This is a genomic window from Brachybacterium alimentarium, from assembly GCF_002332425.1.
Classification (GTDB): Bacteria; Actinomycetota; Actinomycetes; order Actinomycetales; family Dermabacteraceae; genus Brachybacterium; species Brachybacterium alimentarium.
On record NZ_NRGS01000003.1, the window covers coordinates 28,964 to 86,634 of the forward strand.

Sequence of the window (57,671 nt, forward strand, 5' to 3'; positions counted from 1 at the left end):
TGGGTCCCACGCTCACATTTGGCGACCCGAGGGCGGCGAGCCGAGGGTGACGACAGCGACAGCGGCGACCCGAGGGCGGCGCCAGCGACAGCGGCGACCCGAGGATGCCAGCGGGCGACCCGAGGGCGGCGGCGTCCTGGTTGGTGCGGAGCGCCGCCGCGCATGCCGCACGGCTCAGACGCGGCCGCGGATCACAGCCTGCTTGACCTCGGCGATCGCCTTGGTGACCTGGATGCCGCGGGGGCAGGCCTCGGTGCAGTTGAAGGTGGTGCGGCAGCGCCACACGCCTTCCTTGGAGTTCAGGATCTCGAGGCGCTGCTCGCCGGCGTCATCACGCGAGTCGAAGATGAAACGGTGCGCGTTGACGATCGCGGCGGGGCCGAAGTACTGCCCGTCGGTCCAGAACACGGGGCACGAGGAGGTGCACGCCGCGCACAGGATGCACTTGGTGGTGTCGTCGAAGCGCTCGCGCTCCTCGGCGGACTGCAGACGCTCGCGGCTGGGCTCCTGGCCCTTGGCGACGAGGAACGGCATGACCTCGCGGTAGGAGTCGAAGAACGGCTCCATGTCCACGATGAGGTCCTTCTCGACCGGGAGGCCCTTGATCGGCTCGACCGTGATCGGCTTCTTGAGGTCGAGGTCCTTCAGCAGCGTCTTGCAGGCCAGGCGGTTGCGGCCGTTGATGCGCATCGCATCCGAGCCGCAGACGCCGTGCGCGCAGGAGCGACGGAAGGTGAGCGACCCGTCGAGGTGCCACTTGATCTCGTGCATCGCATCCAGCACACGGTCGGTGCCGTGCATGGTGATGGTGAAGTCCTCCCAGTGGGTGCCCTTGTCATCCTCCGGGTTGAAGCGCGCGATGCGCAGCGTGACCTCGAACGAGGGGATCGCCTCGACCCCTTCGTCGGCCTTCGGCTTCTCAGCGACGGCAGTCATCAGAACGTACGCTCCTTCGGCTCGTATCGGGTGATCACGACGGGCTTGGTGCCCAGCCGGACCGTGGTGCCCTCATCGCCCTGCTCGCCCTCGAGGGTGCGGTAGGCCATCGTGTGCGAGAGGTAGTTGACATCATCGCGGGTGTCGTAGTCCTCGCGGAAGTGGCCGCCGCGGGACTCCTTGCGGTTCAGCGCGCCGATCGTCACGATCTCGGCGAGGTCGAGCAGGAAGCCCAGCTCGACCGCCTCCATGAGGTCCAGGTTGTAGCGCTGGCCCTTGTCCTGGATCGCGACCGTCTCGTAGCGCTTCTTGAGGTCCGCGATGCCGGCGAGGGCGGCGCGGCAGGTCTCGTCGGTCCGGAACACCTGGACGTTGGCGTCCATGAGCTCCTGCAGATCGCGGCGGATGTCGGCGATGCGGTCCTCCGTCGCCGGACGGTCCCGCAGACGCTGCAGCAGCTCCACGGTCGGTGCCTCCAGGCCCTCGGGAAGCTCGGCGAGCTCGACCTCCTCGGCGTGCTTCGCGGCGGCGATGCCGGCGCGACGGCCGAAGACGTTGATGTCCAGCAGCGAGTTCGTGCCCAGGCGGTTGCCGCCGTGCACGGAGACGCACGCGGTCTCGCCCGCGGCGTACAGACCGGGGATCACATCGGTCTCGTTGCGCAGCACCTCGCCCTGGACGTTGGTCGGGATGCCGCCCATGCCGTAGTGCGCAGTCGGGAACACGGGCACGGGGTCGGTGTAGGGCTCCACGCCGAGGTAGGTGCGCGCGAACTCGGTGATGTCCGGAAGCTTCGCGTCGATGTGGGCGGGCTCGAGGTGGGTGAGGTCCAGGAGGACGTAGTCCTTCTTCGGGCCGCAGCCCCGGCCCTCGCGCACCTCATTGGCCATCGCACGGGCGACGACGTCACGGGGCGCGAGGTCCTTCAGCGTCGGCGCGTAGCGCTCCATGAAGCGCTCCATGTTGCTGTTGCGCAGGATCGCGCCCTCGCCCCGGGCGGCCTCCGAGAGGAGGATGCCCAGGCCTGCCAGGCCCGTCGGATGGAACTGGAAGAACTCCATGTCCTCGAGCGGGATGCCGCGGCGGAAGGCCATGGCCGGTCCGTCACCGGTGAGGGTGTGGGCGTTCGAGGTGGTCTTGAAGATCTTCCCGAAGCCGCCCGAGGCGAAGACGACCGACTTCGCACGGAAGATGTGCAGCTCACCGGTGGCGAGCTCGTAGGTCACCACGCCGGAGGCGCGGACGCCCTCGTCGGTGCGCGGGTCGCCCGTCATGAGGATGTCGAGCACGTAGTACTCGTTGAAGAACTCCACCTGCTGCTTCACGCAGTTCTGGTAGAGGGTCTGGAGGATCATGTGACCGGTGCGGTCCGCCGCATAGCAGGAGCGACGCACGGGGGCCTCGCCGTGCTCACGGGTATGGCCGCCGAAGCGACGCTGGTCGATGCGACCCTCGGGGGTGCGGTTGAACGGCAGGCCCATCTTCTCGAGGTCGAGCACCGCGTCGATGGCCTCCTTGGCCATGATCTCGGCGGCGTCCTGGTCGACCAGGTAGTCGCCGCCCTTGACGGTGTCGTACGTGTGCCACTCCCAGTTGTCGTCCTCGACATTGGCCAGGGCGGCGCACATGCCTCCCTGGGCGGCACCGGTGTGGGACCGCGTGGGGTACAGCTTCGTGACGACGGCGGTGCGGGCGTCCTTGGAGGATTCGAGCGCCGCGCGCATTCCGGCGCCACCGGCACCGATGATGACCACGTCGTAGTTATGGGTCTGCATGTCTGGTGACTGCTCCGTTTCGGGGTCGACCGGGAAGAACGATGTCGGGGGCCGGGCGGGCCGGCCCCCGGGGACGAGTTGTCAGCCTTCGCAGAGGGAGGGCAGCAGGCTGGGGTCGGCACCGACCGGGCACGGGTCGAAGGTGAAGATGACCAGGGTGCCGAGCACGATCGTCACGACGACCGCGAACAGCAGCAGGGACTTCAGGACCATCCGGACCGTGGGCTTGCGCGCGTAGTCGCTGATGATCGTGCGCACGCCGTTGCCGCCGTGGATGAGGCCGAGCCAGAGCATCAGCAGGTCCCAGACCTGCCAGAACGGGGAGGCCCACTTGCCGCCCACGAAGGCGAAGTCGATGCCCTTGACTCCTTCGCCGAGCCACAGGTTCACGAAGAGGTGACCGAAGACGAGGATCACGAGGAGGACACCGGAGACGCGCATGAACAGCCACGACATCATCTCGGTGTTGACGCCGTGCATGCCGGTGCGCCGGTAGCGGGTGGTGGGATCGGGGATCGAGGTGGTGGACTGTGCACTCATGATCAAGCTCCGAACATGTGCATGAGCTGGCGGGGAACGAAGCCGAGCATCAGGACGACCCAGAGCACGACGACGCCCCAGAACAGCTTCCGCTGGTGGGTGGTGCCCTTGGACCAGAAGTCCACGAGGATGATGCGAAGGCCGTTCAGGGCGTGGAACAGGATCGCGCCGACGAGACCGATCTCGCCGAGGCCGAAGACGATGGTCTTGTAGTGACCGATCACCTCGTTGTACGCCTCTGGAGAGACCCTGACCAGTGCGGTGTCGAGCACGTGCACGAGCAGGAACAGGAAGATGAGCATTCCCGAGATGCGGTGGGCGACCCAGGACCACATGCCCTCGCGACCGCGATAGAGCGTCCCGGATTGGGCTGATGCCACGGAAGATCCTCCAGAAGCGACGGATTGGCGCCGGGAGCGGGATGCGTCGCCGCTGTGGTGGGCGCGCGGGTCCCGGATGCGATCCGGACGACCTTCGCGGCGCTCCGGACGCCCTGCGGGCACCCGTTTCACGACACGGCGACATCATCATCGCCCCCGACAGGGGCGGAGCCAGCCTAGCACCATGACGTGCAGGTCCTGGGCATCTCGACGGGGTGGGGAAGCGTCCCCACCGGCCTGCGTCCAAGGGTGCGGCGGCACGGATACGCTGGGCACATGCCCCAGGCTCCCTTCGTTCCCGTGATCCCCGCTGGCGGTGCCGGAACCCGATTGTGGCCGCTCTCACGCCGGGGCCGGCCCAAGTTCCTGCTCGACCTCACCGGCAGCGGAGCCTCTCTCCTGCAGCAGACGGTCGCGCGCCTCGCCCCGCTCGCGGACCGGGCCCCGATCGTCGTCACCGGAGTGCCCCATGTCGCCGCGGTGCGGGAGCAGGTCGGCTCCGACGTGCAGATCCTGGCGGAGCCCTCGCCGCGCAACTCGATGCCCGCGATCGCGCTGGCGGCCGCGCTCGTGGAGCGTGACTCCCCGGACGCCGTCATCGGGTCCTTCGCGGCGGACCATCTCATCGGGGACGATGCGTCCTTCGCCCGAGCGGTCACCGCCGCCCGACATGCGGCCGAGCTCGGACATCTGGTGACGATCGGTATCCGACCCACTCATGCCGCGACCGGCTTCGGCTACATCGAGCGGGTGGTCGAGCGACACCTCGAGCGGGACGGCGAGAAGACGTCGGCCGACGGGGGAGCAGCGTCCGGCACGGCAGCGGCAGCAGGGCCGACGGGGACGGCTGCGGCGACGGAGACAGCTGCTGTGACGGGGACAGCTGCGGCGACGGAGACAGCAGCGACAGCCGAGGGCGAGCTGCGGGCCCTCGGCGCCGTACCCGTCTCGCGGTTCGTCGAGAAGCCTGACCGCGACAGGGCCGAGGCGTTCCTCGCGTCCGGCACGTTCTCCTGGAACGCGGGCATCTTCGTGGTGCGGGCCCGCGTGCTGCTCGATGAGCTGGCCGAGCAGATCCCCGGGATCGCCCACGGCGCGCGAGCGATCGCCGCCGCCCACGGCACGCAGGAGTACAGCTCGGTGCTCGCCGAGATCTGGCCGCGGCTGACCTCCATCGCGATCGACCATGCATTGGCCGAGCCGCTCGCCGCGGCCGGGAAGGTCGCCATGGTTCCCGGGGACTTCGACTGGGACGACGTCGGCGACTTCGCCGCCCTCGCCCGCCAGCTGCGGGAGCACCGGGGCAGCACCGGTGCCGGCTCGGCGGGTTCCGGTCGCTCTGACGGTTCTGTCTGCGCTGGTGGACCTGTCGGCGCTGACGGACCTGATGACTCTGATGGCTCTGATGTCCAGGTGTTGGGCGCCGCGACCGTCGATGCCCTCTCCTCCACAGCGACGGTGTACGGTTCCACCGATCGCCACATCGCCCTGGTCGGACTGCAGGGCATCAGCATCGTGGACACCGAGGACGCCCTGCTGGTGCTCGCCGACGAGCAGGCCCAGACCCTCGCTCGCATCGTGGCTCGCCTCGATGAGAACGGGCACGGCCACCTGCGCTGAGCACACCCGCGCGGCGGCTTCCGTGTGCGAGGGGACGTCCGCGCAGGAGCGTCGTGCGGCGACGCAGCGCGCGCAGCGGTGCTCCGGTCGCTGACAGCAGGGGCGCCTCGTGGCGAGGACGGCACAGACGAACAGGGAGTGGGCACGTGGAGCAGTCGCAGCAGGTTCTGCTGGGAACCCCGGAACAGCGCTCGATGCTGGGTCCGGAGGGCCTGATCGCACGCACCGTCGCGGAGAGGGCCGACGATCTGCGCGAGGTGCGGCGCCATCTCCACCGCCACCCCGAGCTCTCCCACGAGGAGCACGACACCACGGAGTTCGTCCTCGAACGGCTGCGCGACCTGGGTCTCGCTCCGCAGCGGATGGCCAGCACCGGCGCGATCTGCGACATCCCCGGCAGTGACCCGACCCTCGCGCCCATCGCCCTGCGGGCTGACATGGACGCACTCGGCATTCCCGAGCTCACCACCGTCTCCTATCGCTCGACCGTCGAGGGCGTCTCCCATGCCTGCGGGCACGACGTCCACATGAGCGCCGTGCTCGGGGCCGCCACCACACTGGTCCGCGTGGCGGACGCGGGAGCACTGCGACGGGGCGTGCGCCTGGTGTTCCAGCCGTCCGAGGAGATGCACCCCTGCGGCGCGCTGGACCTCATCGGCCAGGGCGTCCTGGACGGCGTGGACTCGATCCTCGCCCTGCACTGCGACCCCGGTGTGGACGTCGGCCACGTGGGTCTGAAGAGCGGCCCGATCACCTCGGCGACGGACCCGGTGAAGATCCAGGTGCGCGGCGCCGGCGGGCACACCTCCCGCCCGCACCTCACCCAGGATCTGGTCTACGCGCTCGGCTCCATCGTGACTCAGCTGCCGGCAGCCCTGACCCGGCGCATGGACCCCCGCTCCGGGGTGAACCTCACCTGGGGCAGCGTCCACGCCGGTTCTGCCTTCAACGCGATTCCCAGCAGCGGCACCCTCGAGGGCACTCTGCGCTGTCTGGACCACGACGCCTGGGACAAGGCCGAGGAGCTGCTCGAATCGGTGCTCGCCGATCTCGTACGCCCCTGGGGCATCGAGGCCCGCGTCACGCATGATCGCGGCGTGCCGCCCGTCTCCAACGCCGCCAGCAGCGTCGACGTGCTCTCCGCCGCGGTGACCAGCACGCTGGGACGGGAGTTCCTGGATCCGACCGCGCAGTCCCTGGGCGGCGAGGACTTCGCCTGGTATCTCGAGAAGGTGCCGGGCGCGCTGGCCCGGCTCGGGACGCGCACCCCGGGCGGGCGCACCTACGACCTCCACATGGGCGACCTGATGATCGACGAGCGGGCCATCGGCATCGGGGCCTCGGTGCTCGCGAGCGCCTGCGTGCAGCGCGACCTGCTCCCGGTCTGACCGGCGGCCCCTCCGCCGGTCGCCGAGGGCCTCGTCCGCGTCGATTGCATAACGGTTCATCCGCCGCGCCCACCTCCGGCGCCAGGAGGGCTCCTGCGCGACTAGGGTCCGATTCGGAACGCGACAGAGCTGTCGCCCGATACCCCTCGGTGCCCGATCGGCCCGACTCTCCAGCGGAGGAACCCTCATGAAGAGCTTCACGCGTGCGCTCGCCCTCACCGGGGCAGGCGTCCTCACCCTGGCCGCCTGCGGCACGGCCCCCGACGAGGGCGGCAGCGGATCCAGCGACGCCGGCGGCGCCGGCAGCGACTACAAGGCCTGCATGGTCTCCGACGCGGGCGGCTGGGACGACAAGTCCTTCAACGAGTCCAGCCACGACGGTCTGCTCGCCGCCGAGAAGAACCTCGGGATCGAGAAGGCCGAGGCCGAGTCCTCGAGCGACTCCGACTTCGCCCCGAACATCAACAACATGGTCACCGAGGGCTGCGACCTCATCGTGACCGTCGGCTTCCTGCTGGCCCCTGCCACCGGCGCCGCCGGCGAGGCCAACCAGGACACCGACTTCGCGATCGTCGACTCCACCGCGCAGGACGCGGACGGCAGCCCGATCACGCTGGACAACGTCAAGCCCATCGAGTTCAACACCGCCGAGGCCGCGTTCCTCGCCGGCTACCTCGCCGCGGGCATGTCCGAGACCGGGAAGGTCGCCACCTACGGCGGCATGAACATCCCCACCGTCACCATCTTCATGGACGGCTACGCCGACGGTGTCGCGTACTACAACGAGACCAAGGACGCCGACGTGCAGGTGCTCGGCTGGAACAAGGACACGCAGGAGGGCTCGATCGTGGGCACCTTCGACGACCAGTCCAAGGGCAAGGCCGTCTCCGACGAGTTCTACAACGCGGGCGCGGACATCATCATGCCCGTCGCCGGCCCGGTCGGTGCCGGCACCCTCGCCTCCGCGAAGGAGGGCGAGGACCGCTCGGTGATCTGGGTCGACGCCGATGGCTACGAGACCAATGCGAGCGATGAGGATGCCCAGAGCGTCATCATGACCTCCGTGATGAAGGAGATGGGCACCGCCGTCGAGGACGTCATCAGCGTCTCCGCCGACGGCGAGTTCGACGCGACCCCGTACGTCGGCACCCTCGAGAACGGCGGCGTCGGCCTGGCCCCGTTCCACGACTTCGAGGACGACGTCCCCGAGGAGCTCTCCACCGAGCTCGACACCCTCAAGCAGGACATCATCGACGGCACGGTGACCGTCGAGTCGAAGGCCTCCCCGAAGGAAGCCTGATCCGCTGGACGAGGCGGTCCCGACCCTGACCGGGCCGGGACCGCCTCCTCCTGACCGCCGGCCCGATGATCTCGGCCGCCGCTGACGGAAGCGAGAACTGTGAAGCTCGAACTGCGTGGGATCACGAAGACCTTCGGGGCCTTCGTGGCCAACGATGCCATCGACCTGGTCGTCGAACCCGGTGAGATCCACTCCCTGCTGGGGGAGAACGGTGCCGGCAAGTCGACCCTGATGAACGTCCTGTACGGGCTGTACCGCCCCGACGGCGGCGAGATCGTCCTGGATGACGTGCCCGTCTCCTTCTCCGACCCCGGGGATGCGATGGCAGCCGGCATCGGCATGGTCCACCAGCACTTCATGCTCGTGCCCGTCTTCACCGTGGCGGAGAACGTGGTCCTCGGCCACGAGCCCACCAAGGGGGGCCTGCTCGACCTCGCGGCCGCGAGGAAGCTGGTGCGGGAGATCTCCGCCCGCTTCGGGTTCGAGCTCGATCCGGATGCGCTCGTGGAGAACCTCCCGGTCGGTGCCCAGCAGCGGGTCGAGATCATCAAGGCGCTCAGCCGCCGTGCCGAGGTGCTCGTGCTGGATGAGCCCACCGCCGTGCTCACGCCCCACGAGACCGACGAGCTGATGACGATCATGCGCCAGCTGCGCGACGAGGGCACCTCGATCGTGTTCATCACGCACAAGCTGCGTGAGGTCAAGGCCGTCTCCGATCGGATCACCGTGATCCGCCGCGGCCGGGTGGTCGGCGAGGCCGATCCGTCGGCCGACCAGGCCGAGCTCGCCTCCCTCATGGTGGGCAGGCAGGTCTCCCTCGCCCAGGACAAGGCCCCCGCGGCGCCCGGGGACATCGCCCTCGAGGTGAGCGACCTGCAGGTCACCGACGAGGCCGGGATGCGCACGCTGGACGGCGTCTCCTTCGAGGTGCACCACGGCGAGGTGCTCGCGATCGCGGGCGTCCAGGGCAACGGGCAGACCGAGCTCAGCGAAGCGCTGCTGGGTCTGCAGGAGACGGTGCACGGCTCCGCGCTGCTGGAGGGGCGGGAGCTCGTCGGCCGCAGCACCAAGCAGATCCTCGACGCCGGCATCGGCTTCGTGCCCGAGGACCGCACCCACGACGCCCTCGTCGCCGACTTCTCCGTCGCCGAGAACCTCGTGCTGGACCAGCACGACCGGGCGCCCTTCGGGTCCGCGCTCGCGATGAGCAGGAGAGCGGTGCAGCAGAACGCGGACACGCTCATCCCGGAGTTCGACGTGCGCACGGGATCCTCCGCCGCGGCCGTCTCCACGCTCTCCGGCGGCAACCAGCAGAAGGTGGTGATGGCCCGCGCCCTGAACCGCGAGCTGGCCCTCCTGATCGCCTCCCAGCCCACCCGCGGAGTCGACGTGGGCTCCATCGAGTTCCTCCACCGTCGGATCCTCGACGAGCGCGACAAGGGCACACCCGTGATCATCGTGTCCACCGAGCTGGACGAGGTCACCCAGCTGGCCGACCGAATCGCGGTGATGTACCGCGGCCAGATCCTCGGCATCGTCCCGGGCGACGAGGACCGCGACGTGCTCGGCCTGATGATGGCCGGATACACCGCCGAGGCCGCCCGCGAGGCCGTCGCCTCCGGTGCGCGCACCACCGACTCGCAGCTCGCCGACGAAGGAGAGATCGTATGACCGCCGTCGCCGATCCCGAGAACAGCGGGTCCGCCCCGGGCGTGGGGGCCGGGGGCGCCGACACCCCGCCCCCGCCCGAGCAGCAGGCCGAGAACCGCCTGAGCCGGACGCTCCAGAAGATCGCGCGCGGTGACACCCTCGTCGTGGTGATGAGCTTCGTGTTCGCGTTCATCGTGGGCTCCGTGCTCATCGTCATCTCCGACGACGAGGTCCGCGAGACGCTCGGCTACTTCTTCGCCCGGCCCTCCGACGCCTTCACCGCGATCTGGCAGTCCGTGAGCCAGGCCTACGAGGCCATGTTCCGCGGCGCCGTGTTCGACGGGCCCGGGTTCTCCCGCGTCGCCCAGGACCTCCGCGAGGCCGGCGGGTCCGGCACCTACGTGCTGCTGCCGGCGCTCGCCGCAGGCCTGCGCCCCCTGACCGAGACCCTCACCGTCGCGACCCCGCTGATCATCGCGGCCGCCGGCATGGCGGTCAGCTTCCGTGCCGGACTGTTCAACATCGGCGGCACCGGCCAGCTGATCGTGGGCTCCATGGCCGCCGGCTACATCGGCTTCTCCTGGAACCTCCCGATCGTCGTGCACCTGCTGGTCGCCCTCCTCGCCGGCCTGCTCGCCGGCGCCGTCTGGGGCGGCTTCGCGGGCTTCCTCAAGGCGCGCTTCGGCGCCAACGAGGTGATCAGCACGATCATGCTGAACTGGATCGCGACCTATCTGCTGTTCTTCGCGCTGAAGACCGCCGCCTTCACCGGCGCGAACCAGTCCCAGCCCACCTCACCCTCCGTCGCCGACACCGCGGTGCTGCCGCACCTGCTGGGATCGGGCTTCCGTCTGCACGCCGGCCTGATCCTCGCCGCCGGTTCGGCCGTCTTCCTGTGGTGGCTCATGAGCCGCTCGACCCTCGGCTTCCAGTTCCGCGCCGTCGGCTCCAACCCGCGTGCGGCCCAGGTCGCCGGCATCTCCCCGGCCCGCACGTCGTTCCTGGTGCTCGCCGTGGCCGGTGCGCTCGTGGGGCTCGCCGGAGCCGTCCACGTGCTCGGGACCGAGAAGCGGCTCACCGAGGGCGTCGCCGGAAGCATCGGCTTCGACGCCATCACGGTCGCCCTGCTGGGTCGCTCGGGTCCGGTGGGCATCGTGCTCGCCGGCCTGCTCTTCGCCGGCCTATCCACGGGCGGCCGCTTCATGGAGACGAACCAGGGGGTGCCGCTCGACCTGGTGCAGGTCATCCAGGTGCTCGTGGTGCTGTTCATCGCGGCCCCGCCGCTCGTGCGCACGCTGATCGGCCTGCGCCGCATCGATCATCCCGGCGCCGGTGCGCGCGTGCGTCGTGCGAAGGCCGCCTCGTCCCGCGGCGTCGGCTCCGTCTCCGCCCCGGTCGGTGCCACGGGGGTCGCAGGCGGTGCCTCGACCGGCGCGTCGACCGCTGGCGGTGAGGGCGGATCAGGGAAGGCCGGGCCTCCGTCGGCCGACGACGATCCCTCCGCTGCGCGTGCTCCCGATCCCGCACCGCCCGCTGCGCCCGATCCAGACCTCGACCCGGAGACGCCGGGGCCCGCCGAGGGCGAGAACCCCGCCGGAGAGAAGGGAGAGACCCGATGAGCACCGCTCCCGCCGTCGTCAAGGACGACTCCGAGGTCACCCGGACCATCGACGACATCCGCCCGGACAGCTGGTGGCACATCCCGGCCACCACGACCGTGCTCGGCCTGCTCGCCCTGGTGCTGTTCGGCCTGCGGGGCATCCCCGGCGCCGACTCCGTCTACGCCCTGGCCCGCGAGGGCGACCTGAACCCCTTCGGCATCGTGCCCGAGAGCATCACGGTGCCCTCGATGGCCGCTTCGATCGTGCTGTCGGTCCTCGCGCTCCTCGCCTCGGGCGCTCTGTGGGCGCTGCAGGCTCGGGTCGCCCGGCCGTCGGCGCGCGTGCGCGTCACGCTCATCGTCGTCTTCGCCGTCGCCTGGGTCCTGGCCTTCATGACCTGGGTGATCTCCGAGCGCACCCTCGGGGTGGCGACGCTGCTCCAGGGCACCCTCGCGCTCGCCGTGCCGCTCGCCTTCGGCGCCCTCTCGGGCGTCCTGTCGGAACGCGCCGGCGTCATCAACATCGCCATCGAGGGCCAGCTGCTCTTCGGCGCGTTCGGGGCGGCCCTGGTCGGCTCGATCGCTGGGAGCGTCTGGGTGGGGCTGCTCGCGGCACCGGTCATGGCACTCGTGATGGGCGCGATGCTGGCCCTGTTCGCCGTCGGCTACCGGGTCCAGCAGATCATCGTCGGCGTGGTCCTGAACGTGCTGGCCATCGGCATCACGTCGTTCTTCTTCGGCACCGTGATGCGGGACAACCCCGGGCGGTTCAACTCCCCGCTGCGGCTGCCCACGCTGCGCATCCCCGTGCTCGCGGACATCCCCGTGATCGGCCGGGTCCTGTTCGAGCAGAACATCCTCGTCTACCTGATGTGGATCGTGGTCGCCGGACTCACCGTGGCCCTGTTCCGGACCCGCTGGGGCCTGCGCGTGCGCGCCGTCGGCGAGCACCCCCGTGCGGCCGACACCGTGGGCATCGCCGTGAACCGCACCCGCTGGATCAACGTGATGCTGGGCTCGGCGGTGGCGGGCCTCGGCGGCGCCACCCTGACCATCGGCACCGGAGTCGCCTTCGGCGAGGAGATGAGCGCAGGCAAGGGATATATCGCCCTGGCGGCGATGATCCTGGGCCGCTACCACCCGATCGGGGCGCTGCTCGCCGCCCTCACCTTCGCCTTCGCGGACTCCCTGCAGCTGCGCCTGGGCACGATGACCGCGGCGGAGGGCGGGGTCGCCATCCCCGGCGACTTCCTGCTGATGCTGCCGTACGTGGTGGCCCTGTTCGCCGTCGCCGGCGTGGTGGGCCGGGTGCGGGTCCCCGCGGCCGACGGCGTCCCCTACGTCAAGCAGTGAGAGCATCGACCCCATGAGCACCCCCGACCCCACAGCCGGCACGCTCGCCCACCGGGGCACCGCCCCGGGCACGGAGCCCGACGGGAACGACGCCTTCGCCGAGCTGCTCGCTGCGGCGCGCGCGATCGCCGAGCACGCCTACGCCCCGTACTCGCACTTCCGGGTCGGGGCCGCGGCGCTGACCGACGACGGCCGCCTCGTGCGCGGATGCAACGTGGAGAACGCCGGCTACGGCGTCACCCTCTGCGCCGAATGCGGCCTGATCAGCGAGCTCGTCGCCACCGGCGGCGGGCGCCTCGCCCGCTTCGTGTGCGTGGGCGGGGACGAGCATCTCCCCGGCGACGCGCGCGAGGTCGTGATGCCCTGCGGGCGCTGCCGGCAGCTGCTGTCCGAGCACGCCGCCGACGATCTCGTGATCCTCACCCCGGAGGGCCCGCGGTCCATGGAGCAGGTTCTGCCCCAGGCCTTCGGCCCCGCCGATCTGCGAGCCTGACCACCCCGTGCGGCGACCGCCGCGCACGATGCCCGCCGCCCACGACACCCGACGACACGACACCCGACGACACGACACCCGACGACACGACACCCGACGACACGACGCCCCCACCAGCCCAGGAGCTCTCCCATGACGTCCGCCCCCGACGACACCACCCCGCCGACCTCGGCCGTCGAGCCCTTCGACGTCGTCGACGTCATCCGCACCAAGCGGGACGGCCAGCGCCTCGCCGATGACCAGATCGACTGGGTGATCGACGCCTACACTCGCGGCATCGTCGCCGAACAGCAGATGGCGGCCCTCGCGATGGCCATCTTCCTGCGCGGGATGGAACGTCCCGAGATCGCCCGCTGGACCCACGCGATGATCGACAGCGGCGAACGGATGGACTTCCAGGCGCTGTCCAAGCCCACCACCGACAAGCACTCCACGGGCGGCGTGGGGGACAAGATCACCCTGCCGCTCGCCCCGCTGGTGGCGAGCTACGGGGTGGCCGTGCCCCAGCTGTCCGGCCGAGGGCTGGGACACACCGGCGGCACCCTCGACAAGCTCGAGGCGATCCCCGGCTGGCGCGCCGACCTCACCAACGCCGAGATGATGGCCCAGCTCGAGAACTCCGGCGCCGTGATCTGCGCGGCCGGATCGGGCCTCGCCCCGGCGGACAAGAAGCTCTACGCGCTGCGCGACATCACCGGCACCGTCGAGGCGATCCCGCTGATCGCCAGCTCGATCATGTCCAAGAAGATCGCCGAGGGCACCGCCGCGCTCACCCTGGACGTCAAGACCGGGGCCGGCGCCTTCATGAAGGACGAGGCCGACGCCCGCGAGCTCGCCCGCACCATGGTCGAGCTCGGAACGGACGCCGGTGTGCATACCGTCGCCCTGCTCACGGACATGTCCGCTCCGCTCGGCCGCACCGCCGGCAACGGCCTCGAGGTGCGTGAGTCCCTCGAGGTGCTCGCCGGCGGCGGACCGGCGGACATCGTGGAACTCACCTGCGCGCTGGCACGGGAGATGCTCGAGGCGGCCGGGGTGCACGACCCCGACGTCGAGGCCGCCCTCGCCGACGGACGGGCGATGGATTCGTGGCGCGCGATGATCTCCGCCCAGGGCGGCGACGTCGACGCCCCGCTGCCCGTCGCGAAGCACGTCGAGGAGTTCCGCGCCGCCGAGGACGGCGTGGTCACCGGACTGGATGCGATGGGTGTGGGCGTGGCCGCCTGGCGGCTCGGCGCCGGACGCTCCCGCCCGGGCGAGGCCGTGCAGGCCGCCGCCGGTGTGGAGATCGAGGCGCACATCGGCGACGAGGTGAGGGCCGGGGACGTGCTGGCCCGCCTGCACACCGATACGCCGGAACGGATGCCGCGCGCGCTCGAGTCGATCGCGGGATCCTGGACCCTCGCGACGCCCGGCGTCGCGGCACCTGAGCGCCGGATCGTGATGGATCGGATCGCCTGACCCGCCGACGCCTGCCGGCCGCGCCGGTGCGGGCACCCGTGCCGGTGCAGGCACCGGCATCGACCGCTGGGGAGGAGGTCAGCGGTCCCGGAGAGCGGGGAGGATGTGCTGCACCATCAGCGGTGCGAGGCGCGCGCCGCTGCCCGGGTCCGCGACCCGCACCCAGCGGTGGTCCTCCAGCTCGGCGAGCACGTCGAGCGGTTCGGGCACCGTCGCGCGGCACACGAACACCGCCGAGCGCACCAGCGTGTTCGGCTCGTTCGCGGCGACCGCCTCGAAGTCACCGAGCGGCTCGAGGTCGCTCGGGTCCAGCTGGAGGCCGATCTCCTCGGCGACCTCGCGCACCGCCGCCTCCGCTGCGGTCTCGCCGGGCTCGAGCTTGCCGCCCACCTGCATGTAGGAGCCGGTGCCGCGCTTGCGCACGGCCAGCACCTCCTCGCCCTCGGGGCCACGGCGCAGGAAGCACACGGCCGTGATTCGGAGCAGGTCGGGCTCCTGCGGGCCGAAGCGGTGCGAGGCCTCCGCTTCGGTGAGGGCGGTCAGCTGTCGGAGCCGGTCGATCCCGGCCCGCAGGCCCTCGGGGCGCATCCCCGCACGGATCCACCTCTCGAGGTCGCTGCGCTGGTCCCGCGCCAGGCCCCAGCCGCGTCGCAGCAGCGTGAGCGGGGGCTTGCGATGCTGGCGCAGGTCCCGGAGCAGCCGCAGGGCGAACACGACCGGGGTGGGCCGGTGCAGGACGATCGCGTCAGCCAGCAGTCCGGTGGCGGCGAGCGGGGCGATCAGCTCGGCCGCGAAGATGCCCTCCGCGATGATCAGCGGCGCGTCCCCGGTCAGCAGACGCGCGGTCCCGATGCGACGTGAGGCGGAGATGGAGTACTCAGGCACCTCGGCGGAGCCGTCGTGCGCGAGGGAGGTGAGCGCCTCGAGGGCGGCGCCGGCGTTCCAGGACGCCGGATCATCCCAATCCACGATGCCGAAGCGCCGAGGGAGACCCGGATCGTCGTGGTCCCGGTAGAACTCGTCGAGTCCGAGCACGGGCAGGCCCGCCCGGTGGGACATGAGCCCTTTGCCGCTCCCCGAGGGACCGGCGAGCAGGACGATGCGGCGTGGGGGACGGGCCGGGGCGGAGGCTGTGGTCACGACCGTCCAGTCTAGGCGCTCGAGCGCGCGCGTCGCTCGGATCCCGTGGGGCGGGCGACGCTCCGAAGGTGCGTCCGAGGCGCCTCCCGGATCAGGCGAGCGTGGGAGGATCTGTCCATGACGACTCTCGACCGCGACCAGCTCGCCGCCCTCATCGACCACACCCTGCTGAAGCCCGAGGCCACCCGGACGGATGTCACCGCGCTGCTGCGCGAGGCCGAGGAGCTCGGCACCTATTCCGTATGCGTCTCGCCCTCGATGCTGCCGGCGGAGACGACTGTGAAGGTCGCGACCGTCTGCGGGTTCCCCTCCGGCCAGCACGCCCCCTCGCTCAAGGCCGCCGAGGCCGCCGACTCGGTGTCCAAGGGCGCCGACGAGGTCGACATGGTCCTCAACGTCGGGCTCGCTCGCGCCGGGGAGTTCGCCGCGGTCGAGGACGAGATCCGGGCCGTGCGCGAGGCGGCACCGTCGCCCGTCGTGCTCAAGGTGATCATCGAGTCTGCTGCGCTCGAGGACGAGCAGATCGTCGGCGTGTGCGAGGCGGCCGAGCGCGCGGGCGCGGACTTCGTGAAGACCTCCACGGGGTTCCACCCTGCCGGCGGTGCGAGCGAGCACGCGGTGCGGCTGATGCGCGCCACCGTCGGCGACCGCCTGGGCGTGAAGGCCTCCGGCGGCATCCGCACCCGGGAGGCCGCCGAGGCGATGGTCGCCGCGGGCGCGAGCCGTCTGGGCCTGTCGTCCTCGAGAGCCATCCTCGACGGCGGCACCGGCTCCGGGTACTGATCCCGGAACGGGGAGTCCGGAACACCGAGTCCCCGGCGCCGCCGGGGACTCAGGCCTGTCCGAGGGCCGCCCGCAGCTCGTCCTTCAGCTGCGCCAGGCGCTCGTCGGAGCGCTCGCGCAGGTCGGACATCGCGGTCGGATCCGTTCCCGCGGGAACGGATCCGACGACTTCGAGGTAGCACTTCAGCTTCGGCTCGGTCCCCGAAGGGCGCACCACCACGCGCGTGTCGTCGGCGCTGAGCAGCAGCAGCCCTTCGGTGGGCGGGAGCCCGGTCGTGGCGACGGAGCCCTCCGAGAGATCCTGGAACGTCACGACGTCGGAGCCGAGCAGTCGCGCGGGAGGGGTCGAGCGCAGCTGCTGCATCATCGCGGGGATGAGGGAGAGGTCCTCCACCCGGATCGAGAGCTGGGAGGTCCCGAACAGGCCGTGCTCCGCGGCGAGCTCGTCGAGCCGTCCGATCAGGGTGCGGCCCTCGGCCTTCGCGAGCGCCGCCAGCTCCGCGACCATCAGGGCGGCGGAGAGACCGTCCTTGTCGCGCACCACCTCGGGCAGCACGCAGTAGCCGATCGCCTCCTCGTAGCCGAACACGAGGTCGGGGGCGCGGGCGATCCACTTGAAGCCCGTCAGCGTGGTGGGGGAGTCCACACCGGCCGCCTCGGCGACGCGACCCAGCCAGCGGCTGGAGACGATCGACCGGGCGAAGCCGCCGCGGTAGCCGTGCCGGTGCAGCAGGTGGTCTCCCAGCAGCACCCCCAGCTCGTCACCGGTGAGCATCCGCCAGTCGCCCCGATGGGGGTCGAGCACAGCGGCGGCGCAGCGGTCGGCGTCAGGATCATTGGCGATCACCACGTCGGCCTCGACCGTGCGAGCCAGCTCGAGGGCCAGATCGATCGCGCCGGGCTCCTCGGGGTTGGGGAAGGCGACCGTCGGGAAGTCGGGGTCCGGATCGGCCTGCTTCGCCACGGTGTGCACCTCGGCGAAGCCGGTGCGGTGCAGGGCCGCGAGCGCCGTCTCGGTGCCCACCCCGTGCAGCGCGGTGTGCACGATCCGTACGTCGCGGGGCCCGTCGGCGTCCGGAAGTGCGCAGATCGCGGCGAGATAGTCCTCGCGCAGGGAGTCGCCGAGCAGCGTCCACCCGGACTCCGCGACGGGGATCTCCCGGGCAGGGCCGACGGCGGTGATGCGGTCGGCGATCCGGCCGTCCGAGGGCGGCACGATCTGCACGCCCTGTCCCTCCGGGCTCGCGGCCCGGCCACCGAGGTAGACCTTGTAGCCGTTGTCGGCCGGCGGGTTGTGGGAGGCCGTGACCACGATCCCTGCGTCGGCCCCGAGATGCCGCACGGCGAAGGCCACCAGCGGCGTGGGGCCGTGCCGGTCCAGCAGCTGCACACGGCATCCGGCGGCGGTCATGATCGCCGCAGAGCGCTGTGCGAAGTCCTGGGAGCGGTAACGGGCGTCGTATCCGATCACGACCAGCGGGTCCTCGAGGCCGAGATCGCCCAGCAGGTGGTCGGCGAGGCCGCGGGCGGCGCGGGAGACGACTGCGAGGTTCATCCGGTGCGGGCCGGGGCCCATGCGACCTCGCAGACCGGCCGTGCCGAACTCGAGGTCGCCCGAGAAGGCGTCGGCGATCTCCTCGAGCGCCGACTGCCCGCCGGCGCCCGCCTGCTCGAGCAGGGAGGTGAGCGCGTCACGGGTCGCGGGATCCGGGTCCTCCGCGATCCAGGCCTCGGCGCTCCCGCGCAGGGCCGGATCCACCGGGTCTCCGGCGGCCGGCGCGGTGGACCCGCCCGTGGTCATCATGCCCGCTCCGCGGGGGTCGCCCGACCTGCCTGGTCGGTGAGGCGACGCACTGTCTCGGCGAGGAGCGACGAGATGCGCGGTCCGGCGTCGCGGCCGGCCTCGAGGACCTCCTCGTGGCTGAGGGCCTGGGCGCTGATCCCCGCGGCGAGGTTGGTCACCAGCGAGATGCCCAGCACGTCCATCCCGGCCTCGCGGGCGGCGATCGCCTCGAGGGCGGTGGACATGCCCACCAGGTGCGCTCCCATGATCCGGGCCATCTGCACCTCGGCGGGCGTCTCGTACGTGGGGCCGCTGAACTGCATGTAGACGCCCTCGTCGAGGCTCGGGTCGACCTCTCGGGCGAGGTCCCGCAGAGCCGGGGTGTACAGGCCGGTGAGGTCCACGAAGTTCGCCCCCTGCAGCGGCGTGGCACCGGTGAAGTTGATCTGGTCGCTGATCAGCACGGGAGTGCCGGGCGTCCAGGAGGGGTCGATCCCGCCGCAGCCGTTGGTCAGGACCATGGTGCGGGCGCCGGCGGCCGCTGCGGTGCGCACACCGTGCACGACCGCGTCGACGCCGGCTCCTTCGTAGTAGTGGGTGCGGGCGCCGAGCACGAGCGCGCGAGCCCCGGTGGCCTCGATGCGGACGGAGCGCAGGGTGCCCACGTGGCCGGCGACGGCCGACGGACGGAAGCCGGGGATCGAGGAGGCGTCGGCCTGCCACACCGTCTCGCCGAGCAGGTCCGCGGCGCCGGCCCAGCCGGAGCCGAGCACCAGGGCGATGTCATGGGCGGGGACCGAGCTGGCCTCGGCGATCGCGGCGGCGGCGTCGCGGGCGAGCTGGTACGGGTCAGGTGCGGTTTCGGTCATGGACCGAAGGTAACGCAGCGAGCGGCCCGCGGACGACGGATAGGGGCCGGGCCGGGTCACGACGTGGTCTCACCCGCACGCGGCGCCGCGGGAGGCGATCCGCCAGCGCCCGGTTGGGCATCCCGTCTCCTGTCGGCACGGCGCGTCGGCGCCCCCTCGACGGCCTGTCAGCGCCCTCGCGACGGTCCGACGGTGTCCTCTCTCGAGGGTCGGTCAGCGTCCTCTCGACAGTCCGGGGCCTCCGGGCTCCCGTTCCCCGCCACGGTCGAGCGGGGTGAGCCACAATGGAGGAGTGACCGATCCCAGCACTGCCCTTCCGTCGGACCCTCATCGAGTCCCCCGCGCTGGGGACCGCCCCAGGGTCGTGATCATCGGCGGAGGCCCGGGCGGCTACGAGGCCGCGCTCACCGCCGCCCGCCACGGTGCCGAGACGGTGCTGGTCGAGGACCGGGGGATCGGCGGCGCCGCCGTGCTCACCGACGTCGTGCCCTCCAAGACCCTCATCGCCACTGCGGACGTGCTGGACCAGGTGGCCTCCTCCCATGAGCTCGGGATCCGGGATGCCGACGACGGCTCCGCCCCGGGCGCCGGAGCGCTGAACGTGGATCTCGCCGCCGTCAACCAGCGCGTCCAGCGCCTGGCCGCCGCGCAGTCCGCGGACATCCGTGCGAGCCTCGAGAAGGAGGGCGTGACGGTGCTCGAGGGGCACGGCCGTCTGCGCGGTCCCTCCGAGGTCGAGGTGCTGGCCGCGGACGGCACCGACGCCGCCGCGAGCACCGTGCTCGCGACCGACGTGGTGCTGCTCGCCGTGGGGGCCCGGCCCCGTGAGCTCGACTCCGCCCCCAGCGACGGCGAGAGGATCCTGAACTGGACCCAGCTGTATGCGCTCGAGAGCCTGCCGGAGCATCTCATCGTGGTGGGCTCGGGCGTGACCGGGGCCGAGTTCGCGAGCGCCTATCGGGCGCTGGGCAGCGAGGTCACCCTGGTCTCCTCGCGCGAGAAGGTGCTGCCCGGCACCGACGTCGACGCGGCAGACGTGCTCCAGGACGCCTTCGCCCGTCGCGGCGTGACCGTCAGCTCCCTCTCGCGCGCCGCCACGGCGCGCCGCACCGAGGACGGCGTGATCGTCACCCTCACCTCGGGCGAGGAGATCGCCGGCAGCCACGTGCTGATGGCCCTCGGCGGCATCCCATGGACGGACGGCCTGGGCCTTGCCGAGGCCGGCGTGCGCGTGAAGGACTCGGGTCACATCGAGACCGACCGGGTCTCGCGCACCTCGGTGCGCGGCGTCTACGCGGCGGGCGACTGCACCGGGGTCCATCCGCTGGCCTCGGTGGCAGCGATGCAGGGCCGCATCGCCATGCACCATGCCCTGGGCGATGCGGTCTCCCCACTGATCTCGACCCAGGTCGCCTCCGCGATCTTCACCAGCCCGGAGATCGCGGCGGTGGGCGTGAGCGAGCAGGACGTGGCGGACGGCGTGATCTCCGGCGAGGTGCTCGTGCTCGGCCTGGACACCAACCCGCGCGCCAAGATGCAGGGCATCTCCGAGGGCTTCGTGAAGCTCATCGTGCGCTCCGGCTCGCACACCGTGATGGGCGCCGTGGTGGTGGCGCCGCGGGCCAGCGAGCTGATCCTGCCCTACACGCTGGCGGTCGCCCACCGGCTCACCGCGGAGCAGGTCGCCGGGACGTTCACGGTGTATCCGTCCCTCACCGGCTCCCTGGCGGAGGTGGCGCGGAGGGCGACGGCCACTGCCACGGACTGACGGGAGCCCCGCAGGGGCCGCCGACGGCAGCGCCGACGACGACAGCAGGGGCCCCGACCGCGACGGTCGGAGCCCCTGGCTGCGCTTCTCCTGACGGAGGTCCGGGATCAGTCCTCGATCGTGCAGAGGACGGCACCGGCGGAGACCGTCGCACCGATCTCGGCGGACAGTCCCTTGACCACTCCGGAGCGGTGCGCGGTGATCGGCTGCTCCATCTTCATCGCTTCGAGCACCACGAGCAGGTCGCCGTCGGCGACGCTCTGGCCCTCCTCGGCGACGATCTTCACGATGGTGCCCTGCATGGGAGCGGCGACCGAGTTGCCGTTCGCCGCGGCATCGCCGACGCCCTTGTGCTGACGCTTGCGACGCGAGCGCACAGCGGCCTGCGGGGCCCGCAGCGAGGCGGGGAGGCTGATCTCGACCCGGCGACCGTCGACCTCGACCACGACGGCCTCGCGGTCCTCGGGCTCCTCGGGCTGAGCCGGCAACGGAGCGGCGGGCAGATCGTTGTCGAACTCGGTCTCGATCCACCGGGTGTGGACGCTGAAGGCCTCCTCCGGATCCGCCGGGGCGAAGGCCGCGTCCTCGACCACCGCACGATGGAACGGGATGACCGTCGGGATTCCCTCGACACGGAACTCCGCGAGCGCCCGGCGGGAGCGCTCGAGGGCCTCCTGGCGGGTGGCGCCGGTGACGATCAGCTTGGCGAGCATCGAGTCGAAGGCGCCGGAGATCTCGTCCCCCGCGCGCACGCCGGAGTCGACGCGCACTCCCGGACCCGAGGGCACGTCGTAGCGGTCGATGCGGCCGGGGGCGGGCATGAAGCCACGGCCCGGATCCTCGCCGTTGATGCGGAACTCGAAGGAGTGGCCGCGCGGCTCGGGATCCTCGGTGCTGATGGTCTCGCCGGCGGCGATGCGCAGCTGCTCGCGCACCAGGTCCACCCCCGCGACCTCCTCGGTGATGGTGTGCTCGACCTGGAGGCGAGTGTTCACCTCGAGGAAGGAGATGGTGCCGTCGATACCGACGAGGAACTCGCAGGTGCCGGCGCCCACGTAGCCGGCTTCGCGGAGGATCGCCTTGGAGGAGGAGACCAGCTGGGCGTTCTGCTGGGACGTGAGGAACGGCGCGGGCGCCTCCTCGACGAGCTTCTGGTGACGACGCTGCAGCGAGCAGTCGCGGGTGGAGACCACCTGCACGTTGCCGTGGACGTCCGCCAGGCACTGGGTCTCGACGTGCCGGGGGGAGTCGAGGTAGCGCTCCACGAAGCACTCGCCGCGGCCGAAGGCGGCCGTGGCCTCGCGCACCGCCGAGTCGAACAGCTCGCGCACCTCCGACTCCTCGCGAGCGACCTTCAGCCCGCGGCCGCCGCCGCCGAACGCTGCCTTGATCGCGATCGGGAGGCCGTTGGCACGGGCGAAGTCGACCACCTCGTCCGAGTTCTGGACCGGGTCCTTGGTGCCTGCCACCAGTGGGGCGCCGGCCTTCTGCGCGATGTGGCGGGCCGAGACCTTGTCGCCGAGCTTCTCGATGGCGGACGGGGGCGGACCGATCCAGGTGAGCCCGGCGTCGATGACGGCCTGGGCGAAGTCGGAACGCTCCGAGAGGAAGCCGTAGCCGGGGTGGATCGCATCGGCGCCGGAGCGCTGGGCGATGTCGAGGATCTTGTCGACGACCAGGTATGAGCTGGCCGCGGTGGTGCCGCCGAGCGCGTAGGCCTCATCGGCGATCTGCGTGTGCAGGGCGTCGCGGTCCGGGTCGGCGTAGACGGCCACCGAACGGAGCCCGGCATCCCGGCAGGCCCGTGCGATCCGCACCGCGATCTCTCCACGGTTGGCGATCAGCACCGTGGACAGCGGGCGGGGCTTGGAGGAGCGTGCGGGCATGGGGGAGGGTTCCTTCCGGGAGTCAGCAGAGGCCGAGTCTAGTACTGCGGGAGCTCAGTGGGATGCAGGGGCCGACGAGCCACCAGTGGAGTCGTCGTGCTCCTCAGGGGGCAGTGCGACTTCCCACAGCTCGTGGATGCCGAGACCGATCTCGCCGAGCAGCCCGCGCAGCAGCGGCAGCGAGAGGCCGATCACCGCATGGGGGTCGCCGTTCACCCCGTCGATGAAGGGTCCGGCGTAGCCGTCGAGCGTGAACCCGCCGGCGACGCCGAGCGGTTCGCCGGTCGCGACATAGGCGTCGATCTCCTCGTCGCTCAGCTGCGCGAACGTGACCTCGCAGCTCGCGGTGGCGCCGAGCGTGGCCCCGGTCCCGCCGTCCTCCTCGTCGCGGTCGTCGACCAGCCAGTGCCCGGAGTGCAGGACGCCGGTGCGGCCGCGCATGGCGCGCCAGCGGGCGGTGGCTCGCTCGACGGTGTGCGGCTTGCCGATCAGCTCGCCGTCCAGCTCGAGCATCGAGTCGCCGCCGAGCACGACGTAGCCGCCCTCGCTGCGGGAGGTCGCGGCCAGAGCCTTCTCGCGGGCGAGCAGGAGCACCTGATCGGCGGGGGAGAGGGCTGCGTCGGGCTCTCCGGAGGCGGCTGCCCGCTCGTGCGCCGCGGCGAGGATCGCCTCCTCGTCCAGATCGACCGGGAGGATGCTGTGCTCGATGCGTGCTGCGCGCAGCGTCGCGCGACGACCGGCGGAGGCCGACGCGAGCAGGAGCAGCGGGTCGTGCTCCTCCGCCGAGGGGGAGGGGCCGGCGGTGGCGGCGCCCGGGTCTGCGGCGGCGGTCTGCGGGGTCATGACAGGGCTCCTTCGAGGACGGACAGCGGCAGGCTTCCCAGCTCGAGTGCCCGGCGGTGGAACTCGCGCACCTGCTGGGCGGAGTCGGTGGTGCCAGCGGTTGTGCTGGTGGCGCTGCTAGTGCTGGTGCTGGCGGATCCGGCTGACGGGGCGGTGGCGCGTGCGCGCAGCTGCTCCCAGACCCGCTGGCCGATCTTGTAGGACGGCGCCTGCCCGGGCCATCCCAGGTAGCGATGCAGCTCGAAGCGCTGCTCCGCCTCGGTCACGCCCCAGTGCTCGCTCATGAAGTCCCAGGCCTTGGCGACGCTCCAGGCCCCGCCCGCGGAGCCCTCGATGCCCTCGGGCATCGGCAGGCCCACGTGCAGACCGATGTCGAGCACGACCCTCCCGGCCCGGAGGCGCTGGGCATCGAGCATGCCGAGGCGGTCGCCGTCGTCCTCGAGGTGCCCCAGCTGGTCCATGAGCCGTTCGGCGTACAGCGCCCAGCCCTCGCCGTGGCCGGAGACCCAGCACATCAGGGCGCGCCAGCGGTTCAGGGTGCTCGCCTGCAGGGTCTGGGTGCCCACCTGCAGGTGATGCCCCGGAACGCCCTCGTGGTAGACGGTCGTGGTCTCCAGCCAGGTGTGGAACTCGGTGGTCCCGGCGGGCACGTCCCACCACATCCGCCCGGGTCGGGTGAGGTCCTCGCTGGGGCCGGTGTAGTAGATGCCGCCGGAACCCGTCTGCGCGATCCGGCACTCGAGCTGGTGCAGCGGTGCGGGGATGTCGAAATGGGTGCCCGCGAGCTCCGTGATCGCCCGGTCGCTGAGCTGCTGCATCCAGGTGCGCAGCGCTTCGGTGCCGTGGAGCACCCGGGAGGGATCGCTGTTCAGCGCGGCCTTGGCGGCGGTGACCGAGCTCCCGCCGCCGGTGCCGTGGTGCTCGTTGATCCGTCGTGCGACCGTCTCCTGCTCCGCGACGATCGCGCGCAGCTCCTCGATGCCCCAGGCGTAGGTCTCCTCGAGATCGATCTCGGTGCCCAGGAAGGTGCGGGAGGCCAGCTGGTAGGCCTCCCGGCCCACGGCGTCGGCCTCCGGGGCACGGTCCGCGAGGGACTCGAGCACGTCTGCGATCTCCCGATACCCCTCGGCTGCGGCGCGGGCGGCCTCGGTGAGCCGGGTGCGCTGGGCATCGTCCCCGAGACCCTGGGCTGCGAAGCCCGCGAAGAAGCCGTCCCGGGCGGCGAATCCGCGGGCCTGCTCCGCACCCAGCAGCAGCTGCCGCCGCGCGGAGACCACGCCGTGGTCGGCCGCCTCCCGCAGGGACTGCGCCCAGGTGGACAGCGAGTGCGGCATGGCGGCCAGGCGCTCGGCGATCACCTGCCAGTCCTCAGCGGTCTCGGCGGGCATCTGGTCGAGCACGTCGCGGGACTGCAGCGGCGAGGCGAGGTTGTTGACCATCGCGATGTCCAGTCGCTGCTCGGCGCGCTCGATCTCCAGGCCCAGACGCTCGGTGAGCGCCGCCCGGGTCACGGCATCGGCCGCGTCCTGATCGGGGACCTCGGCGATCGCGGAGAGCAGCGTGCGGGCGGCGTCGGTGCGCTCGCCGACCGCATCGGGGGAGTAGTCGGTGACCAGTGCGTCGTATCCCGGGGCCCCCAGCTCGGTGGCGAGGAACGGATCCAGGCGCACGCTGAGATCGACGTACTCGTCCGCGAGGCGGTCGAGGGCCGACGGGGCACGGCCGGGGGCGGCGGAGGGTGTCACGGGCATGGCGGCGAGTCTAGTGCGGCGGGGCCTGTCGGACGGGCACCTGATCGGCACGTCGGAGGGCGGCGGACCGCAGCGCTCAGCGGTCGCCGAACTGCCAGGCGGTGGCCGAGGCGAGGCCCCGCAGCGCGTGGCCGTGCGGGTGACCGTGGATCGGATCGTTCCAGCAGCTCGACCCGCTGGCGCGGCCCTCCGCCAGCGCTCGCTCCTCGGCCTCCACGCGACTGGTGACGCTCATGGCGGAGACCACCACGGCGATCGCCGCGAGCTCGTCGTTCGCCAAGCGGCCCTGGACCAGACGCACATCGGACGGGGTGATGCTCACAGCGGGATGTTCCCGTGCTTCTTGGTGGGCAGGGTGTCGCGCTTGGTGCGCAGCGCCCGCAGGGCATGGGCGACCTCGAGCCGGGTGTCGGCGGGACGGATGACCCCGTCGATCCAGCCGCGCTCGGCCGCGGTGTACGGGGTCGCGAACTTCTCCTCGTACTCGGTCTCGAGCTTCAGGCGCTCCGCGTCGACGTCCCCGCCCTGCTCCGCGACATCGCGGAGGTCCCCGCGATGCAGGATGTTGACCGCACCCTGCGAGCCCATCACCGCGATCTGCGCGGTGGGCCAGGCGAGGTTGATGTCCGCGCCGAGCTCCTTGGAGCCCATCACGATGTACGCGCCGCCGTAGGCCTTGCGGGTGATCACGGTGATCAGCGGGACGGTGGCCTCGGCGTAGGCGTACAGCAGCTTCGCGCCGCGGCGGATGATCCCGCCGAACTCCTGATCGGTGCCGGGCAGGAAGCCCGGAACGTCCACGAAGGTCAGGACCGGGATGTTGTTGGCATCGCACAGGCGCACGAAGCGCGCCGCCTTCTCGGAGGCGTCGATGTCCAGGGTTCCCGCGAGGTGCGAGGGCTGGTTCGCGATGATGCCGACGCTGTATCCCTCGACGCGGCCGAAGCCCACCAGAACGTTGCGGGCGAACAGCGGCTGGACCTCGAGGAACTCCTCGTCGTCCAGCACGGCGCGCAGCACGGTGAGCATGTCGTAGGGCTGGTTCGGCGAATCCGGGACCAGCGCATCCAGCGCCGTGTCCTGGGCGGTGTGGTGCTCGTCGATCTGCACGGGGAACGACGGAGCCGGGCTCAGGGTGTTCGCCGGCAGGTAGCTGAGCAGGTCCTTGACGTACTCGATCGCCTCGCCCTCGTCGGGCGCCATGTAATGCGCGACGCCGGAGCGCGAGGAATGGGTGCGGGCGCCCCCGAGCTCCTCGAAGCCGACGTCCTCACCGGTGACGGTGCGGATCACGTCGGGGCCGGTGATGAACATGTGCGAGGTCTTCTCGACCATCACGATGATGTCGGTCAGGGCGGGGGAGTAGACCGCGCCGCCGGCGGCCGGGCCCATGATCAGGGAGATCTGGGGGATCACGCCCGAGGCGCGGGTGTTGCGCTTGAAGATGCCGGCGAACATGGCCAGGGAGGCCACGCCCTCCTGGATGCGTGCGCCGCCGCCGTCGAGGATGCCGATGATCGGCACGCCCGTGCTCAGCGCGAGATCCTGGATCTTCTGGATCTTGCGGCCGTGGGCCTCGCCCAGCGAGCCGCCGAAGACGGTGAAGTCCTGGGAGTAGACGCATACCTGGCGGCCGTCGATGGTGCCGTAGCCGGTGACGATGCCGTCTCCGGCCGGGCGCTTGGACTCGATGCCGAAGTCACGCGCCTGGTGCTTCACGAAGCGATCGGTCTCCACGAAGCTGCCGTCGTCGAGCAGGTCGGAGATCCGCTCGCGAGCGGTCTTCTTCCCACGAGCGTGCTGCTTCTGGACGGCGACCTCGTCCGCAGCGGCGACTGCGGCGGCGTCGCGCTCGCGCAGATCCTCGAGTCGCTGGGCGGTGGTGAGCGGCCGCGGGGCGTCGGTCACGGAGCCTCCTGCTGCGGCCTGCGAGGCCGCCGTGAAATCCGGGCGATGAACACCGGGATACTACGCTACGAGGTGTCGACGAGGGTCGACCGCGACCCGGCGTGGAGGGACATGTCGCCTTGGTGGTGAGGTTCATGCCCGATCGGCCCGATCTTCGCGGGACATCCGTGCGATCTCCGTGCGAACCCGCACGACGTCCCGGTCGCCACGGCGTCCCCCTGCGGCGACTCCTCCGTCACCGCGTCCAGCACTCGCCATCAGCACCATGAGGGAGGTCACGCGTGACCGAGACGCACGCCGGTCCCACGGATTCCACGGGGTCCACGGATCCCACCGAGTCCACGGGGCCCACCGGCGCTCCGGGGCCCGTCGAGTCCGCCGGTCCTGCCCGCTGGGCGGCGCCGCGCCCGCTGCACCCCACATCGATCCGTCGGCTCGGCGCGGTGGCCTCCACGCAGGATGAGGCGTCCGCGCTGTTCGCTCGAGGGGTCGCCGCGCCGTTCGTGGTCACCGCCCGCGAACAGCTCTCCGGTCGCGGGCGACTGGGGCGGGCGTATGCGAGCCCCGACGGCGGGAGCGTCTACCTCACCTATGTGCACCGCACCGGTCTCGAACTCGCCCGCCGCAGCTGGTTCCCGCTCGCGGCAGGACTGGCGGCGCTCGCCGCGGTCGCCTCCGTGATCGGGGAGGACGGCGTGCGCCTGGGCCTGAAGTGGCCCAACGACCTGCATACGGCGGACGGCCGCAAGCTCGGCGGGATCCTCGTCGAGGGGCGGGGTGCGGACGGGGTGCTGATCGGCATCGGGCTCAACGTGCGCGGTCCTGTCGAGGACGGCGAGGGAGCAGCGATTCCCGGTGCCGCCTGGCTGCTCGGCCCGGACGGCATCCGCAACGGGGACGGGATGACGGGGTGCGAGGACCCGGACGCCCTGCGTGAACGGATCGAGGAGGCGCTCGCCGGGTCGCTCCGGGCCGAGCTGGAGGCGCTGGAGTCCAGCCAGGGGGACGCGGTCACGGCGGGCACGATGCACCGCTACACTATGACCTGCCTCACACTTGGGCAGGAGGTGCGCATCGATCCTCTCGGGACGGCCGGGGCGGAGGGGGCTCGCCCTCCTTCGCTGTACGGACGTGCACGAGCGGTCGACGATCGCGGCAGACTGCTGGTCGACCTGCCGGACGGGGAGCGCGTCCCCGTGGACGTGGGCGATGTGAGGCATGTGAGGCCGGGCGGAACCGTTCGGACGACGACAGACGCGGTGCAAGGCGTCGAACAGGAGGACAGCAGCAGGTGACCGGTGGTACCGAAGACCTGGAGCACACGACGACCTCGGACGGGGACACCCCGGCCGGGGGGTCCGCCGTGCCGCCGGAGGAGTCGCCGGACCTGGTGCAGACCCCCCTGGACGACCAGGAGATCCTGGATCTGAACAGACGCTTCGCCGAGGTCAGGCGCAGCGTCGGCGCCCTCGAGAAGGTGCTGCTGCAGGGTCCGCGCAAGTTCTCCCGACGTGATCTCTCCCTGAAGCAGGACATCCCCGAGCGGCTCGCGTCCGTCTACTGGAGGTCGCTGGGCTTCACACCGGTCGACGAGGACACCGTCGTGTTCACCGAGGAGGACGCCTACGCGATCGGCGATCTCACCGCGATCGTCGAGGACGGCGTGCTCTCCGAGCGCGCCTTCTCGAGCATCACCCGAGGGCTCGGATTCCATATGGGCCGACTGGCCATGTGGATCACCGAGGCCCTGGTGGACGAGGCGAAGCATGCCGACGGGGCGGACGACGCCGAAGCCCGCCAGCAGATGCTCGACTCGGTCCCCGAACTGCTCGAGACGCTCGAATCGCAGGTCATGTTCACCTTCCGCAGGCAGCTGGCCGCGTACGCGGCCCGCGCCGGCTCCGAGGTGCTGCACCGCGACACCGACGAGCTCTTCCCCCTCCAGCGCGCCGTCGGCTTCGCGGACCTGGTGCAGTTCACGCGCCTTGCCCAGGACCTCTCCGGGGCGGAGCTCGCCGACGTCGTCGGCCGGTTCGAGGCCGTGGGCCGGGACGTCATCTCCGTGGGCGGCGGCCGCGTGGTCAAGACCGTCGGCGACGAGATCATGTTCCTCGCCGACACGCCGGAGGACGGCGCCCAGATCGCCGTCAGCCTCGCGGAGATCATCACCGCGGACCAGGGACTCCCGCCGGTCAGGGTCGGGCTGTCGTGGGGATCGATGTTCTCCCGGTACGGTGACGTCTTCGGACCCAAGGTCAACCTCGCCGCTCGCATGGAATCCGTGGCCCGGCCCGGAAGCGTGATCGTGGACGACGAGACCGCCGAGGCCATCGCCCAGGCGCTGCCCGGCGGCTTCGACATCTCCGAGGGCGAGGACGTGGACCTGCATGGCATCGGGACGGTGCGGGTGCAGGAGATGCGCCGCGACCGCTCCGCGCCGCTCGACCTGGGTCTGTGAGACGGGGGCCATCCGGCCCGCCGGCCGCTGCGACGTAGGATGGACTCGTGACACGACTGCTTCTCGTCGAGGATGACTCGGCCATCGCTGAACCGCTCTCCCGTGCGCTCGACCGGGAGGGCTACTCCGTGACGCGTGCGTCCCGGGGCATGGACGCGCTCGCGATCGCCGCCGGTCCCGAACCGATCGACATGGTGATCCTCGACCTCGGCCTGCCCGATCTCGACGGCCTGGAGGTGGCACGCCGCCTGCGCAAGGGCGGCCTCGAGTCGCCGATCCTGATCCTCACCGCTCGCGCCGACGAGGTCGACGCGGTGGTGGGTCTGGACGCCGGCGCCGATGACTACGTCACCAAGCCGTTCCGGCTCGGTGAGCTGCAGGCCCGCATCCGCGCCCTGATGCGCCGCTCCCAGGCGGTCGAGGAGTCCAGCGACGCCTTCGACGTCAACGGGGTCTCTCTGGACGTCTCCGCTCGCCGCGCCTATGTCGACGGCGAGGAGCTGAGCCTCTCCGCCAAGGAGTACGACCTGCTCACCGTGCTGGTGCGCGAGTCCGGCAGCGTCGTGACGCGCGACGACCTCATGCGCGAGGTGTGGGGCGCCGAATGGTGGGGCTCCACCAAGACCCTGGACATGCACATCTCCTGGCTGCGACGGAAGCTCGGTGACGACGCGACGAATCCGCGGCGGATCACGACCGTGAGGGGTGTCGGTTTCCGCTTCGAGACCGGCGCGGAGAGCTGACACGTGTGGCAGCGAGTACTGCAGGTCACGATCATCACCGTGGTCCTCGCGGTGCTGATGCTCGGCATCCCGCTGGGCTGGTCCTGGCTGCAGCTGGCTGAGCAGAGACTGGGGCTCCAGGCCAACACGATCATGGATCGTACGCGGGTCGCGACCGATGCGAGGCTGATCGAGGAGCGTCCGCTCGACCCCGCGATGCTCCAGGCGCTCGTCGACGAGCAGACCGATCTCAACATCCAGATCGAGGTCACCACCAGTGACGGCGAGGTCGTCACCGCCGGCGACCCGCCCGGCCACAACCCGATGGGCTTCTCGGCGGTCGGCGGCCAGCAGCAGCAGATCCGGGTGAACATCCCTCGTTCCGATGTGCGTGCCCACACCGCGAGCGCGTGGGTGATCATCGTCGTGGCCGGTCTCTCCGCCCTCTCGGTGGGCGCCTCGGTCGCCCTGTGGCAGGCGCAACGGATCTCGATGCCCCTGGCCCGGCTGAACCGGCGCGCCGAGGAGATGGGATCTGGGCGTGCCCGCGGTCCCTGGAGCCCCTCAGGGATCGCCGAGATCGACGACGTGGCCGAGGAGCTGATCCGCTCCGGCGCGATGCTCACCGAGCGCCTCGAGGCCGAGAGCCAGCTCGCCTCGGACGCCTCCCACCAGCTGCGCACTCCGCTGACCGCCCTGTCGATGCGTCTGGACGAGATCCTCGCGACCAGCTCCGAGGAATGGGTACGCGACGAGGCCCGGATCTCCCTCGAGCAGATCGATCGCCTCACCGAGGTGGTCCACGACCTCATCAACGCCCCGCGCTCCTCCTCGCGCCGCACCCCCGGCGTGGTCGAGCTGCGCACGATCCTCACCCAGCAGAGCGAGGAGTGGTCCCCGGCCTACCGCCGGGCCCAGCGCGAACTGCGCATCCAGGTGCCGCGCAGCGCGGCCGTCTGGGGCTCCTCCGGCCAGCTCACCCAGGTCGTCGCGACCCTCATCGAGAACGCGCTCATGCACGGCGACGGCCGCACCACGGTGAAGGTGCGCCGCAACGACCACTCCACGGTCATCGAGGTCACCGACGAGGGCGGGGGGATCGACCCGGAGCTCGGCACCCGCATCTTCGAGCGCTCCGTCTCCGGGCGCAGCTCCTCGGGCACCGGCGTGGGCCTTGCGCTCGCCCGGACCCTGGTCGAGGACGACGGCGGTCGCCTCGAGCTGCTCACCGAGACGCCCGCGAAGTTCGGGGTGTTCCTCATCTCCGCCCCAGGCGACGAGGAGGATCCGGCGGCGGACGAGGACCCCGCAGCGACCGCAGGGTCGGGAGAGTCCCCCGACCCGCTGCCCCAGGGGTCCGTGGTGCGGCGCCGCCCGCGCTCACGGGCCTGATCCTCGTACACTGGCCGCCGTGTCCGAGACCTCGCAGCGCCCCGTTCCCCCCGCCCGCCCCGACCTGCCGACCGGGGCCCGCCGCGTCGGGATCGTCGGCGCCGGGCAGCTCGCCCGCATGATGCTGGGCCCCGCGATCGAACTGGGGCTCCCCACCCCGGTGCTCGCCACCTCCCGCGAGGAGAGCGCGGCCGCCGTCGCCGGCCAGGTGCTCCTGGGCCGTCACGACGACGAGCAGGCGGTGCGCCGCCTCGCCGAGTCGGCCGACGTGATCACCTTCGACCACGAGCACGTGCCCACCGCGATCCTCGAAGGCCTCGAGGCCGACGGTCTCGCCGCTGTGCGCCCCGGCCCCGCCGCGCTGGTGCATGCCCAGGACAAGCTCGTCATGCGCGAACGTCTCACTGCCCTCGGCCACCCCTGCCCCCGCTGGTGGCGCGTCGGCTCCCGGGAGGACCTCGCGGCGGCGCTCGACGCCGCCGGCAGCCGCCTCGTGGTGAAGACCCCGCGTGGCGGCTACGACGCCCACGGGGTGCGGATCGTCGATGGCGCGGACCAGGCCGATGACTGGTTCCAGACCCACGGCGATCTCCTCGCCGAGGAGCTCGTGCCCTTCACCCGGGAGCTGTCCGCGCAGGTCGCTCGTCGCCCCGGGGGAGAAGCGGCGGCCTATCCGGTGGTGCACTCGGTCCAGAAGGACGGGGTCTGCTACGAGGTGGTCGCGCCCGCTGCCGGCCTCGACGATGCTGCTCAGGAGCGCATCCAGTCTCTGGCCCTCGCGATCGCCGAGGACCTCGACGTGGTGGGGATGCTCGCCGTCGAACTGTTCGAGACGGCCGATGGCGAGGTGAGCGTCAACGAGCTCGCGATGCGTCCGCACAACACGGGCCACTGGTCCATGGACGGCGCCGTGACCGGACAGTTCGAGCAGCACCTCCGGGCCGTCGCCGACCTCCCTCTCGGCTCCACCGCCCCGGTCGCCCCCGTCGCCGTGATGGTGAATCTCCTCGGCGGCAGCGCCGAGGACCTCGCGCCGGGCGCCCATGCCGCCCTCGCCGCGGACCCGGAGCTGAAGATCCACCTCTACGGCAAGTCCGTGCGGCCGGGTCGCAAGGTCGGCCACGTCACGGTGGTCGGTCAGGACGCCGACGATCTGCTCGAGCGTGCGCACCGCGCCGAACGACTCCTGATCGACGGCCCCTCCGTCGACGCAGCGAGCGACGCAGACGCCGGGGCCGCCGTCGACGCGCCCGATGGCGTCGCCACCGGCCCCTCCACCAGCACGAGCACCTCGAAGGAGACGCGATGACCGCGACCGCACCCCGCCCCCTGGTGGGCATCGTCATGGGTTCAGATTCCGACTACCCGGTGATGAAGGCCGCCGAGGAGGCCCTCGCCGAGTTCGACATCGAGGTCGAGGTGGACGTCGTCTCCGCCCACCGCATGCCCGAGGACATGATCACCTGGGGGCGCAGCGCGGTCGAGCGCGGGCTGCGCGTGGTGATCGCCGGCGCCGGCGGTGCCGCGCACCTGCCCGGCATGCTCGCCTCGCTCACCCCGCTGCCCGTGATCGGGGTGCCCGTGCCGCTGAAGCACCTCGACGGCATGGACTCGTTGCTCTCGATCGTGCAGATGCCTGCCGGGGTGCCGGTGGCGACGGTGTCGATCGGCGGAGCGCGCAACGCGGGCCTGCTGGCCGCCCGGATCCTCGCCGCGGGCGGCGACGACGAAGCGGCCGCGCTGCGCGACCGCATGGTCGCCTTCCAGTCTGAGCTACGGGAGATCGCCGTCGGCAAGGGCGAGAGTCTGCGCGCGTCGCGATGAAGGCGGAGGAACGGGCCGCTCTCTTCGTGGGCCCGGCCTCGTCGCGGAATCGGATGTCGTGGGTCGATCTCGCGCGGGCGCTCTCGATCATCCTGGTGGTCTCCTACCACGCAGGGGTGAGCGGGATCGGGGCGTTTCTGCCGTCGGATTTCAGCGTCACCGGCTCGTACTGGAAGACAGCGAACCTGCTGCTCGTCCCGCTGCGGATGCCGCTGTTCTTCGTGGTCTCCGGGATGCTGGCTGCGAGCGCGCTGTCACGACCCTGGCGCTCCGTAAGTCGACCGCGCGTCTTCGACATGCTCTGGGCCTACGTGCTCTGGAGCGTCGTCTTCGGGGTGACCGCCTGGGTCCGCTACGCCCCCGAGGAGCCGTGGGAGTATTTCCGCTCCAGCATGCGGAACATGGTCGTCTTCGCCTCTCCCTATTGGTTCATCGCGGCGCTTCCGGTGTTCTTCCTCGTGACGCGCTGGTGCCGGGCACGCCCGATTCTCCTGCTCACTACGCTGTTCCTTGTCTATCTGGCGAGTCCGTTCCTGGTGAGCGCGCTCAGGGAACTAGGGCCGGAGTTCTCGAAACCCGCGACAGGTCTGCGTCGCCTCACGGAGTTCGCGGTGTGGTTCGCAGCGGGATACGTGCTCTCCGGGAAGATCAAGAGGTTCGGAGGGCGGAAACGGCCACTGGTCGCCATCCTCGCCACGGTCATCTGCATCCCGATGTGCTGGTTCGCGGTGATGGCAGACCTTGAACCAGGCACTGAGCGGATCATCAAGCTCCTGGCCACCTGCTCCTCGGTGCTGGCAGTGCTCTCGGTGTCTGTGCTCCTCGGCGCGCTGCCGACGATCTCGCACCTGGGCAGAGTTATCGGCTCCAGGACTCTCGTGATCTACCTGGTGCACCCGTTGGTGCTCAATGCGCTCGTCGTAGTGTTCCGCCGGGTGTACGAGCACGGAACGGGCCCCGTGCCCCTAGTGGTCGAGCTTCTCCTGCTCCCGACGATCATCCTGGTGTGCGTGCTGATCTCGCTCGTATTCAAGGCCGTCGCGGATCGGCTCGGCGCGGACTGGCTGTTTCAGCTCCCGTGGGCATCGCGCGAGGAGAGCGCCGGTGTCGCTCCGTCCGCAGCCGTGTCACGGTATCGGCTCTCCCCGGAGTGACACCCATGACCGCCGCGGGGAGACGCTGCGCGCGTCGCGGTGAGGCGGTCCGGAGGTGCATGGCGGGCGACCGCCGGATGGCCGCTGGGTGAATTTCTCCGATCCGTCCCGGCGAATCGTGAGGCGATATGGGCAACAGCTGCCCTGGACGGGACTGTTGCTCCGAAAGCGGGGCCTTCCCTCGCGGTATCGTCGAGACCATGAGTGACACCCCTTCCTACCGGGTCGCGCAGGGCGCCGACGTCTCGGACGGCGCGTCCGTCGGTGCCGGCAGCTCGATCTGGCACCTCGCCCAGGTCCGTGAGGGCGCGGTGCTCGGCACCGACTGCGTCGTGGGCCGTGGCGCCTATATCGGCTCCGGCGTGCAGATGGGCAACGGCTGCAAGATCCAGAACTACGCGCTGGTTTACGAGCCCGCTGTGCTCGCCGACGGCGTCTTCGTCGGCCCCGCGGCCGTGTTCACCAACGACCACTTCCCCCGGGCCGTGAACCCCGATCTCTCCGCGAAGTCCGCCTCGGACTGGGAACCCGTCGGCGTGACCTGCGAGACGGGGGCCTCGATCGGAGCGCGCGCGGTCTGCGTCGCCCCGGTGACCATCGGAGCCTGGGCGATGGTCGCGGCCGGTGCCACCGTGGTCAAGGACGTCCCCCCGTACGCGCTGGTCGCCGGGGTTCCCGCCAAGCGGCTCGGCTGGGTGGGCCGCTCGGGCGAGAAGCTCGTGCCTGCCTCCGACGGGACCGACGCCTGGGTGTGCCCGACGACCGGCGAGTGGTACATCCCCGACGATTCCACGGGCGGGCTCCTGCTCGCCTCCTCCCCCCTGGCCGACGCACCGCGTCCGGCCCACCTCACTGACCCCGATGGACAGGACGGACCCTCCGCATGAACACCGAATTCTCGATGATCCCCCCGGCGAAGCCGATCATCGGTCAGGAGGAGCGGGACGCGGTGGACCGTGTCCTGGCGTCCGGCATGGTGGCGCAGGGGCCGGAGGTCGAGGCGTTCGAGCAGGAGTTCTCGGGCGCGCTGGCCGGTGGCCGTGAGGTCGTGGCCGTGAACTCGGGGACCTCGGGTCAGCATCTGGGGATGCTGGCGCTGGGGCTGTCCAGCGGGGACGAGGTCATCGTGCCGTCGTTCACGTTCGCGGCGACCGCGAACACGGTCGCCGTCAGCGGCGGGACGCCGGTGTTCGTGGACGTCGACCCCGAGACCTTCACCCTGGATCCCGCGATGATCGACGCGGCGGTCACGGAGCGCACGGTGGGCATCCAGCCGGTGCACCTGTACGGGCATCCGGCCGCGATGGACGAGATCATGGCGATCGCCGCGAAGCACGACCTGTGGGTGTTCGAGGATGCCGCGCAGGCGCACGGTGCGACCTGGCAGGGCAGCCAGGTGGGCACATTCGGGCAGGCCGGCATGTTCTCGCTGTACCCGACGAAGAACATGACCTCGGGCGAGGGCGGCATGGTCTCGTGCGGGACGGCGGAGACGGCGCGCCAGGTGCGGCTGCTGCGCAACCAGGGCATGGAGAAGCAGTACGCGAACGAGGTCGCCGGCTACAACAACCGCATGACCGACATCCACGCGGCGATCGGGCGGGTCCAGCTGGGCAAGCTCGCGGGCTGGACGGAGACCCGTCGGGAGAACGCGGCGTTCTTCGACGCGCATCTGCGCGGTGTGGTCACGCCGGTGGTCCGCGACGGGGCGCAGCACGTGTACCACCAGTACACGATCCGGATCGAGGGGGCCTCCGCGCAGGAACGGGACGCGTTCGCGACCGCGCTGCGGGAGGAGCACCGGGTGGGATGCGGGGTGTACTACCCCACGCCCGTGCACCGTCTGGAGACGTTCCGGACCGAGGTGGATCTGCCGGTGACCGAGCAGCTGGCCCGTGAGGTGCTGTCGCTGCCGGTGCATCCCAGCATCACCGACCAGGACCGCGAGCGGATCGTCGCGGCCGTGAACACCGTGGCGAAGGCGGGTGCGTGAGCATGGCGAAGAATCTCAGGGCCGGTCTGATCGGTCTGGGCATGATGGGTCGTCATCATGCCCGCAACCTGCGCTCCCTGGAGGGCGTGGACCTCGTCGCGGTCGCGGACGCCTATGGCGATCCCCATGGTGCGGCGCCCGAGCTGGACGTGCTGCCCGATGTGGAGGGGCTGATCGCCGCGGGCATCGACTACGCGGTCGTCGCGGTCCCGACCCAGTTCCACCGGGACGTGGCGCTGCGGCTGGCCGAGGCGGGCGTGCACACGCTGGTGGAGAAGCCGCTGGCGTTCGACATCGGCGAGGCGGAGGAGATCGCGGCCGCGTTCGAGGATGCCGGCCTGGTCGGCGCCGTCGGCTACATCGAGCGGTACAACCCGGCGCTGCAGGAGATGCGTCGGCGGATCGCCGACGGGCAGCTGGGGGAGATCTACCAGATCGTCACCCGTCGTCAGGGCGGGTTCCCGGCCCGGATCGCGGATGTCGGCGTGGTCAAGGACCTCGCCACCCATGACCTCGATCTCACCGCGTGGGTGGCGCAGTCCCCGTACGCGTCGGTGGCGGCGACCTCGACGCGTCGCAGCGGCCGTGAGGACGAGGACATGGTCTCCGTCGCGGGTCGTCTCGAGGACGGCACGATCACCAACCACCTGGTGAACTGGCTGTCCCCCTTCAAGGAGCGCGTCACCGTGGTGACGGGCGAGAAGGGGGCGCTGTTCGGCGACACCCTGAACGCCGACCTCACCTTCCACGCCAACGCCGATGCCGCCACCAACCTCTGGGAGTCCATGGCCTCCTTCCGCGGCGTGAGCGAGGGCGACTCGATCACGTACTCCCTGCAGCGCCAGGAGCCGCTCGCGACGGAGCACCAGGCGTTCCGCGACGCGATCGGCGGCGACACCTCCAACATCGTCACCATGCGCGAGGGCCTGCACACCGTCCGCACCGTCGAGGCGGTGCTGGAGAGCGCTCGGGAGGGCCAGGTCGTGCGTCTGGACACGGCCGCATCCGGTGAGTGATCTCGACAGCGTCCGTGAGCGCGTCCTTCGGCTCGCGTTCCGGACGGCACGCTCGCTGCCCGGTGCGGCCGGCGGGATGGGCGTCTACTTCTCCGCCCAGCAGCGGCTTGCGGAGGATCCCCGCTACGCCGGCTGGCGGCGAGACGTCGCGACCATGCTGCGACGCGCGGATCGGCGCTTCCTGCGCGGGCACGTGGCCTCGGCCCTGCGCTGGTACGACAAGGCGCTGCGGATCAGCTACGACCCGTCCCTCCACCAGACCGGCGGATCACCCCTGGCACAGGACCCGGATGCGTTCCTGCGTCCGTTGCGGCAGTCCGCTCTGGGCACCGTCCTCCTGGACGGCACCGTCCCGGAGGGGACCGCGCCCCCGCGCCCGGCACCTCGCCGCCGCGGTGAGGACGAGCCGCTGCGCCTCGTGGTCGTGGCGCAGGAGAACTGGACCTTCATGCGCCCTCTCCTGGCGGCGCTGCGCGCCACCGGACGCTACGAGGTGCAGGAGATCGAGGTCGACGATCTCCCCGACGGCGGTTTCCCGGATCGCGAGCGGATCATCCGTGGCCGGTACGACCTGCTGACCACCGGGCGACGGATGCCCACCCCTCCCGCTCTCGTCGAGGCCTTCGAGTGGGCGGATGTCGTCCTCGTCGAATGGAGCCATCACGTCCTGACCTGGATGACCCTGCTCGACCGGGCACCGCGCCGGCTGATGGCGAGGATCCACCGCTTCGAGGCGTTCACGCCGTTCGTGCTGCTGCACGACCACCGGCGGATCGATCGGATGCTCTATGTCTCCCCGCCCGTGTGGGCGATGCTCACCACGATCGCTCCCGGCTACTCCGACGTCCCCTCGTCCCAGGTGGGGAACCTCCTGGCCCGTGGCGTCGAGCAGCTGCCGCGGGAGGCCCATGATCCGCATCTCCTGGTGCAGATCGGATGGATCCGCGAGGTCAAGGACGTGCTGTTCAGCCTTGACGTGCTGACCCGTCTGCGACAGCACGACGAGCGGTACCGCCTGCAGCTGGTCGGCCCCGCGCTGCAGGGGGACGAGGCGCGGGACACCCCGTACCAGCGTCGGGTGCGCGCCGCGCTGGGCCGTTTCCCGGACGGCGTCGTCGAGCAGCTCGGGGTGCGGGACGATGTGCCCTCGCTCCTGGCGCAGTCGGGTGCCATCCTGTCCTCGTCCCGGCACGAGGGCACCCACGAGTCCCTGATGGAGGCGCTCGTGGTGGGATGCCCGGCCGTGATCCGGGACTGGCCGGACACCGTCGCCTACGGAGGCCCGGCTACGCTCTACTGTCCCGACTGGGTCGTGGCCGACGCCGACGCCGCGGCGCAGCGCATCCTCGAGCTGGCGGATCCGCAGCGCTACCGCGAGGAGTCCGCCGACGCCCGGGAGTTCGCCCTCGCGCATCGTGACCCTGCCGTGGTCGTCGCGGGGTACGAGCACGTGCTGCAGGACCCCACCGCGTGATCTCCGCATGAGCTCTGTGCTTCCCGTCCTGTGCGGCGCCGTCCTGCTCGGTGCGCCCGGATACCTCATGCTGTGCGCGCTCGACGTGCGCCTTCGCCTCCGCTGGGGGTGGGCTCCCGCGGTGACCGTGCTGCTGACCGTCGTGCTCGGGGCGCTCTTCCGGGTGCTCGGCATCCGGTGGACGCTGCTCAGTGCGGTCATCGGCATCGTGCTGCTGGTGGCCCTCGCCGCCGTCGTGCGTCTCGCGCTGCAGCGCCGGACGGCGCGCAGACTGACCACCAGCACCAGCACCAGCACCAGCACCAGCACCAGCACCAGCACCAGCACCAGCACCAGCACCGGCGTCGGCGTCCCGGCGCCGCAGGACTGGTCGCGAGGCACTGCGGCGGCGGTCACCGGGGCCTCGATCCTGAGCGGCGCGCTGGTGGCGGCATCCGCTGCCCGGCGCATGGGCGGGATCTCGACGCTGAACGGCAGCTTCGACTCCTTCTTCCACCTCTCCGCTGCTGCCTTCATCCGGGAGCGCGGGGACGCCTCCTTCACCACGGCGCTCTCTGACATCTACGGCGAGCCGACCTTCTATCCCGTCGTGTTCGACGACCTCGTCGCGATCCTGCCCTTCGACGTCATCACGGCCGCCAACGCGATGATGCTCGCCATGCTGGCCGCGATCCCTCCTGCGGTCGCGGCGATGGTCGCGGGCGTGTCGCGGCCCGCCCGCTCCGCACCGCTGCTGGTGGCTCTCAGCGCGGGCGCGGCCACGCTGTTCCTCAGCACCCCGGCGATGGCCCTGGTGATGGGGCTGTGGCCGATCGTCCTCGGTGTGGTCTGCCTGCCTCCCGCGATCGCCGCAGTGCTGATGCTGACGGATCGTCGTCACGGTGCGCCGGGCGTGGGCACGGCGGCCGGCCTCGTCCTCATCGTGATCGGCACCGCGCTGGCCCATCCGTCGGTCCTGTTCTCCGTGGCGGTCGTGGCCGGACTCCGCCTCCTGGCCGGCGGCATCGAGCGGATGCTCGGCGGTGGCCGTCTGCGCGGGCTGATCGAGGTCTGCGCTGCTCTCGCCGCTGCGGTCCTGTTCGTCGCCGGCTCCCACGTGCTGCTCAGCGGGATGGCGCTCACGAAGCCCAGCCTCGACGGGGTGGGGTCGGTCCTCGGGGAGATCCTGCTCGATTCTCCGCGGATCCCCGCGGTGCCCGCACTGCTGTGGCCGATGGCGGCCCTCTGGATCCTCGCGATGATCGGTGCTGCTGCCGCGGTCCGGAGCCGGGAGGTGCTGGGAGCAACGGCTGCTCTCGGCCTGCTCGCCTCGCTGATACTCGGCGTCGCCACCCAGATCGACCATCCGCTCGCGGTGGCACTGGTCAACCCCTGGTACGGCGCTCGCGAGCGCATCGCACCCCTGATGATGTGCATGCTGGTGCTGTTCATGGCCCGGGGCCTGCTCGCCCTCCTCGAGCCCGGCGGTCGACGCCGTCGGTCGCTGCCCGGGGCGCTGGCCGTCGGCGCCGTGGTGGTGACGGTGCTGATCGCGCTCGTGACGCCCCAGCGGCTGCCGCTGATGGGATCGCTCGCGTACACCGCCTACGGAGTGCAGCTGACCCCGTACGTCACCTCCGAGGAGCGCAGCTTCATCGAGCGCACCGCGCAGGAGCTGCCCGAGGGGTCCGTCGTCCTCGCGGATCCTCTGGACGGGGCGACCCTGTACTGGTCCGTCGGCGGGGTGGAGACCGTCTTCCCGACCATGTCGAGGCCCCTGACCCGGGAGAAGACGCTGATCGCCCACTACGCGCATCGTGCGGGCACCGACGAGGCCTCCGTGGAGCTGTGCCGGGCGCTGGAGTCGGTGGGCCCCACGCACCTGTACCGCGACACGTCCGAGGCATCCGGCCAGCGGATCAATCCCGAGGATTCCGAGCGCTGGCGTGGGGTCCACGACATTCCCGAGTCCCGACTGACCCTGGTCGACGCGAGCGGCCCGTACGCTCTGTACGAGCTGGACCCGGCGTGCTGACGCCGCCGGGTCCGCCTTCGGGCCGCACTTCCCGCACGGCCTCAACCCCTGAGGAGTTATCCACGTGAAGCAGACGATCAGGATCGTCCGACGAACGCTCTCGGTCCTGCCCCGGGAATCCCGTCGATTCCTGATGGCGTTCGCCGCCGTCATGAGTGTCCTCGCCCTCCTGGACGTGGTCGCGCTCGGCGCGATCGCGCTCGTGATCCCGGCGCTCATGAACCCGGGGACTGCGGTGACGATCCCGCTGGTCGGCTGGAGGTTGGAGACCTTCGAGGAGATGATGATCCTCGTCGCCGCCTTCGTCGGCCTGATCATCATCAAGAGCTTCCTGAACCTGCTGACCATCAGGATCGCCACCCAGCGCTTCGCCCAGCACGAGGTCGCGATCGGACAGACCCTGTTCCGCTCGTACATGTCGGCCTCCTGGGTGGACCGCACCTCGAAGTCGACCCAGGAGATCATCCGCATGGTCGACTCCGGCGTCGCCGCCGTCGTCGCCAACGTGCTGATGCCGTCGATGACCGTGGTCGCCGAGTTCGCGACCATCTCCGTGATCAGCGTCGGCCTGTTCATCCTGGACTGGAAGATCGCGCTGGCGACCTTCGCGTACCTCGGAGCCATCGCCCTGATCCTGTCGAGGGTGGTCACCCCGCTGGCGGTCACCAACGGCGCCTCCAACCGCGACAACTCCATCCGCGTGGTCAGCCTCCTGGGCGAAGTGCTCGCGGCGCTGAAGGAGCTCACGCTGAAGGGCAACGAGACCGAGGTCGCGGACATCGTCGCCGACCGACGCTCGGACGCGTCGCGGACCCGGGCCTTCGCCCAGTACTACAACCAGATGCCGCGCTTCGTCCTGGACGCCGGGATGGTCGGCGGATTCGTCGTGGTGGGCGGGGTCGGCTATCTCTCCGGGCTGCCCGACGACGGCGCCACCGCCGCCATGACCTCCGTCGCGCTGTTCGCCGTGGCAGGCTTCCGCCTGGTGCCCTCGCTGACGCGGTTCCAGTCGACCCAGAACCGGATCCTCACCAACGCCGCCTTCGCCGACTACATCATCGACGACATCGAGTTCGCCCGCGAGGCGGTCGAGCGCAAGGAGCGGCCCGACACCGGGAGCCTCGTCCACGGCCTGCACGACATCGTCCTGGAGGACGTCACCTTCACCTATCCGGGCAGGGAGGAGCCGGCGGTCGACGCCGTCTCCCTGCACATCCCGGCCGGTTCCTCCGTCGCCTTCGTCGGCTCGTCCGGCGCGGGCAAGTCCACCCTGGTGGATCTGCTGCTCGGCCTGCTCACGCCGAGCAGCGGACGCATCCTCATCGACGACGTCGACATGACCACGGTGCTGCGCCAGTGGCGCTCCTCGGTCGGGTACGTGCCGCAGGAGGTCGCGCTCTTCGACGTGTCCGTCGGCGAGAACGTCGCCCTGACCTGGGATCCGGCAGAGGTCGACGAGGAGCGTGTGCGCACGGCGCTCTCCCGCGCGCAGATGCTCGAGGTGATCGAGGACCGCCCGCAGGGCATCCACGGCCGGCTGGGCGAGCGCGGCATGACCCTCTCTGGGGGCCAGCGCCAGCGCATGGGCATCGCTCGCGGCATGTACGCGGAGCCGACGGTGCTCGTGCTCGACGAGGCCACCAGCGCCCTGGACACGAAGACGGAGGCCGCGGTCACCGAGGCGATCCGTGGCCTGGCCGATGAGGTCACCACGATCACGATCGCCCACCGCCTGGCCACCATCCAGTACTGCGACATCGTCTTCTACATGTCCGAGGGGCAGGTCATGGCCTCCGGCTCGTTCGACGAGGTCGTCGCGTCGGTGCCGGCCTTCGCCGAGCAGGCCGCCCTGGCAGGCCTGGCACGGGCCGGGGAGCGTCGTGAGCCCGTCACCGAGGAGGAGGCATGACCTCCCTGCTGATCCTGTCGTTCTCCACCCTGGAACGAGATCCCCGGGTGCAGCGCCAGATCGAGCTGTTCGCCGAGGACTACGAGGTCACCACGGTGGGCTTCGGCCCGCAGCCGCATCCGGGTGTCACCCATCTCGAGCTGCCCGGGGACACCCGGGCGTGGCCCAGCAGCAAGAAGCATCTGCTCACCGGCCGCTACCGGCAGGCGTACTGGGCGATGAGCGCGGTGCGTGCGGCGCACGAGACGCTGGACGAGCTGGTGGGGGCGATGGACATCGTGCTGGCCAACGACGTGAACACGCTGCCGCTGGCCCTGTGGCTCGCACCGCGGCGCGGCGTCCACGCCGACCTGCACGAGTACGCGCCCCGCGAGAAGGAGCACGTGCGCAGCTGGCGCTGGTTCATCGCGCCGTACCAGCGGTGGATCTGCCGCACCTGCCTGCCGCAGGTCGACTCCGTGACCACGGTGTCCCCGGGGCTGGCCGCCGAGTACCACGACCAATTCGGCGTCGACGTCGAGGTGGTCACGAACGCAGCGGCCTACGAGCAGCGCAGTCCGCGCCCGACGGAGGGCACGATCCGGCTCCTGCACACGGGGGTCGCCCGGGCCAACCGCCGCCTGGACGCGATGATCGACGCCCTGCGCGGGGCGCCGGACGGCGTCACCCTCGACCTCATGTTGGTCCCCAGCGAACCCGGGTACATCGATGCGCTGCGGGAGCGGGCCGCGGACCTGCCCGCGGTGCGATTCCGCGAGCCGGTCCCGTACACGGAGCTGGTCGAGACGGTCGCCGAGTACGACGTCTCGATCGTGGTGTTCCCCGCCACCACCTTCAACCTCGAGCACAGCCTGCCCAACAAGCTCTTCGAGGCGGTGCAGGCGCGCACGGCGGTGCTGGTGGGGCCGTCACCGGACATGGCCGACCTGGTGCGTGAGCACGGCATCGGCGAGGTGCTCGAGGGCGCCGACGCCGATGCGCTGCGCTCGGCGCTGGCCACGATGACCCCGGAGGACGTGGACGGCTGGAAGCAGGCCTCCGACGCGGCCGCCCGGGAGCTCTCCGCGGAGCACCAGGTGAGCGGCTGGAGCCGGGCACTCGCCCGCCTCGCCGAGGCAGGGTGACCGCTCCTCCTCGCTGAGCGACCGCGTGCCGCGCGCACGCCCGCCGACCGGCCGAGGGCCGGCCCGGGGCTCAGGCCCGCGCTGCGCTGCGGAGCCGGGGGAGGTGTCGCACCGCGAGGGACGCCGCCATGAACCTCAGGGGCGCCTCGCGGTCCAGCAGGTGCAGCGGTGACGAGGTCAGCAGGGTGGCGGGCCGGCCGTGGCGCCGGCGGGCCTGCGCGGCCCGCACCAGCACCGCCGTGTCGACGGTGGGATCCAGGCAGGCGTCGACCAGCTCCCGATCCGCTCGCGACAGGGGCGCCAGGCAGCCGGGGGAGCGGGTGATCACCCGGGCGGTGATGTCCGCGAGGGCGCGGCGCTCCGAGGGAGTCCAGATCGCGACGTCGTCACGGTAGAAGACCGCGCCGAAGACATGGATCCGCAGCAGCTTCACCCCGATCGCCCGTCGCGCCCGGGCGGGCAGCGACGCGAACCATTCCGCGTCGAGCAGGTCGGGGAAGAAGCCGAGCTGCTCACGCATCGGCCGCACCACGTAGGTCACGCGGTCGCCGGCGTCCTCGCCGATCACGTAGGGCGGGCCGCAGCGGTCGTACGCCGTGGGACAGGTGGCCATCAGACGGGTCACCATCGCGACGTCGCCGCCGATGGTGGCGCCCTCGACGAGCCGCACCCCGGTGCTCTCGAGCATGGCCCGGCGCATCAGCCCCAGCGGGGCGGAGCGGTAGCTCAGCCGGTCCGCGACGAGATCCACCGGACCTCCGCGATGCATGCGCACCGCCGGGGTGGGCACCCCCGCCTCCGCCGTGCCGAGAGCGAGACGGGTGATCACGAAGTCCGCCCCGGTGCGCTCCTGCACCGAGAGCCAGGAGGCCACGGCGCCCGGCGCGAGGATGTCGTCCGAGCCCAGGATCGCGACGAATGTCGCCGTGCTCTGCGCCATCCCGGCGTTGAACGGTCCCGAGGCGGAGCGGAACTCGTCGCGGTGCTCGAGGAACCGGACCCGCTCGCGATGCTTCGGGGCGACGACCGCCGCGATCTCCGCGACGTCGCGGTTGTGGCAGACCACCGTCACCGAGGCGTGCTCGCCGTTCCCGTCGAGGACGGAGGCGACCGCACGGCCGACGGGACGCTCCGGTGTGTGACAGGCGATGATGACCTCGACGGACGTCATCGCCGGCCCACCCCCGCGGTGTCGAGGAGCTCGTACTGAGCGGCGTATCCGCGGCCGACAGCGGCCGTGGAGAACCTGTCTCCGATGGTGTCGGCGATGTCCTGTGCGGGAAGCGTCCGCGTGCGCGCGTCGACGTCGAGGACGGCGTCGGCGTAGGCCGTGACGTCCTGGACATCGATCAGGGCGCCGACCTGCGGCTGCACATATTCTCCCTGGCCGCCGGTCGCGCCGAGCACGACGGGCCGCCCGGCCACGATGGCCTCCGCGGCGGAGACGAAGAAGTTGTCCGCCCGGGTGGGGCCGAAGAACAGATCGGCCCGGCCGAGAGCCTCACGGACCCCGGCGCCGTCGACGGTGCCGGGCAGCGTCAGCCGGTCGCGCACACTGAGCGCGGCGGCGCGATCCAGGGTCTCCGCCCGCAGCGGTCCGTCGCCGAGCCACTCCAGGTGGGCATCCGCGCCGCGCTCGACCAGCTCGGCGAGGACCTCGACGGCCAGCACAGGATCCTTGCGCGGGATCAGACCGCCGGTGGAGACCAGCCGCAGGGAGCTGTCGTCCTCCCGGTCGCGCCGGGCGACGACCTCGCCGGGCTCGACGATGCACGGCACCACGGCGGTGGGTCGGGAGCCGCGCACGGCGCGGATCGGTCGCGCGAGGAACTCGCAGACGGCGGTCACCCGGTCCGGCCGTGCGAGTAGCCGGGACAGCACGGGCAGCGCGATCCGCGCCGGCGCGGGCAGGGTGGCGGGCGTGGTCAGAGCGGACCAGTGCTCGGTGTGGATCCAGGGCGCTCGGGGGCGGTGCAGCGAGAGCGGCAGCAACGAGGAGAACGCCATCGAATGGACGAGGTCGCTGTCAGCGATCGCTGGCCCCAGGGCGCGGGAAGCTCGCAGGATCTGGTCGGGGCGTCGGGGGTCCATCGGGATCCGGAGGACGTCCAGGCCCTCGTGGATCGTTCGTCTGCTGCCGTCGTCGTCGGCCGGAGGGACCAGGTGGATGACCCTCACCTCTGCGTGCCGGCCGATCGCCAGGGCGTCGCGCACCACGAAGGAGCCGCGTGACGGGGCGACAGCAGTCGGGAACCAGGTGGTGACGACGGCGACCCGCATCAGCGATCCTTCCGTCGGCGGAGGATCCGCCGATACATCTCGAGCATCTTCTCGGTCTCGTTCTCCCAGGTCAGCTTCGGGGCGACGGCGCGCGCCCGAGCACGATACGCCTCGGGATCCTCCAGGATCGCGGCGAGGGCGGCAGCGAGGTCCTCGGGCTCGGATCCCTGGAAGACCTCCCCGACGCCGAGCTCCTCGACGACCTGGCGCATGTCGGGCAGGTCCGCGGCGGCGATGGGCAGTCCGGCCCGGATCGATTCGAAGAGCTTGTTCGGCAGGGCGTAGCGATACGACAGGCAGATCGGCCGCACGTGCACCACGGCCACGTCGCCGTCGGCCAGGGATCGGGAGACGTCGTCGGGATCGACCGCGCCGACGAGATGGACCCGGTCCTCGACCCCGCGGCTCACCGCCTCGGCACGCACGGCGTCGAGCGCGGCCGCTTCCCCGTAGCCGAGCAGCACGAAGTGGATGTCCGGCGGGAGGTGGGGGAGCGCCGCGATCGTCTCCTCGATGCCGCGTGCCGTCGTGATGCGACCGCCATAGGCGATCACCTTGTCCGCGTCGGACAGACCGGCGCGCTCGCGCAGGACGCCTGTGGACGGGTCCGGCAGAGCGTCGGCGATCGGCACGTTGCGCACGAGCGTCGGCGCGTCCTCCAGCCGGTACGTGCGCTGGAGCCACTCGGCGATCGAGGGCGACACGGTGATCACCCCATCGACCTGGCGGATCCCGAAGGTCTCGGTCAGCACCTCGGCCAGAGGGGCCAGGATCCGCCCGGAGCGGACGTTGCGGTGACGCCACAGCTCGTGGGAGTCGTAGACGATGCCCGTGCCGCCCCGGGTCAGCGCACGGATGGCGAGCGCGGGCACAAGCGTGTTGGCATCGTTGGCGTGGATGACGTCCGGCTGGAGCCGCAGGCCCGCCGCCGTCGCATTCTTCCAGTACGTCCCCAGCGAGACCGTGCGGAACGCGCGCTCGCCGATGCTGCGCAGCGTGCGCAGTGCGAGCGATCTGACCGCCGGGACCTCGTCGAGGGCGCGCCGAGGCAGGCCGGTGCCGGGACGGGAGCGGGGCACCGGGGCCGGATCGTTCGCCTCGACCGAGTCGGCCTCGTTGATCAGTCGCCGCCACCACGGGGCGATGGAGGGCAGCACCCGTTCGATCGCGAATTCGGGGACCCTCTCGAGGGCGAGGCGCTCGCCGAGGGACGTGACCTGTGCCATTCGCCCGAGCTTGCGACGCTCGACTGCGATGATGCGCACGTCGTATCCGTCGTCGCGGAGGGTGGCGGACTCCTTGAGCACCCGGGAATCGTTGGCGGCATCGTTGTAGACGAGTACAGCGATACGGGGAGCCATCGCTCTCTGGCCTGGCGTCATGCAAATTCCGTTCTCGCGTCCGGCAATGGCGCGGGGCCGCGCCGATCACCGCTGAGGTCAGGTCCTGTGATGTACCGACCGACGTCGGCGGTTGGCTATTGTGGAGCACGCTCACCATACCGTCGTCCTGGTCGGCACCGCTCGGAGCATCGCCGGGTCCGGGAAGAGGAGATCCGTCCGTGAAGATCCTGTCCGTCGTGGGCGCCCGCCCGCAGTTCGTCAAGCTCGCCGCGATCGCCGATGCCGCCGCGCAGCGGGACGACGTCGAGCACCTCATCGTCCACACCGGCCAGCACTACGACGCCGCCATGAGCGACGTCTTCTTCGCTGACCTGCGGATCCCTGCCCCGGATGTCAACCTCGCGATCGGGTCCGGCTCCCACGGCCGCCAGACCGGCGCGATGCTCGCCGGGATGGACGAGGTCCTCGAGGAGCACCGGCCCGACTGGACCCTCGTCTACGGCGACACCAACTCCACCCTCGCCGGCACGCTCTCCGCCGTGAAGATGCACCTCAAGGTCGCCCACCTCGAAGCCGGCCTGCGCTCCTTCAACCGCCGCATGCCCGAGGAGCACAACCGTGTGCTCACCGATCACGCCGCTGACCTCCTCCTGGCACCCACCGAGGTCGCCCGCACGCATCTCGCCGCCGAGGGTCTCGCCGAGCGCACCCTGGTCACCGGCGACGTGATGACCGACGTGTGCCTGCGTGTCGCCGCCTCCGTCGAGGGCGCCGAGCCGGCCCTGCCCGAGGGCATCGACCCCACCGCGGAGTTCGCGGTCGCGACCATCCACCGCGCCGACAACACCGATGATCCAGAACGTCTGCGCGCGATCATCCGGTCCCTGCAGTCGCTCGAGATGCCCCTGGCCCTGTTCGCTCACCCGCGCCTGGTCGCCAAGGCGAAGGACGCGGGCATCGAGCTGAGCGGAGGGGCCGTGCATGTCGGCGCGCCCGTCGCCTATCCGGACCTCGTGGGCGCCGTGAAGCAGGCCCGAGCAGTGGTCACCGATTCCGGCGGCCTGCAGAAGGAGGCCTACCTGCTGGGCACTCCCTGCTCCACCGTGCGCACCGAGACCGAATGGGTCGAGACGCTCGAGGACGACTGGAACCGCCTGGTCCCCGATCCGTCCGAGCTGACCGCGGCGGTGAGCCGCCCCCGGCCCACCGCGGATCGCCCGGCCCACTACGGCGACGGACGGGCCGCACTGCGCTCCGTCGACGCCCTCCGTGAGAACGCCTGATGGCCCGCTCGCGCACGCCGCGCCGGCCCGGCCGCGGTCGCCCGCCCCACGTCGTCGTCGCCACCCGCGTCTACACCCCGGAGCCGGTCGCTGCCGCGTTCCGGCAGGAGGCCCTCGTGCTCGCCCTGGAGCGGGCGGGCGCCGAGGTCACCGTGCTGACCACGACCGCTCCCGGCGCCGGGAACGCCCGTTCGCGAACGCGCAGGGTGTCCCGCTGGCCCGTCAAGCGCGACCACCAGGGGCAGGTGCGCGGCTACGTCTCCTACCTGAGCTTCGACCTGCCGCTCGCGCTGCGACTGCTGCTGCAGCGCCCGATGGACGCACTGGTCCTCGAGCCCCCACCCACCACCGGGATGGTGGGAATGGTCGCCGCAGCGATCCGACGGGTGCCGTACACGTTCTACGCGGCCGACATCTGGTCCGATGCGACCGAGAGCGTCGACGGGGTGCCGACGTTCGTCCGGGCCGCCGTGCGCTGGGCGGAGACGACCGTGTGGAAGCGCGCCGCCCGTGTGCTCACGATCTCCCCGGGGGTCCAGCACCGGCTCGAGGAGCTGATCGGTCCGCGGCCGAGCCTGGCGATGGTCGGCAACGGCATCGACACCGACACCTTCAGCGAGAAGGGCGCGACCGGCGGGGAGCAGGGACCCTACTTCGTGTACGCCGGGACGGTCTCCGAATGGCAGGGCGCCGGCGTGTTCGTCGAGGCCTTCGCACGGGCTCGCGCCGCGCACCCCGAGGCGCGCCTGCTGTTCTTCTCCGAGGGGTCGGGCCGCGATGCGCTCGAGGCCCGAGTGCGCGAGGAGGGGATCGAGGGCATCGAGTTCCGCGACAAGATCCCGCCGGCCGACGTCGCCGCGCATCTGCGGGGCGCCGTCGCGGGTCTGTCCTCGATCACCCCGGGGCAGGGCTACGAGTTCGCTCTGCCCACCAAGATCTACGCGGCCACCTCGACCGGAACGCCGGTGATCCATGCCGGGGAGGGTGCGGCCCACGACCGCATCCGCGACCACGGACTCGGCTGGGCCTGCGACCACGACGCCGAGCAGGTCGCCGACGCCATGGACCGTGCGCTGCGCGGTGAGGACGCTCCGGCGGCGGAGGACGTGCGCCGCTGGACGATGGAGAACGCCTCCCTGGCCGGCTGCGCGACGCACGCCGCCGAGCAGGTGCTCGCGAGCATCCAGGACGCCCGCACGCCCTGACGCCCGCACGCCCTGACGCCCGCACGCCCTGACGACTGAACCCCCTGGCGGCTGAACGCCCTGACGACTGCATACGTCGGCACCGGCCACGATGGCATCGGCACGCGCCGAGACTCGGTGCCTGCTGACGCGCGAACCCCGACGTCCGGGATCAGGACGAGGCGTCCCCGCCGTCGCCGGGATCGCAGTCGATCTCGATCATGCGCGAGTGCTTCGTCTCGAACAGGACGACGCCGAGATCCCGCCCGGCGAGGTTCACCGCGTCGGAGGTCGAATGGACGCTGTAGGGCAGGCGCTCCTGGTAGACGTAGCGGATCCCGTTCTCCTGGAGGGTCCGGCACGACGCCGGGTTCGTCGCAGCGTCCTTCGTCGCGTAGAGCAGCTCGCGGTCGAGGTCCGTGTACGCCATCCCGGCGACCGGCAGGCGCACGTCCTGCCCGTACATCGCATAGAGGTGAGCGGCGCCGGAGAACGGGCTCGCCAGCACCGTTCCCCCGTGGTCCATCTGCGGCACGTACTCCTGGAAGAGGGCCAGCTCGTCGGCCTGCAGGAAGCGACCGCGCCCGGGATAGTCCAGGGCGAAGTTCTTCGCGGCGTTGTCCGAGCGGGTGGGGACCGACGCGAGGGACGCGATGAGCGCCCCCGCCACCAGCACGACCACGATCGGCGTGGAGGGGCGGGGCCGGCGACCGTCGGCCCGCTGCGGTCCGAACAGGCGCGTCCAGGCCTGCAGTCCCGGCACCACGAGCACGCACGAGAGCATCGCCAGCGGCATCGCGACCCGGTCCTGGCCGCGGTAGTAGATGGCGGAGAGGCCCAGGGGGGAATCGAGCGCCGCGTCGAGGTAGATCACCGCGACCACCACCCAGGCGACGGCGACCCAGCGCACCGCAGGGCGCCGGAACGTGGTGACCAGGCCCGGCCACCACAGCGCCGCGATCACCACGCCGAGAGCCATCGGCCAGACGGTGAGCAGCCCCAGACCGATCTCGCCGAGCGCCCGCCACCACTCGATCACCAGCCCGCCGCTGAAGCCGGTGACCTGGGAGCCCAGAGGGGTGAAGGTGAGCAGCACGACCGGCAGCAGGGCGAGCACGGGAGCGACGACCAGCAGCGGGCGGGCGCGCCATGACGGCGCGCCGGTGACGGCGGTGAGCACGGCGAGCAGGATCAGCGCGGTCACGGCCACGTTGGGGTGCAGCAGTCCCAGCCCGGCGCCGGCGAGCCCCACAGCGAACAGGGCGGCCGCCGTCGCCCCCGGCGCGAACCGGGGCAGCAGGGTCGTCCACAGGGCGGCGGCCGCGGCCAGCGCGCCGGGGAGCGCCGCGAAACCGCACAGGTTGGGGGTGGGGGAGAGGTGGACCCAGAGGTCCAGCGGAGCCGCAGGGATCAGCGCAGCGGTGATCCCCGCGGCGAACGGCGCCCAGGGGACGTCGCGGAACAGCACACGGGCCAGGAGCGCGATGCCCAGGATCCAGGGCAGCACGGCCAGGGCCAGCACGGCGCCGTTGAGCACGACGGGAGTGGGCCCCCAGGGCACCAGGGCGGCGAGGGCATGGAACGCGGCCGGGTAGAAGCTGGGATCGCCGGAGGTGTTCGAGATCGAGCCGACGTGCAGGCTCGAGGCGTCACCGACCTCGCGGATCCGCTCCAGCGCGGAGAGGTGGTAGAGCGCGTCCCAGCGCTCGAGGACGGCGCCCGGGCGGCCGGCCTGGAGCGCGATGGGGACCACGGCGATCGCCACGGATCCCACCAGCCACGCTCCGCCCCAGGGGACGGCACGGCGGGGCATCAGCCGCCCGTCCAGCACCGTCGAGGGCAGCTGCGCGCCGAGCCGGCGCAGGCCGAAGGCGAGGGCCACGAGCGCCGCACTGCCCAGCAGGAAGGGGAGCAGCGACCATCGAAGCCCCAGGGGTGCGACGAGGATCGCGCTGATCCCGGCGATCGCGGCCGCGAACGCCGGGGCCAGCGCGAGGGAGAGCAGGCGCGACCCGCCCAGGGCTCGGACCGCGACGTACCCGGGGAGGTACGCCGCGGCCAGGACCACGAGGATCGCGACGAGCAGGGCGAGGGCGGCGAGCAGAGCGGTCATCCGTCCTGACGGTCGCGCAGCGCCGCGGCGCGGTACTGCGACGGCGGCTGCGCCTCATCCAGGGCGAGGCGCCGGGCCAGATACGTCGTCCGCTTCTCGGCCGCCTTGGTGCGGGCCTCCTGCAGCGCGAGGAAGCCCAGCAGCACCAGGACGGTGGCGTACAGCAGCAGATCGGCGCCACGACCCACGCCCACCAGGTTCGCGACGCGGGAGAGCATCCCCGGGAACAGGACCGTCACCACGGCGAAGAACGCGAAGGCGATGATAAGCAGGCGACGCACCGCGAGCTGCTTCGCGCCGCGCTTGACGAACAGCCAGGCGATGATCCCGACGATCCCCAGCACCAGCAGGAGCTGGATGATGAAGGTGCGGCTCTCGACCCCGAGCGCGGGGCCGAGGCTGACGATCAGCTCGTGCTCACCCACAGGGCTCAGGCCTCCTCAGCCTGCTGGTGGGTGGAGGCGGAGCCGTCGCCGAGGACGAGGCGAGGGGTCCCGGTCCAGTTCTCGGCGGTGGTGATGTTGCGGCCGTCGATGACGAGCTTCACGCCGGGGACGTCGGCGGCGGTGAGGTCCTTGTACTCGGCGTGGTTGGTCTGCACGATCACCAGGTCCGCCTCCTCGCCCACGTGGTACGGGGCCCAGCCGAAATCGGCGAGCTCCTCGTCGTCGTAGTACGTGTCGTGGACCGCGACCTCGGCGCCGTGCTCGCGCAGCGCCTCGACCACCGGGAACACGCCCGAGAACGCGGTCTCCTTCACCCCGGTCCGGTACGAGGCGCCGAGCACCACGGCCTTCATCCCGGACAGATCGCCCAGCAGGCTCGAGGCCCGCTCGACGAGCTTCGCGGGGACCGAGGCGTTCAGGGTGCGAGCGGTGCGCACCGTCTCGGCCTTGGGATCGGTGGAGAGGTACAGGCGCGGGTAGACGGGGATGCAGTGCCCGCCCACGGCGATGCCGGGCTGGTGGATGTGGGAGTAGGGCTGCGAGTTGCTGGCCTCGATGACCTTGTAGACGTCGATGCCGTTGTCCTGGGCGAACAGGGCGAACTCGTTGGCCAGCCCGATGTTCACATCGCGGTAGGTGGTCTCGGCGAGCTTCGCGAGCTCCGAGGCCTCCGGGGTGCCCAGGTCCCATACGCCGTTGGGGCGGTGCAGATCGGGCCGCTCGTCGAACTGGAGCGCGGATTCGTAGAACTCACGAGCCTTCGCCGTGCCCTCGGCGGTCAGCGCACCGATCAGCTTGGGGTACTTGCGCAGGTCCTCGAACACGCGCCCGGTGAGGACGCGCTCAGGGGAGAACACCGCATGGAAGTCGACGGACTCCTTCAGCCCGGAGATCTCCTCGATCATCGGCACGAACCGGCCCCGCAGGGTGCCCACCGGCAGGGTGGTCTCGTAGGAGACCAGGGTGCCCGGGGTGATGTGCTCGGCCAGCGAGCGGGTCGCGGCGTCCATCCAGCCGAAGTCCGGCTCCCAAGTGGCGTCGTTCACGAACAGGGGGACCACGATCACGATCGCGTCCGCGTCCGGGATCGCCTCGGCGTAGTCGGTGGTCGCGCGCAGCTTCCCGGCCGGCACCAGCTCGGAGAGCTTCTCCTGCAGGTGCGCTTCGCCGGGGAACGGCTCCGTGGCCTGGTTGATCAGCTCGACCTGCCGGGGGTTGGTGTCCACTCCGGTCACCTCGTGACCGGCATCGGCGAACTGCACGGCCAGCGGCAGTCCGATCTTCCCAAGGGCAACGACAGCAGTCTTCACGGTGGGGTTCCTCCTAGTTCGGCGCCGCTGCGGGCACCGTGTGCACGATGATGACCACCACTGGCGGCCCACCGTGACAGAGTATCGTGGGCCGCTGTTCCGGAGCGTCGTCACGCGCCGCCTCGACATCGATGCCACGCCCCCTGTCGCGAGTCCCTGAAGGAGAGCCCGTGAGCACCCCCGAGCCCCTGCGCGAACCCGACGCCGAGGTCACCTCACCAGGCGCAGCATCCACCTGGTTCGTGGTCCCTCTGTTCAACGAAGGCCAGGTCGTGGGCGATGTGATCCGTGACCTGCGCACTCGCTACCCGCTCGTGGTCGCCGTCGACGACGGCAGTGCAGACGGCTCCGCAGCCATCGCGGAGCAGGCCGGTGCGGCGGTGGTGCGCCACCCCTACAACATGGGGCAGGGCGCGGCGCTGAAGACCGGCATCGACTACGCGCTGCGCGATCCGGCGATGCGCCAGGTCGTGACGTTCGACTCGGATGGTCAGCATCAGGTCGACGATGCGGCCTCGATGATCGCGATGCGCGAGGACGAGGGCGTGGACATCGTGCTGGGCTCGCGCTTCCTCGACAAGCGCACCAAGCCGGGCCTGCTCAAGCGCATGGTGCTGCGCGGCGCCGTCTGGTACACCAACCTCACCAGCGGCGTGAAGCTCACCGACGCGCACAACGGTCTGCGCGTGATTGGACGCGACGCCTGCGAGAAGCTCGCGATCGAGCAGAACCGCATGGCGCACGCCTCGGAGATCGTCGAGGAGATCGGGCGGCACCGTTTCACGGTGCGCGAGCACCCGGTGCACATCCTCTACACCGACTACTCGCGCTCGAAGGGGCAGTCGATGCTGAACTCCGTGAACATCGTCATCGACATGCTCTTCCGCTGAGCCGCTGAGCCGCTGAGCCGCTGAGCCGCTGAGCCGCTGAGCAGCTGGCCCGCTGGCCGGTGGCCCGCTGAGCTGCTGGGCCCCTGAGCCGCTGAGAGCCCGTCAGCCCTCGTCGGGTGCGGAGGGCTCGGCGCTGCCGTCGGCGATCGACTCGAAGAACTGCGCGATGTCGGCGTCGTCGGTGAGGACCGCGACCCCGGAATTCTGGGTCTGGTACGAGGGATCCTCGATCGGCATGACCATCGTCCCGCTGCCCATCGCGCTGCGCGCGGTGAGCGCCATCCTGCCCACCCGGAAGATCCCCGTGCCCTCGCTGGTCACCAGCGAGTCGGAGCCGGCACCGGCGAGCTTGACCTGGCTGATCGGGTTCAGCAGCACCCCCGGCGAGCTGACCCGGTTCATGAGCGAGCTGACGAACTGCTGCTGGCGCTGCTGGCGTCCGATGTCGGCCGTGGGGTCGAAGTAGCGGGCGCGCACGAAGGCCAGCGCCTGTTCGCCGCCCACGTCGTGGCAGCCCTCGTCCATCTTCAGCCCGGACTTCTCGTCGTCCACGTCCTGGTCGATGCACAGGTTCACATGATCGACGGCGTCGACCATCCCGGAGACCCCGTCGAACCCGATCTCTACGTAGTGGTCGATCGTGAGTCCCGTGAACTCCTCGACGGTCTCCACCAGCAGCGGTGCACCGCCGAAGGAGTAGGCGGCGTTGAGCTTGTAGCCGCCGTGACCGGGGATGTCGACGAGGGTGTCGCGGGGGAGCGAGACCAGATAGCTGTTCCCGCCGGGCGCCTTGTGCAGCAGCATGATCGTGTCCGTGCGGGCTCCCTCGGTGCCGTCCTCGTTGACCGCCTCGCCGCCGCGGCGGTCCGAGCCCGCGATGAGATAGGTGGTGCCGGGAGTGTCCTCCGCGCCCGAGAGCGCGTCGACGTGCTCGATCCGGCTGTCGGCCCAGAGCACCAGACCGGCGCCCCAGCCCACCACGACGACCAGCACGAGCACCAGGAGCGTCGCGCCCAGGCGGACGGGTCGCGGGAAGCGCGAGCGACGGCGGGAGCGCCGCTCGGGCGCAGGACCCACAGGACCCATCGGGTCGGCGGGATCACCGTGAGGACCGGCTGCGGCCGCCGGCGCTGCGCCGGGCACATGACGCACGCTGCCTGCTCTCGGGTGCGCGTCCTCGGCAGGGGGCAGGGCCTCCTCGGAGACCGGCAGCGCCCGGGTGGGGGTCGGCTCGGCGGCCGGTCGCGGCGCCGACGAGCGCCGCGGCACCTGCCGGGCGCTGCCTCCGGCGCGTGCACGATGACCGGCAGGACGGCGCGGTCCTCCTGGGCGCGGGGAGCGCGGCGGCTGCTGATCGCTCACGGCTGTCTCCTTCCCGGCCATGGGTCTGATGGCGCGGAGATGTATGGCGTCCGACAGAGTAGCGGCCGAGAGGCCCGCTCGACGAGGCCGCGTGGCCTGCCCGACCAGGATGGACAGAACCTCCTGCGAACCTTCACACGGCGACCATCCACGGCAGTCCGGAGCCTGCTGCGGTCTCCGTACACTGGTGCCCGCGCCGCTCAGGCGGCCGTCACCACCCGCAGGAGGCGCCATGACCCAGTCCGCACCCGCCGCCGGCCCGATGCCGCATCCCTCGTCAGCCCATCCCGAGGCGACGTCGGCACGAGTCGTCGCCGTCATCGTCACCTACAACCGTGAGCAGCTGCTCGGGGAGTGCCTCGATGCGCTCGCCGCCCAGGAGCGCCGTCCCGACGCCGTCGTGGTGATCGACAACGCCTCGAGCGATGCGAGCGGCACGGTCGCCGACGAGCACGCGATCGCGGCCGACGTGGTCCACCTGCACCGCAACGTCGGGGGAGCGGGCGGCTTCGCCGCCGGCATCGCCCGCGCCCTCGTCCGGCACGACGCCGACTGGGTGTGGGTGATGGACGACGACACGATCCCGCGACCCGGCGCCCTCGCCGCCCTGCTGCAGGCCCTGGAGGCCTCGCCGGTGCGGTTGAGCGTGCTGAGCTCCCGCGCCGTCTGGACCGACGGCCGCGACCACCCCATGAACACCCAGCGCACCCGCCTGGATGCCGGCGCGCAGGAGAAGCGGGACGCGGCGCGCGCCGGCGGCCGCCCGATCCGCACCGCCAGCTACGTCTCCGCCTTCCTCAACGGCGAGGACGTGCGCCGTCTCGGACTGCCCTACGCGGACTACTTCATCTGGTCCGACGATTTCGAGCACACCGGACGACTGCTCCGCCATGGGCGCGGGCTGCAGGTGCCCTCGTCGGTCGTCGAGCATCGCACCGTGCTGTTCAGCAACGCCCAGAGCAACCCGGGATCCCGGTTCTACTACGACGTGCGCAATCGCCTGTGGGCCCTGCTGCGCACCGATTCCTTCAGCGTGTGGGAGAAGGCGGTCCACGGAGGCAGCACCGCCGTCGGCTGGGCGAAGCAGCTGGCGCGCCACCGCGGCGACCTGATCGGTGCCGGGGCGCACGGCGTGGTCTCGGCGGTGCGGCGC

General features: G+C 71.3%; 47 protein-coding genes (1 of these 47 cut by a window edge). 28 read left to right on the forward strand and 19 right to left on the reverse strand.

Annotation, left to right across the window (positions count from 1 at the left end; translation table 11 throughout):
• Positions 1–174: 174 nt before the first annotated feature.
• The 4 genes from CIK71_RS01445 to sdhC all read right to left on the reverse strand — a co-directional run bounded on the left by CIK71_RS01445 (position 175) and on the right by sdhC (position 3,631).
• Positions 175–936 (reverse strand): succinate dehydrogenase iron-sulfur subunit, encoded by a 762-nt coding sequence (locus CIK71_RS01445; protein WP_096163412.1) that lies wholly within the window; start codon positions 934–936, stop codon positions 175–177.
• Positions 936–2,711 carry a succinate dehydrogenase flavoprotein subunit gene (gene sdhA, locus CIK71_RS01450; protein WP_096163413.1) on the reverse strand — a complete coding sequence of 592 codons (1,776 nt, stop codon included), beginning with the start codon at positions 2,709–2,711 and terminating at the stop codon, positions 936–938. The genes CIK71_RS01445 and sdhA overlap by 1 nt, the downstream gene beginning before the upstream one ends.
• Before the next feature lie 81 nt (positions 2,712–2,792).
• On the reverse strand, positions 2,793–3,251 hold the full coding sequence (sdhD, locus tag CIK71_RS01455; protein WP_096163414.1) for a succinate dehydrogenase, hydrophobic membrane anchor protein: 459 nt from the start codon (positions 3,249–3,251) through the stop codon (positions 2,793–2,795).
• A gap of 2 nt (positions 3,252–3,253) precedes the next feature.
• The gene (gene sdhC / locus CIK71_RS01460; RefSeq protein WP_096163415.1) at positions 3,254–3,631 is read right to left on the reverse strand and encodes a succinate dehydrogenase, cytochrome b556 subunit; all 378 of its coding nucleotides are present in this window, start codon (positions 3,629–3,631) and stop codon (positions 3,254–3,256) included.
• Between the two features lie 276 nt (positions 3,632–3,907).
• On the opposite strand from sdhC, the gene CIK71_RS01465 reads away from it, so the two are divergent.
• The 8 genes from CIK71_RS01465 (at position 3,908) to CIK71_RS01500 (ending at position 14,496) form a co-directional block, all read left to right on the forward strand.
• Positions 3,908–5,251, forward strand: a complete 1,344-nt coding sequence (locus CIK71_RS01465; RefSeq protein ID WP_096163416.1) for a mannose-1-phosphate guanylyltransferase — start codon at positions 3,908–3,910, stop codon at positions 5,249–5,251.
• Between the two features lie 146 nt (positions 5,252–5,397).
• Entirely contained in the window at positions 5,398–6,639 is a 1,242-nt protein-coding gene (locus CIK71_RS01470) for a M20 family metallopeptidase (RefSeq protein WP_096163417.1), read from the forward strand.
• Positions 6,640–6,826: 187 nt separating this feature from the next.
• Positions 6,827–7,939, forward strand: coding sequence for a BMP family lipoprotein (locus tag CIK71_RS01475; protein ID WP_096163418.1), 1,113 nt, complete (start codon positions 6,827–6,829; stop codon positions 7,937–7,939).
• 99 nt (positions 7,940–8,038) lie between these two features.
• On the forward strand, positions 8,039–9,610 hold the full coding sequence (locus CIK71_RS01480) for an ABC transporter ATP-binding protein (RefSeq protein WP_096163419.1): 1,572 nt from the start codon (positions 8,039–8,041) through the stop codon (positions 9,608–9,610).
• Positions 9,607–11,208 (forward strand): ABC transporter permease, encoded by a 1,602-nt coding sequence (locus CIK71_RS01485; RefSeq protein WP_096163420.1) that lies wholly within the window; start codon positions 9,607–9,609, stop codon positions 11,206–11,208. Before CIK71_RS01480 ends, CIK71_RS01485 begins: the two co-directional genes overlap by 4 nt.
• Positions 11,205–12,542: an ABC transporter permease gene (locus CIK71_RS01490; protein ID WP_096163421.1), complete on the forward strand. Its 1,338-nt coding sequence runs from the start codon at positions 11,205–11,207 to the stop codon at positions 12,540–12,542. Before CIK71_RS01485 ends, CIK71_RS01490 begins: the two co-directional genes overlap by 4 nt.
• A 13-nt stretch (positions 12,543–12,555) precedes the next feature.
• Positions 12,556–13,035 carry a cytidine deaminase gene (locus tag CIK71_RS01495; RefSeq protein ID WP_096163422.1) on the forward strand — a complete coding sequence of 160 codons (480 nt, stop codon included), beginning with the start codon at positions 12,556–12,558 and terminating at the stop codon, positions 13,033–13,035.
• Between the two features lie 132 nt (positions 13,036–13,167).
• A complete protein-coding gene (locus tag CIK71_RS01500) occupies positions 13,168–14,496 on the forward strand; it encodes a thymidine phosphorylase (protein WP_096163423.1) in 1,329 nt (442 codons plus the stop codon).
• 78 nt (positions 14,497–14,574) lie between these two features.
• Here the strand turns inward: CIK71_RS01500 and CIK71_RS01505 are convergent, their stop codons facing one another.
• Positions 14,575–15,636, reverse strand: a complete 1,062-nt coding sequence (locus CIK71_RS01505) for an NUDIX domain-containing protein (protein WP_241964086.1) — start codon at positions 15,634–15,636, stop codon at positions 14,575–14,577.
• A 117-nt stretch (positions 15,637–15,753) separates the two neighbouring features.
• Between CIK71_RS01505 and deoC the strand changes: the two genes are divergently transcribed.
• Positions 15,754–16,419 carry a deoxyribose-phosphate aldolase gene (deoC, locus tag CIK71_RS01510; RefSeq protein WP_096163425.1) on the forward strand — a complete coding sequence of 222 codons (666 nt, stop codon included), beginning with the start codon at positions 15,754–15,756 and terminating at the stop codon, positions 16,417–16,419.
• Between the two features lie 49 nt (positions 16,420–16,468).
• Here the strand turns inward: deoC and CIK71_RS01515 are convergent, their stop codons facing one another.
• Together CIK71_RS01515 and CIK71_RS01520 are read right to left on the reverse strand one after the other, a co-directional pair.
• Positions 16,469–18,223 (reverse strand): phospho-sugar mutase, encoded by a 1,755-nt coding sequence (locus CIK71_RS01515; protein WP_245857253.1) that lies wholly within the window; start codon positions 18,221–18,223, stop codon positions 16,469–16,471.
• Positions 18,220–19,071, reverse strand: coding sequence for a purine-nucleoside phosphorylase (locus CIK71_RS01520; RefSeq protein WP_096163426.1), 852 nt, complete (start codon positions 19,069–19,071; stop codon positions 18,220–18,222). Before CIK71_RS01520 ends, CIK71_RS01515 begins: the two co-directional genes overlap by 4 nt.
• A gap of 292 nt (positions 19,072–19,363) precedes the next feature.
• Here CIK71_RS01520 and CIK71_RS01525 point away from each other — a divergent pair, with 292 nt between their 5' ends.
• Positions 19,364–20,839, forward strand: coding sequence for an NAD(P)H-quinone dehydrogenase (locus CIK71_RS01525; protein ID WP_096163427.1), 1,476 nt, complete (start codon positions 19,364–19,366; stop codon positions 20,837–20,839).
• 107 nt (positions 20,840–20,946) lie between these two features.
• Here CIK71_RS01525 and CIK71_RS01530 read toward each other — a convergent pair whose 3' ends face one another.
• The 5 genes from CIK71_RS01530 to CIK71_RS01550 all read right to left on the reverse strand — a co-directional run bounded on the left by CIK71_RS01530 (position 20,947) and on the right by CIK71_RS01550 (position 27,227).
• Positions 20,947–22,725, reverse strand: a complete 1,779-nt coding sequence (locus tag CIK71_RS01530) for an acetyl/propionyl/methylcrotonyl-CoA carboxylase subunit alpha (RefSeq protein WP_096163428.1) — start codon at positions 22,723–22,725, stop codon at positions 20,947–20,949.
• A gap of 54 nt (positions 22,726–22,779) precedes the next feature.
• On the reverse strand, positions 22,780–23,568 hold the full coding sequence (locus CIK71_RS01535; RefSeq protein WP_096163429.1) for a Maf family protein: 789 nt from the start codon (positions 23,566–23,568) through the stop codon (positions 22,780–22,782).
• A complete protein-coding gene (locus CIK71_RS01540; protein ID WP_096163430.1) occupies positions 23,565–25,319 on the reverse strand; it encodes a DUF885 domain-containing protein in 1,755 nt (584 codons plus the stop codon). The genes CIK71_RS01535 and CIK71_RS01540 overlap by 4 nt, the downstream gene beginning before the upstream one ends.
• A 76-nt stretch (positions 25,320–25,395) precedes the next feature.
• Entirely contained in the window at positions 25,396–25,641 is a 246-nt protein-coding gene (locus CIK71_RS01545; protein WP_096163431.1) for a hypothetical protein, read from the reverse strand.
• Entirely contained in the window at positions 25,638–27,227 is a 1,590-nt protein-coding gene (locus CIK71_RS01550) for an acyl-CoA carboxylase subunit beta (RefSeq protein WP_096163432.1), read from the reverse strand. Before CIK71_RS01550 ends, CIK71_RS01545 begins: the two co-directional genes overlap by 4 nt.
• A 281-nt stretch (positions 27,228–27,508) precedes the next feature.
• Between CIK71_RS01550 and CIK71_RS01555 the strand changes: the two genes are divergently transcribed.
• The 14 genes from CIK71_RS01555 (at position 27,509) to CIK71_RS01620 (ending at position 44,307) form a co-directional block, all read left to right on the forward strand.
• Positions 27,509–28,522: a biotin--[acetyl-CoA-carboxylase] ligase gene (locus CIK71_RS01555; protein WP_096163433.1), complete on the forward strand. Its 1,014-nt coding sequence runs from the start codon at positions 27,509–27,511 to the stop codon at positions 28,520–28,522.
• Entirely contained in the window at positions 28,519–29,685 is a 1,167-nt protein-coding gene (locus CIK71_RS01560; RefSeq protein WP_096163434.1) for an adenylate/guanylate cyclase domain-containing protein, read from the forward strand. The genes CIK71_RS01555 and CIK71_RS01560 overlap by 4 nt, the downstream gene beginning before the upstream one ends.
• Before the next feature lie 47 nt (positions 29,686–29,732).
• Positions 29,733–30,428: a response regulator transcription factor gene (locus CIK71_RS01565; protein WP_096163435.1), complete on the forward strand. Its 696-nt coding sequence runs from the start codon at positions 29,733–29,735 to the stop codon at positions 30,426–30,428.
• 3 nt (positions 30,429–30,431) lie between these two features.
• The gene (locus tag CIK71_RS01570; RefSeq protein WP_096163436.1) at positions 30,432–31,799 is read left to right on the forward strand and encodes a sensor histidine kinase; all 1,368 of its coding nucleotides are present in this window, start codon (positions 30,432–30,434) and stop codon (positions 31,797–31,799) included.
• Between the two features lie 118 nt (positions 31,800–31,917).
• Entirely contained in the window at positions 31,918–33,108 is a 1,191-nt protein-coding gene (locus tag CIK71_RS01575; RefSeq protein ID WP_241964092.1) for a 5-(carboxyamino)imidazole ribonucleotide synthase, read from the forward strand.
• A complete protein-coding gene (gene purE / locus CIK71_RS01580; protein WP_096163438.1) occupies positions 33,105–33,623 on the forward strand; it encodes a 5-(carboxyamino)imidazole ribonucleotide mutase in 519 nt (172 codons plus the stop codon). Before CIK71_RS01575 ends, purE begins: the two co-directional genes overlap by 4 nt.
• A 53-nt stretch (positions 33,624–33,676) precedes the next feature.
• A complete protein-coding gene (locus tag CIK71_RS01585; RefSeq protein WP_176485495.1) occupies positions 33,677–34,777 on the forward strand; it encodes an acyltransferase family protein in 1,101 nt (366 codons plus the stop codon).
• Between the two features lie 200 nt (positions 34,778–34,977).
• Positions 34,978–35,664: an acyltransferase gene (locus tag CIK71_RS01590; RefSeq protein WP_096163440.1), complete on the forward strand. Its 687-nt coding sequence runs from the start codon at positions 34,978–34,980 to the stop codon at positions 35,662–35,664.
• The gene (locus CIK71_RS01595; RefSeq protein WP_096163441.1) at positions 35,661–36,770 is read left to right on the forward strand and encodes a DegT/DnrJ/EryC1/StrS family aminotransferase; all 1,110 of its coding nucleotides are present in this window, start codon (positions 35,661–35,663) and stop codon (positions 36,768–36,770) included. The genes CIK71_RS01590 and CIK71_RS01595 overlap by 4 nt, the downstream gene beginning before the upstream one ends.
• Positions 36,771–36,772: 2 nt before the next feature.
• A complete protein-coding gene (locus CIK71_RS01600) occupies positions 36,773–37,786 on the forward strand; it encodes a Gfo/Idh/MocA family protein (protein ID WP_096163442.1) in 1,014 nt (337 codons plus the stop codon).
• Complete coding sequence (locus CIK71_RS01605; protein WP_096163443.1) at positions 37,779–39,260, forward strand: glycosyltransferase; 1,482 nt, start codon at positions 37,779–37,781, stop codon at positions 39,258–39,260. The genes CIK71_RS01600 and CIK71_RS01605 overlap by 8 nt, the downstream gene beginning before the upstream one ends.
• Before the next feature lie 7 nt (positions 39,261–39,267).
• Positions 39,268–41,274, forward strand: coding sequence for a DUF6541 family protein (locus CIK71_RS17405; RefSeq protein ID WP_141393677.1), 2,007 nt, complete (start codon positions 39,268–39,270; stop codon positions 41,272–41,274).
• 64 nt (positions 41,275–41,338) lie between these two features.
• Positions 41,339–43,183 (forward strand): ABC transporter ATP-binding protein, encoded by a 1,845-nt coding sequence (locus CIK71_RS01615; protein WP_096163444.1) that lies wholly within the window; start codon positions 41,339–41,341, stop codon positions 43,181–43,183.
• Positions 43,180–44,307 (forward strand): glycosyltransferase, encoded by a 1,128-nt coding sequence (locus CIK71_RS01620; protein WP_096163445.1) that lies wholly within the window; start codon positions 43,180–43,182, stop codon positions 44,305–44,307. Before CIK71_RS01615 ends, CIK71_RS01620 begins: the two co-directional genes overlap by 4 nt.
• A gap of 70 nt (positions 44,308–44,377) precedes the next feature.
• Here CIK71_RS01620 and CIK71_RS01625 read toward each other — a convergent pair whose 3' ends face one another.
• The 3 genes from CIK71_RS01625 to CIK71_RS01635 are packed head-to-tail and all read right to left on the reverse strand — an operon-like array spanning position 44,378 to position 47,948.
• Positions 44,378–45,478, reverse strand: a complete 1,101-nt coding sequence (locus CIK71_RS01625) for a glycosyltransferase family A protein (protein WP_096163446.1) — start codon at positions 45,476–45,478, stop codon at positions 44,378–44,380.
• Positions 45,475–46,587, reverse strand: a complete 1,113-nt coding sequence (locus CIK71_RS01630; protein ID WP_096163447.1) for a glycosyltransferase family 4 protein — start codon at positions 46,585–46,587, stop codon at positions 45,475–45,477. Before CIK71_RS01630 ends, CIK71_RS01625 begins: the two co-directional genes overlap by 4 nt.
• Complete coding sequence (locus tag CIK71_RS01635) at positions 46,587–47,948, reverse strand: glycosyltransferase (RefSeq protein WP_176485496.1); 1,362 nt, start codon at positions 47,946–47,948, stop codon at positions 46,587–46,589. Before CIK71_RS01635 ends, CIK71_RS01630 begins: the two co-directional genes overlap by 1 nt.
• Before the next feature lie 200 nt (positions 47,949–48,148).
• On the opposite strand from CIK71_RS01635, the gene wecB reads away from it, so the two are divergent.
• Together wecB and CIK71_RS01645 are read left to right on the forward strand one after the other, a co-directional pair.
• The gene (gene wecB / locus CIK71_RS01640) at positions 48,149–49,213 is read left to right on the forward strand and encodes a non-hydrolyzing UDP-N-acetylglucosamine 2-epimerase (RefSeq protein ID WP_096163449.1); all 1,065 of its coding nucleotides are present in this window, start codon (positions 48,149–48,151) and stop codon (positions 49,211–49,213) included.
• A complete protein-coding gene (locus tag CIK71_RS01645; protein WP_096163450.1) occupies positions 49,213–50,418 on the forward strand; it encodes a glycosyltransferase in 1,206 nt (401 codons plus the stop codon). The genes wecB and CIK71_RS01645 overlap by 1 nt, the downstream gene beginning before the upstream one ends.
• A 151-nt stretch (positions 50,419–50,569) precedes the next feature.
• Here the strand turns inward: CIK71_RS01645 and CIK71_RS01650 are convergent, their stop codons facing one another.
• From CIK71_RS01650 to CIK71_RS01660, 3 genes are read right to left on the reverse strand one after another with little or no spacing between them, the layout of a single operon-like run.
• Positions 50,570–52,510, reverse strand: coding sequence for a DUF6541 family protein (locus CIK71_RS01650; RefSeq protein WP_096163451.1), 1,941 nt, complete (start codon positions 52,508–52,510; stop codon positions 50,570–50,572).
• Positions 52,507–52,935 carry a DUF2304 domain-containing protein gene (locus tag CIK71_RS01655; RefSeq protein WP_096163452.1) on the reverse strand — a complete coding sequence of 143 codons (429 nt, stop codon included), beginning with the start codon at positions 52,933–52,935 and terminating at the stop codon, positions 52,507–52,509. The genes CIK71_RS01650 and CIK71_RS01655 overlap by 4 nt, the downstream gene beginning before the upstream one ends.
• Before the next feature lie 5 nt (positions 52,936–52,940).
• Positions 52,941–54,266: a nucleotide sugar dehydrogenase gene (locus CIK71_RS01660; protein ID WP_096163453.1), complete on the reverse strand. Its 1,326-nt coding sequence runs from the start codon at positions 54,264–54,266 to the stop codon at positions 52,941–52,943.
• A gap of 170 nt (positions 54,267–54,436) precedes the next feature.
• Here CIK71_RS01660 and CIK71_RS01665 point away from each other — a divergent pair, with 170 nt between their 5' ends.
• Positions 54,437–55,156, forward strand: a complete 720-nt coding sequence (locus CIK71_RS01665) for a glycosyltransferase family 2 protein (protein WP_241964258.1) — start codon at positions 54,437–54,439, stop codon at positions 55,154–55,156.
• 102 nt (positions 55,157–55,258) lie between these two features.
• On the opposite strand, the gene CIK71_RS01670 is transcribed toward CIK71_RS01665, so the two are convergent.
• Complete coding sequence (locus tag CIK71_RS01670) at positions 55,259–56,518, reverse strand: LCP family protein (protein WP_241964257.1); 1,260 nt, start codon at positions 56,516–56,518, stop codon at positions 55,259–55,261.
• Positions 56,519–56,750: 232 nt separating this feature from the next.
• Between CIK71_RS01670 and CIK71_RS01675 the strand changes: the two genes are divergently transcribed.
• Positions 56,751–57,671, forward strand: partial view of a glycosyltransferase gene (locus tag CIK71_RS01675; protein ID WP_096163455.1) — the 5' portion only. 87 nt of this gene lie beyond the right edge of the window; the window shows 921 of its 1,008 coding nt (coding positions 1–921); the start codon lies at positions 56,751–56,753; its stop codon lies beyond the right edge, outside the window.

What these genes read in the sequence shown, in the direction of transcription:
- CIK71_RS01445 (WP_096163412.1), bottom strand. Translation starts at nt 936, where the DNA reads ATGACTGCCGTCGCTGAGAAGCCGAAGGCCGACGAAGGGGTCGAGGCG.
- sdhA (WP_096163413.1), bottom strand. Translation starts at nt 2,711, where the DNA reads ATGCAGACCCATAACTACGACGTGGTCATCATCGGTGCCGGTGGCGCC.
- sdhD (WP_096163414.1), bottom strand. Translation starts at nt 3,251, where the DNA reads ATGAGTGCACAGTCCACCACCTCGATCCCCGATCCCACCACCCGCTAC.
- CIK71_RS01465 (WP_096163416.1), top strand. Translation starts at nt 3,908, where the DNA reads ATGCCCCAGGCTCCCTTCGTTCCCGTGATCCCCGCTGGCGGTGCCGGA.
- CIK71_RS01475 (WP_096163418.1), top strand. Translation starts at nt 6,827, where the DNA reads ATGAAGAGCTTCACGCGTGCGCTCGCCCTCACCGGGGCAGGCGTCCTC.
- CIK71_RS01485 (WP_096163420.1), top strand. Translation starts at nt 9,607, where the DNA reads ATGACCGCCGTCGCCGATCCCGAGAACAGCGGGTCCGCCCCGGGCGTG.
- CIK71_RS01490 (WP_096163421.1), top strand. Translation starts at nt 11,205, where the DNA reads ATGAGCACCGCTCCCGCCGTCGTCAAGGACGACTCCGAGGTCACCCGG.
- CIK71_RS01495 (WP_096163422.1), top strand. Translation starts at nt 12,556, where the DNA reads ATGAGCACCCCCGACCCCACAGCCGGCACGCTCGCCCACCGGGGCACC.
- CIK71_RS01500 (WP_096163423.1), top strand. Translation starts at nt 13,168, where the DNA reads ATGACGTCCGCCCCCGACGACACCACCCCGCCGACCTCGGCCGTCGAG.
- deoC (WP_096163425.1), top strand. Translation starts at nt 15,754, where the DNA reads ATGACGACTCTCGACCGCGACCAGCTCGCCGCCCTCATCGACCACACC.
- CIK71_RS01515 (WP_245857253.1), bottom strand. Translation starts at nt 18,223, where the DNA reads ATGATGACCACGGGCGGGTCCACCGCGCCGGCCGCCGGAGACCCGGTG.
- CIK71_RS01520 (WP_096163426.1), bottom strand. Translation starts at nt 19,071, where the DNA reads ATGACCGAAACCGCACCTGACCCGTACCAGCTCGCCCGCGACGCCGCC.
- CIK71_RS01530 (WP_096163428.1), bottom strand. Translation starts at nt 22,725, where the DNA reads ATGCCCGCACGCTCCTCCAAGCCCCGCCCGCTGTCCACGGTGCTGATC.
- CIK71_RS01535 (WP_096163429.1), bottom strand. Translation starts at nt 23,568, where the DNA reads ATGACCCCGCAGACCGCCGCCGCAGACCCGGGCGCCGCCACCGCCGGC.
- CIK71_RS01540 (WP_096163430.1), bottom strand. Translation starts at nt 25,319, where the DNA reads ATGCCCGTGACACCCTCCGCCGCCCCCGGCCGTGCCCCGTCGGCCCTC.
- CIK71_RS01575 (WP_241964092.1), top strand. Translation starts at nt 31,918, where the DNA reads ATGATGCTGGGCCCCGCGATCGAACTGGGGCTCCCCACCCCGGTGCTC.
- purE (WP_096163438.1), top strand. Translation starts at nt 33,105, where the DNA reads ATGACCGCGACCGCACCCCGCCCCCTGGTGGGCATCGTCATGGGTTCA.
- CIK71_RS01585 (WP_176485495.1), top strand. Translation starts at nt 33,677, where the DNA reads ATGTCGTGGGTCGATCTCGCGCGGGCGCTCTCGATCATCCTGGTGGTC.
- CIK71_RS01590 (WP_096163440.1), top strand. Translation starts at nt 34,978, where the DNA reads ATGAGTGACACCCCTTCCTACCGGGTCGCGCAGGGCGCCGACGTCTCG.
- CIK71_RS01595 (WP_096163441.1), top strand. Translation starts at nt 35,661, where the DNA reads ATGAACACCGAATTCTCGATGATCCCCCCGGCGAAGCCGATCATCGGT.
- CIK71_RS01600 (WP_096163442.1), top strand. Translation starts at nt 36,773, where the DNA reads ATGGCGAAGAATCTCAGGGCCGGTCTGATCGGTCTGGGCATGATGGGT.
- CIK71_RS17405 (WP_141393677.1), top strand. Translation starts at nt 39,268, where the DNA reads ATGAGCTCTGTGCTTCCCGTCCTGTGCGGCGCCGTCCTGCTCGGTGCG.
- CIK71_RS01620 (WP_096163445.1), top strand. Translation starts at nt 43,180, where the DNA reads ATGACCTCCCTGCTGATCCTGTCGTTCTCCACCCTGGAACGAGATCCC.
- CIK71_RS01625 (WP_096163446.1), bottom strand. Translation starts at nt 45,478, where the DNA reads ATGACGTCCGTCGAGGTCATCATCGCCTGTCACACACCGGAGCGTCCC.
- CIK71_RS01630 (WP_096163447.1), bottom strand. Translation starts at nt 46,587, where the DNA reads ATGCGGGTCGCCGTCGTCACCACCTGGTTCCCGACTGCTGTCGCCCCG.
- CIK71_RS01635 (WP_176485496.1), bottom strand. Translation starts at nt 47,948, where the DNA reads ATGGCTCCCCGTATCGCTGTACTCGTCTACAACGATGCCGCCAACGAT.
- CIK71_RS01645 (WP_096163450.1), top strand. Translation starts at nt 49,213, where the DNA reads ATGGCCCGCTCGCGCACGCCGCGCCGGCCCGGCCGCGGTCGCCCGCCC.
- CIK71_RS01650 (WP_096163451.1), bottom strand. Translation starts at nt 52,510, where the DNA reads ATGACCGCTCTGCTCGCCGCCCTCGCCCTGCTCGTCGCGATCCTCGTG.